Genomic DNA, 56,423 nt, shown 5'->3' on the forward strand with positions numbered 1-56,423 from the left:
CGTTGTTGCCCTGGCCGTTGCCGCCCTGATCGTTTCCGTTGCCGTTGCCGTTGTTGCCGGTCCCGGCGTCGCTGCCCGATCCCGAGCCCGAGCTGGCACCGCCATTGCCGTTGCCATTGCCGTTGTTGCCCTGGCCGTTGCCGCCCTGATCGTTTCCGTTGCCGTTGCCGTTGTTGCCGGTCCCGGCGTCGCTGCCCGAACTCGAGCCCGAGCTGGCACCGCCATTGCCGTTGTTGCCCTGGCCGTTGCCGCCCTGATCGTTTCCGTTCCCGTTGCCGTTGTTGCCGGTCCCGGCGTCGCTGCCCGATCCCGAACCCGAGCTGGCACCGCCATTGCCGTTGTTGCCCTGGCCGTTGCCGCCGGAATTGTTGCGGCCGCTATCGATACGCGTCAGGGCGACGACCTCGGCGCTCGCCACCTGGACCGCGCTGGTACCGCCGACGAGCCCGCCGGTCGCCTTGCCGAGATCGGTGGGCTGTGCCGTAATTGTCTCGCTGATCGTCTGCGCGGCAAGCAGGTCGGCGCCGCTGGGGCCCTCCTCGGCCTCGCTACCGCCGGTCGGCGTCGATTCGGTGCCGCCGGACGCCGGTGCGGCGTCCTGCGGTTGGGGCGCCTGCGCGGGCGCAGTGCCGCGCGCCGGAGAATCGATCGTGCGCGTATCGGCCCCGCGCACAGTCAGGCGGAACTGGTCGGCAGCGGATACCGAAGCGACGATGCCCGGTCGGATGAGCTCGCGCGCGCCGCCGTCGCCGGTCGAGGTCTCGACCGCGCCCTCCAGAACCTGGAGCGAAGCACCCTCGCGCGTCACGGTGATCGAGAAGGTCGTGCCCTTGACCACGGCGGCGAGATAGGGGGTGCGCACGCCGAAATGCGGGTTCTTCTTCTTCTCGATCTGGAAGATCGCATTGCCCCATTCCTGCACCACGTCGAAGCCGCCGCTATTCTGGACGGCGGTCGGGATGCGGATGCGGCTGTTCGCCGCCACGGTGACGAAATCCTTGCCGCGCACGACCACTGCGCGTGACCCGGTGCCGGTAGAAAGTGTTGCGCCCGGCGCGACCGTCATGCCCCGCCGCGCGGCATGCTCGCCCGCATTGTCTCGCACCGTGACGCGGCCGCTCGCCTCGCTCAGCGTCCATGCCGGGACCTGCGCGATTGCGGTTTGCGTAAATAGCAGGAAGAACGCGCCGGCGAGCAGCTTGAACGTGCGGATCATGCGGAAAAGCCCCCAAATTATGCCCGCAATTTAGGGCGGCGGGGGTTTCGGCTCAGTTGGCCTACGTAGTTAACACACCAGAAATTTGACGAAAATTAAACGGGTTAGCCTCTATCCACCTACGCAATATTACTAATCCATGTTGTGAAATGTTGCGCTCCAAGGCCTTGCTGGCCACCTGCCTGACCAGTCTTGCTTTCGTCGTCGCAAGCCCTGCGGCGGCGCAGAATGCGCTCGACCGCATCAATCCGATCGACAATAGCCAGAACGAGCGCAAGGAAGCCTCGCCGGCCCGGCCAAACGTCCCTGCACCCGTCGAGGTCCAGGTCGAGACGCCTGCGGCGGAGGCTCCGGCCGGCCCGGCGATCACCGTCGGGGCGATCGTGCTGATCGGTCTCGAAGCGTTGCAGCCCGCCGATTTCGCCGATGTCCTGGCCGAGCGGGTCGGCAGGACGCTGAGCCCCGACGACCTGCGCGCGCTCGCCACTGCGATTACGCGCCGAGCCCAGGAGCGCGGCTATCAGCTCGCCGCCGCCTGGATCGAGCCGCAGCGCCTCGACAAGGGCGTGCTCGCCGTGCGCATCGACGAAGGCCGGATCGACGAGATCCGCTTCGATGGCGTCGCCGATCCCGCGATCCGCAGCGCGCTGCAGCCGCTCGTCGACGGTAAGCCGGTGCGGATGGGCGAGATCGAGCGCCGGCTGCTGATCGCCGGCGACATCGATGGCGCGCGCATCCGGTCGAGCCGCTTCTTCCGCGAGAAGGGCAAGGGTGTGCTGCTCGTCCGCGCCAGCCGCGAGCGCGTGACCGGGCGCATCGGCATCAACAATGACGGCACCCGCCCGCTCGGGCCGCTCCAGGCGCGGCTCGACATCGACGTCAACGCGCTTTTCTTCCACGACGACAGCTTCAGCCTCACCTTCTCGGGAACCCCCGCGGAGCCCGGCGAGCTCGGCTATGTCCGCGCGCGCTATTCCAAGCGCGTCGGCACGGGCGGCACCGAAATTGCGTTGACCGGCTCGGCATCACAGACGCAGCCTGGCGCTTATTTGCGCGCCTATAAGCTCGAAAGCAGCAGCTGGTCGGCCGACGTCAGCCTGCTCCAGCCGCTCTGGCGGCGGCGCACTGCGAGTCTTTGGTTCGAAGGCGATCTCGGCATCCGCACGCTTCAGCAGCGCCGCGCCGGCGACCTGCTGCGTGACGACCGCACCGTCACCTTCCGCGCGACCCTCTACGGCAATGCGGCGGTGGCCGGAGGCCGGTTCCGCTTCAGCACGACTCTGTCCCAGGGCCTCGGCATCCTCGGCGCGACCGGGCGCCGCGATCCGCTGGCGTCGCGCTTCGATGCCGGCGGCACCTTCACTGCGCTGAACAGCTGGGCCGATTGGACGGTCGGCCTGGGCAGCGGCTTCAGCCTGCGTCTCGCCGCGCAAAGCCAGCTGGCCTCAGCGCCCCTGCTGGTGACCGAGGAATTCGGGCTGGGTGGGACTGCGTTTCTGCGCGGCTATGACTGGAGCGAGCGGACGGGCGATCAGGGCGTCGCCGGCCTTGCTGAGCTCCGCTACATGATCGACCGCCCCTTCGGCTTGGTCCAGCGCGCGCAGCTCTATGCCTTTGTCGACGGCGGCAAGGTCGCCAATCTCGAGAACGGCTTTGGCGGCGGAACGCTCGCGTCCGCTGGCGGCGGCATCCGCGCCGACGTCACCGACCATCTGGGAGCCAATATCGAAGTCGCCGCTCCGCTAACCGGGCCGCGCTACGATACTGGGGACGAGTCCGCAAAAGTGAAGGTTCGGGTGATTCAAGCTTTTTGACCAAGCCTTCAAGACTCGAAAGAAACGGGTTTCCCATGCGCGGCGGCGTCGGCCCTTCCATGGCAGCTCAGACGCGGAGCGCGGACGCCTCCGCCCAACTAATCGCTGCTGGATAGCACTGGCGATCAGCATCGAGCGGACGGTGGCTACCAGTATAAATCCGCGCAAAAATCGCCAGCCCGCTGACGGCTCCATTGAAGACGAGAGTCGGAATGGCACCAGCGAGGCACCTTGAGTCACCAGCGAGCAACTGATGCCGGTTTGAACAACGAGCGAGTCTTGAGGCCGAGCCCCGGACATTGAGTCGCGCGGGCGGAGGCACGCATGACACCGACGAAGCTCCTCCTTGGTCAGATGCTGGTTGTCGCCGCGATCGTCGTGGCTGGAATCTGGTTCGCGACGCAGTGGGCGGCGGCGGCGCTCGCCTATCAGCCCGAGCTCGGCACGCCCTGGTTCCGGTTCGGGGAAACGCCCGTTTACGCGCCCTGGTCGATCTTCCCCTGGTGGTTTCATTTCGACGCCTATGCGCCGGTTGTCTTCGACCAAGCCGGCGCGATCGCGGCCGCCGGCGGCCTGTTGGGCTGTGGCGCGGCGGTCGCCGGCTCGATCTGGCGTGCACGCCAGCAGCGCAACGTCACGACCTATGGATCCGCGCGCTGGGCGGGTCCTCGCGAAATCCGCGCCGCGGGCCTGGCAGCCGAAGCGGGCGTGTTCCTTGGGCGCGCAGACTCGCGCTATCTCAGGCATGATGGGCCGGAGCACGTCATGGCCTTCGCGCCGACGCGCTCGGGTAAGGGCGTCGGTCTCGTCGTGCCGACCCTGCTCGGCTGGACCGGTTCCGCCGTCGTCCACGACATCAAGGGCGAGAACTGGCAGCTGACCGCGGGCTGGCGGTCGCGCTTCTCGCATTGCCTGCTCTTCAACCCGACCGACGCGCGCTCGGCCCGCTACAATCCGCTGCTCGAGGTGCGCCGGGGCCCCGACGAGGTCCGTGATGTCCAGAACATCGCCGATATCCTGGTCGATCCCGAGGGTGCGCTCGAGCGGCGTAACCATTGGGAAAAGACCAGCCATTCGCTGCTGGTCGGCGCGATCCTCCACATTCTCTACGCCGAGGAGGAGAAGACGCTCGCCCGCGTCGCGACCTTCCTGTCCGACCCCGAGCGCCCGTTCGTCGCAACGCTGCGCGCGATGATGACGACCAATCATCTCGGCACCGAGGAGATGCCGCTGGTGCATCCGGTCGTCGCCTCGGCCGCGCGCGAGGTGCTCAACAAGTCCGACAACGAGCGCTCGGGCGTGCTGTCGACGGCTATGTCGTTCCTCGGGCTCTACCGTGATCCGACGGTCGCCGCGGTCACGGCAGTTTCCGACTGGCGCGTCGACGATCTGGTCGCCGCGCCCCATCCGGTGTCGCTTTACCTGGTCGTCCCGCCCTCGGACATCAGCCGGACCAAGCCGCTGATCCGCCTCTTGCTCAACCAGATCGGCCGGCGCCTCACCGAGCAGCTCCACGCCGCCGGCGCACCTGGGCGCCACAGGCTGCTGCTGATGCTCGACGAGTTTCCGGCGCTCGGCCGCCTCGACTTCTTCGAGACCAGCCTGGCCTTCCTCGCCGGCTACGGTGTCCGCGCCTTCCTGATCGCCCAGAGCCTGAACCAGATCGAGAAGGCTTACGGCGAGCACAATGCCATCCTCGACAACTGCCATGTCCGCGTCGCCTTCGCGACGAACGACGAGCGGACGGCCAAGCGGATCTCCGACGCGCTCGGGACCGCGACCGAGCAGCGCGCCATGCGCAACTATGCCGGCCACCGCCTCGCGCCCTGGCTCGCGCACGTCATGGTCAGCCGTCAGGAGACCGCCCGCGCACTGCTGACGCCCGGCGAAGTCATGCAGCTGCCGCCGACGGACGAGGTTGTGCTGGTCGCAGGCTACCCGCCGGTCCGCGCCCGGAAGCTTCGCTACTTCGAGGATGCGCAGTTCAAGGCGTGCGTTTTCCCGCCTCCGACGCTTGAACGCGGCGGGGCGGCCGACCTGCCGCCCCAGCGCGCCCATGACTGGCAGGACCGTGTCCGCCCGGTCGACGCGAGGCTCGTCGAGGCCGTTGCCGAAGACGAGGAGGAGGCCGGCGGTCTCGAGCAGGCGCGCCATCCCGCCCAGGAAATTGTCGCCGCCGCACCTGTCGATCTGGCACCTGCCGATCCGCTCGGGCTGGGCGAGGACGAGGGCGACCTCGCCGCCGACAAACGCGCTATGGACCAGGCCACGACCGGCACCGCGCGGCGCGCCTATGCGCTGGACATGGCCGACAAGCGGCCCGGCAATCTCGAGCTGGACTTTTGAGATGGCCGATCGCGTCCGCCACCAACTCTTCCTGCCGAAGCCGGTCAGCGACCGTCTGGAGGCGCTTGCCGCGGCCCCCGGCGCCAGCAAGTCCGCGATCTTGGCCGATGCGGTGACCGCCTGGCTCAACCGTCGCGGCGCCTCCGAGCTCGAGGATCGCTTCGCACGGCGCCTCGACCGGATGTCCAATGCGCTGGGCCGCATCGAGCGCGACGGCCATGTCGCGCTAGAGACGCTCGCGCTGTTCATCCGGTTCGAACTCTCGATCCAGGCACCTCTGGCCGAGAACGACGTGGCGGGCCGCGCGCTTGCGCGCGAGCGCTTCGAGGCATTCGTCACCCAGGTCGGCCGCGCCGTCGCGACCGGCAGGCGCACGCTCTTTCCCGCGGAGGAGGAGCGATGAGCGAGATCCTCTCGTCCGATCGCCGGCGGGCGATGCTGCGCACCGCGATGGGATCCGACATCGCCTCAGCGCTCGCCGATCCGTTGGTGATCGAGGTCATGGTCAATCCCGACGGGACGCTGCGCCTCGACCGGCTCGGCGAAGGCCGGATCAACACTGGCGTCATCCTGGAGGCGTCGCAAGTCGAGCGGATCGTCCGGCTGGTCGCGAGCCATGCCCGTGCCGAGGTCCATGCGGCGCAGCCGATCATTTCTGCCGAGCTGCCGCACCATCTCGATGGCCGGGCCGGCGAACGCTTTGAAGGCGTGCTGCCACCCGTTTCGACGGGGCCCTGCTTCTCGATCCGCAAGCCCGCCCAGCGTCTCTACACGCTGGACGACTATGCGGCGGACGGGATCATGTCCGCCGCGATGGCGGACGCGCTCAGGGCGGCGGTCACCCAGCGGTTCAACATCCTCATCGCCGGCGGGACGAGCTCGGGCAAGACGACCCTCGCCAACGCGCTGCTAGCCGAGATGCGCTGGGTGGATGCCCGCGTCATCCTGATCGAGGATACGCGAGAGCTGCAGAGCCCGGCGCCGGACACGGTGGCGCTGCGCACCCGCCCGGGAATCGTGTCGATGACCGACCTGGTGCGCTCGACGCTCCGCCTCCGCCCGGACCGGATCATCGTCGGCGAGGTCCGCGGACCCGAGGCGCTCGATATGCTCAAGGCCTGGAACACCGGGCACCCCGGCGGGATCGCGACCGTCCACGCCAACTCGGCCGAGGCCGCGCTCTACCGCGTCGAACAGCTCGTCCAGGAAGCGGTCGTCACCGTACCCCGCCGCCTCGTCGCCGAGGCGATCGACCTCGTCGTCTTCATCGCCGGACGCGGTGCCCACCGCTCGGTCGACGCGATCGCGCGCGTCGTCGGCGTCGATCCCGACACCGGCGCCTACGCGCTCGCCCCGTTCCACCTTCCCACCAGCCAAGGAGCCTGACCATGAAGACCATAGACCTGCCCGCCAAGCCGCGCCTGCTGGCCGGCGCCGCCATCGCCGTCCTGGCCGCCGGGCAGGCCTGGGCCTCCGGAACCGGCATGCCGTGGGAGGAGCCGCTCCAGCAGGTGCTGGAGTCGGTCCAGGGCCCGGTCGCCAAGATTGTCGCGGTGATCATCATCATCGTGACCGGCCTGACGCTGGCGTTCGGCGAGACGGCCGGCGGCTTCCGCCGGCTCATCCAGATCATCTTCGGCCTGAGCATCGCGTTCGCGGCCTCGAGCTTCTTCCTGTCCTTCTTCTCGTTCGGCGGCGGGGCGCTGCTGGCATGATCGGCGACGGCCAGCATCTCGACGGGTTCGAGGCGCCGCTCCACCGGTCGCTCGCCGAGCCGATCCTGCTCGGCGGCGCGCCGCACGCCATCGCGATCGTCAACGGCACCGTCGCCGCCGCGCTGGGCCTCGGGCTCCAGCAATGGATCGCGGGCGTGCTGGTCTGGGCCGTGGGCCACACCATCGCGGTCTTCGCGGCGAAGCGCGACCCGGACTTCGCTTCGGTGCTCGCGCGCCACCTGCGCCAGCGGGGATATCTCGCATGCTGAACCTGCGCGAATATCGCAACCGCGCCGGCCGGCTGGCCGATCATCTCCCCTGGGCGGCGCTGGTCGCGCCCGGCGTGGTGCTCAACAAGGACGGCGGCTTCCAGCGCACGCTGCGCTTCCGCGGTCCCGACCTTGAATCGGCGACCGAGGCCGAGCTGGTCTCGACATGTGCACGCGCCAACAATGTGCTCAAGCGCTTCGGCTCGGGCTGGGCGCTGCACATCGAGGCCGAGCGTCGCGAGGCACCGGGCTATCCGGCGAGCGGCTTCCCGGACGCGGCGTCCTGGCTGGTCGACGAGGAACGGCGCGCGTCGTTCGAGGCGGCGGGTGCCCATTTCGAGAGCCGCTACCATCTCACTTTGACCTTCCTGCCGCCGCCCGACCAGGCGGACAGCGCCGGTCGCGCGCTGGTCGAGCGTGCCGATGCGCCGCAGGGCCGCGACTGGCGCCAAGCGCTGGCCGGGTTCGTCGCGGAGACCGATCGCGCGCTCGATCTCTTCTCGGGCTTCATGCCCGAGATCGCCGCGCTCGACGATGCGGAGACGCTCTCCTTCCTTCACGGCACGATCTCGACGCGACGCCACGGCGTGCGCGTGCCCGAGACGCCGATGTATCTCGACGGGCTGCTCGCCGATACGCCGCTGACCGGCGGGCTCGAGCCGATGCTCGGTAGCCTGCACCTGCGCACGCTGACCATCCTCGGCTTCCCCGGCCTCAGCCGGCCCGGGATCCTCGACGCGCTCAACCACCAGGATTTCGGCTATCGCTGGGTCACGCGGTTCATCGCGCTCGACAAGACCGACGCTACCAAGGCGCTGACGCGGCTGCGCCGCCAATGGTTCAACAAGCGCAAGTCGGTCACTGCGATGCTGCGCGAGGTGATCTACAACCAGCCGGTCCAGCTGCTCGACAGCGACGCCGACAACAAGACCGCCGACGCCGATCTCGCGCTCCAGGCGCTGGGCGGCGACCATGTCGCCTTCGGCTACCTCACCACGACGATCACCGTCGCCGACGAGGATCGCGCCCGCGTCGAGGACAAGGTCCGCGCGGTCGAGCGGATCGTCAACGGGCTCGGCTTCACCTGCATCCGCGAGGGGCTGAACGCGGTCGAGGCCTGGCTTTCGAGCCTGCCCGGGCAGGCCTATGCCAATGTCCGGCAGCCGCTCGTCCATACGCTCAACCTCGCACACCTGATGCCGTTGTCGAGCGTCTGGGCGGGGTCAGCTCGCAACCGGCATCTCGATGGGCCGCCGCTCCTCCATGCCGAGACCAGCGGGTCGACCCCGTTCCGGCTTTCGACCCATGTCGGCGATGTCGGGCATATGATGATCGTCGGGCCGACCGGTGCCGGCAAGTCGGTCCTGCTCGCGCTGATCGCGCTCCAGTTCCGCCGCTATGCGGGGAGCCAGCTCTACCTCTTCGACATGGGCCGCTCGGCGCGCGCGGCTACGCTGGCGATGGGCGGTGCGCATCATGGCCTCGGGCTCGGCGGCGACGCCGGCGAGACGATCGCGTTCCAGCCGCTCGCCGGGATCGGCGACGCCGGCGAGCGTGCCTGGGCGGCAGAATGGATCGCCGCGCTGCTCGCGCACGAGAAGGTCGTGGTCACGCCGGAGGTGAAGGAGGCCGTCTGGTCGGCGCTGACCAGCCTGACGAGCGCGCCGATCGAGGAGCGGACGCTCACCGGCCTGTCGCTGCTGCTCCAGTCGATGGCGCTGCGCTCGGCGCTCGCGCCCTATACGCTCGAAGGTCCGTTCGGCCGGCTGCTCGACGCGGCCGAGGACGATCTGCGCATGGCGGACGTCCAGTGCTTCGAGACTGAGGCGCTGATGGGCGCCGGCAGCGTGGTCGCGCCGGTCCTGACCTATCTCTTCCACCGGCTCGAGGCGCGGTTCACCGGACGCCCGACATTGCTGATCCTCGACGAGGCCTGGAAGTTCCTCGACCACCCGCTGTTCGCCGCGCGCATCCGCGAGTGGCTGAAGACGCTGCGCAAGAAGAATGTCGCGGTGATCTTCGCGAGCCAGAGCCTCGCCGACATCGCCGACAGCGGCATCGCGCCCGCCATCATCGAGAGTTGCCCGCAGCGCATCCTGCTTCCCAATGCCGCGGCGATCGAGCCGCAGGGACGTGCGGCCTATCAGCGGTTCGGGCTCAACGACCGGCAGATCGAGCTCGTCAGCCGCGCGACGCCCAAGCGGCATTATTACCTCCAGTCCGCGGCCGGCAACCGCCTCTTCGAGCTGGGTCTCGGGCCCATCGCGCTCGCGCTGTGCGGCGCCTCCGATCCCGCCACGCAGGCGCGCATCGACGCGCTGCTCGCCGCGCACGGTCCGGCCGGATTCGCCGCGCGCTTCCTCGAGGAGGCCGGGCTCGACTGGGCCGCGGCGCTGCTCGCCCAATTCCCCGATCCCCAAGCGAAGGAGTAGACCTGATGCGTATCCTCACCCGCAAGAACCTGATCGCGACGGCGCTGGGCCTCGGCGCCCTGGGCTCGCTGACGATGGGCTTCGTGACCAGCGCACACGCGCAGATCACGGTGTTCGACCCCACCAATTACAGCCAGACCGTCCTGACCGCGGCGCGCACGCTCCAGCAGGTCAACAACCAGATCCAGTCGCTCCAGAACGAGGCGCAGATGCTGCTCCGGCTGGACAGGAACCTGAAGGGCATCGCCTTTCCGCAGCTCCAGGCGCTGCTCGACAAGCTCGACGGTATCGACCGGCTGATGCAGCAGGCGCAGAGCGTCGACTTCGAGGTGGACCAGCTCGAGGCAAGGCTGAAGTCGCTCTATCCGCGCAGCTTCGATCCCGCCTCGACACGCGACCAGCGGCTGCAGGCGGCCCGTGCGCGCTACGACGCGAGCACCGACGCCCTGCGCCGGACGATGACCGTCCAGAGCGGGATCGTGCAGCAGGCGCGCGAGGATGCCGAGGCGCTGGCCGAGATCGCGGCGCGCAGCCAGGGCGCGGAAGGCGCGCTTGCCGTCGGCCAGGCAACCAACCAGCTGCTCGCGCTCACCGCCAAGCAGGGCATGGCCCTCCAGCAGATGATGGCCGCGCAGTTCCGTGCCGACGCGCTCGAGAAGCAGCGCCAGCTGACCGAGTCCGAGGCGTCGCGCGCCGCGACGCGCAGGTTCCTCGGCACCGGCACCGCCTACACGCCCCGGCAATAGCGAGACCGGCCGCGGCGGACCAAGCCCCCTGCCGCCGCGGTCGCAGCCCGCGGGGCCCTGGCCAATCGCTCCCCCTGGCCGGGCCCCGCGGCACCCAGATCCAAGGAAGAACCCGTGAACGACCTCAACGTGATCGACCGGTTCATGGCCGACTTCATCCGCTACATCGATAGCGGGTTCGGCCTGCTCGGGCCCGACGTCGGCTTCCTGACATCCGTGCTGATCGGCATCGACATCACGCTCGCCGGCCTGTTCTGGGCGATGGGCGGCGAGGACGACATGATCGGCCGCTTCCTCAAGAAGATCCTCTATATCGGCGTGTTCGCGCTGATCCTGAACCGCTTCTCCACGCTCGCCGACATCATCTTCCGCTCCTTCGCCCAGGCAGGGTTGACCGCCGGCGGGGGAACGCTCTCCGCCGACGACCTGCTCCGCCCGGGCCGCCTCGCGGGCACCGGGTTCCAGGCGGCCTGGCCGCTGCTCGACCAGGCCAGCGACCTGCTCGGCTTCACGACCTTCTTCGAGAACTTCATGACGATCATGGTGCTCCTGATCGCCTGGGTGATCGTGATCGTCGCCTTCTTCATCCTCGCCGTGCAGATGTTCGTCTGCATCCTCGAGTTCAAGCTGACGACGCTCGCCGGGTTCATCCTCGTGCCGTTCGCGCTGTGGAACCGGACCAGTTTCCTCGCCGAACGCGTGCTCGGCAACGTCATCTCGTCGGGCATCAAGGTGATGGTGCTCGCGGTGGTCGTCGGCATCGGGTCGGGCTTCTTCACCGAGTTCGCCTCCGCGCTCCAGGGCAAGGAGCCCGATATCGGCCAGGCGATGAGCCTCGTGCTCGCGAGCCTCGCATTGTTCGGCCTCGGCATCTTCGGGCCGGGCATCGCCTCCGGGCTCGCCTCCGGCGCGCCGCAGCTCGGCGCCGGCTCTGCGGTCGCGACCACGGCGCTCGCGGCAGGCGGGTTCGCGGTCGCCGGCGGCGCGGGCATGGCTGCGGCGAAGGGGCTGGCCGGTGCCGGGCTCGGCGCGATCCGCGCCGGCACCTCGATGGGGTCGGCAGCCTCGACCGCGTACAAGCTCGGCCAGGAGACCTCCGGATCGAAATCGGTCGCGGCCGGCATGGGCGGCGTCGCGAGCGCCGCGCGCGGTGCGGTCGCCCAGCGCATGAGCGGCGGGCTCGGGTTCCGCGCGGCGACGGCCGAAGGCCAGCGCGCTGCCTGGAATGCCGGGACGACGGGCGCGCAGGCCAACCCCGGGGAAGCGGCGGCTCCTGCGTCTAACGCCATGCCGGGTTGGGCGCGCGACCTCCAGAACACGCAATCCCGCCGTCACCATCGCCAAGCGGCGATCCACGCCCTCCAGGGTTCGGATCGCGGCGGCGGCGGCGCGACCCCCGACATCAAGGAGAAGGACTGATGCGCTTCAAACGTGCCGTCCAGCGCTACGGGCGCACGGACGAACCCGAGACACCGTACCGCCGCGCGGGCCAGCTCTGGGACGAGCGGATCGGCTCCGCCCGGGCCCAGGCGAGCAACTGGCGGCTGATGGCGTTCGGCGGGCTGGCGCTGACGACCGGCCTGTCCGGCGCGCTGGTCTGGCAGTCGATGCAGAGCCGCGTCGTCCCCTATGTCGTCGCGGTCGACAGCCTCGGCCAGGCACAGGCAGTGTCTCCCGCCACCGCCGAATACCGGCCGACCGACCCCCAACTCGCCTGGTTCCTTGCGCGCTTCGTCACCGACATCCGTGGACGGTCGCTCGACGCGGTGCTGATGCGCGAGAACTGGCTCCAGGCCTATGACTTCGCGTCGAAGCGCGGCGCCATCTTCCTCGGCGAATATGCCCGCTCGGCGAACCCGTTCGCCGATGTCGGCGACAAGACCGTATCGGTCCAGGTGACCAGCGTCGTCCGCGCGTCTGCGACGAGCTTCCAGGTGAAATGGGCCGAGCGCGCCTATGACCGCGGGAGCCTTTCAGGCACGTCGCGCTGGACCGCGATCGTCACCGTCGTGCTTAAGCCGCCGCGCGACGCCGAGACGCTGCGCAGGAACCCGCTCGGCCTCTATGTCGATGCGATCGACTGGAGCCGCGAGCTCGAGACGCCTGCCGACCATTCGTCGGGCACGGCGCCGACGCCCGTGCCGGATCCCGGCGTGCCCAGCGGATCGCCACTCGATCCCCGCCTCGGCCAGCCCTCCCAAGCCCAACCGGAGAACCGCCCATGAACCGCATCCTGCTTGCGGCGAGCGCGCTCGTCGCTGTGCCCGCTTTCGCGCAAACCTCGCCGCCCCAGCCGCCTCAGGCCGCCACGGCGAGTCCCAGCTCGCCGCCGGTCGCGACTACCATCGCTCCCCCGTCGGTAGTGCCTCCTCCCGTGGCGCCCCGTCGCCACAAGCCGTCGCCAGCCGAGCTTCGGGTTCGCACTGCGAATGCGAAGGCTACCCAGGAGCCCGCGGCACCGGCCTTCGTCAACGCCGTGCAGGTCTACCCTTATGGCGAGGGCGTCCTCTACCGCCTGTTCGCCGCGCCCGAGCGGGTCAGCGACATCGCCCTGCAGCCCGGAGAGGCGATCGTCTCGGTGGCGGCGGGCGACACGGCGCGCTGGACCGTCGGCGACACGACCAGCGGTTCCGGCGAGAGCAGGCGCGTCCATATCCTCGTCAAGCCGTTCGCCGCCGGGCTCTCGACCAACCTCGTCATCACGACCGACCGGCGCGCCTATCATCTCCAGCTCGACAGCACGCCGGCCACCGCCATGGCTGCCTTGTCCTGGACCTATCCGCAGGACGAGATGATCGCGATCCGCCGCCAGCAGGCGTCGGCGGAAGCGGCAAGGCCGGTCGCTTCGGGCCTCGCTGTCGAGCGGCTCGACTTCGGCTATGCGGTGACCGGCGACAGGCCGGCTTGGCGGCCGCTGCGCGCATTCGACGACGGGCGGCAGACGTTCGTCGAATTCCCGGCGAGCGTCGGCGTCGGCGAGGCGCCGCCGCTGTTCGTCATCGGCAACAGGGGCGATGCGCAGCTCGTCAACTACCGCATGGCTGGCCGCTTCTATGTGGTCGACCGGCTGTTCGACGCCGCCGAGCTTCGGCTGGGCACGAAGAAACAGGCCGTGGTCCGCATCGTCCGGCTCGGCGCCGACCGAAGCCGGCGGCAGCGGAGGGCATCATGAGCGAGACCGTTCCTGCCGCGGCGACCTCGCCCAAGCTCGATCCCGAGACGCTGGTGCTGCGCGGCCGCCCGAACCGGATCATCCGCTTCCGTCGCGGCGCGATCATCGCGATCGCGGCGCTGGGATCGACGGCGATCGTCGGGGTCACCTGGGTTGCGCTCAAGCCCGCGACCTTCCGGATCGTCGCCGGTGCCGAGGACCAGAAGGACATCGCCAACCATGCGCCCGACGACGCCCTCGCCGGCGCGCCGAAAGGCTATGGCGATGTGCCCAGGCTCGGGCCGCCGCTCCCCGGCGATCTCGGGCGTCCGATCCTGCGCCGGCAGGAGGCGCTTGGCGGATTGCCGACCCCGGGCTCCTCGGACCAGGCCGCGCAGGCGGCCGAAGCCGAGCGACAGCGGCTTCTCGCCGAGCGCAAGGCGGCCCGCGAATCCGGCATCATGATGCAGCTCGGCGCTGCCGAGCACGCAACCGGTGCTGCTCCAGCTTCCGCTGCACCGGGCGCGGTTCCGGCGCGGGAGGCGCCATCGGGGACGATCGCGGTCGATCCGGCGCGAGATCCGGGCAGCCAGCAGCGCAAGGCCGACTTCCTCGCCGGAAAGGATCAGACCGGCGACATCAATCCGCATGCGCTTATGGCATCGCCATCACCCTATACGCTGAGTGCGGGCAGCATCATCGCCGCCAGCCTCGTCACCGGTCTCAACTCGGACCTGCCCGGGCTCGTCACCGCGCAGGTGACCGAGAACGCCTATGACAGCGCTACCGGCCATATCCTGCTGGTTCCGCAGGGTGCCCGGCTGATCGGAAGCTACGACAGCGTCGTGGCCTATGGGCAAAGCCGGGCTCTGGTCGTCTGGCAGCGGATCGTCCTGCCGAACGGCAGCTCGATCCGGATCGACAATGTGCCCGCGACCGACATGGCCGGCTATGCCGGCCTTGCAGACAAGGTCGATGCCCACACCTGGCAGCTGCTCAAGGGCGTGGCGCTGTCGACGCTGCTCGGCGTCGGGACCGAGCTGAGCCTGGGCGACCGCGAAAGCGATCTCGTCCGCGCGATCCGCGAATCCGCACAGCAGGGCACGTCGCGCGCCGGCGACCAGATCGTCACCAAGAACCTCAACGTCCAGCCGACCATCAAGGTGCGGCCCGGCTGGCCACTCCGCGTCGTGGTGCACAAGGACATCGTCCTCGCGCCATGGCCCGGCCAGGAGCAATAAGATGCCCGAACTCAAACTTGCGCAACTTCCCGATCGCATGCCGGTCAAGCTCGGCATCTCGGTGATGCCGGACCTCCATCAGGCGCTCGTCGCATATGCGGCGCTTTACGCCCAGGCCTATGGCCGGGAGGAGCCGATCGCGGATCTCATCCCGGCGATACTCGCGGCGTTCCTCGAAAGCGATCGCGCGTTCAGCAAGGGGAGGTCGAAATGAGCCGGCATGCTCTGGAGCCCGATGAAGCAACGCTGGAGCCGATCAGCGTACGGATTTCCACCGCCGTCAGGATCACCGGCATCTGTCGCTCTACGATCTACGAGCTCATCGGCGATGGGACGATCGAGACGGTGAAGATCGGGCGATCGACCTTCATCCTCTATCCCAGCCTGAAGCGGCTGTTCGAGCGGAGCTAACCTCTATGCGCTGGCGGGCCATGTACGGGCCTGACGGCAGCCGGAGGCACGGGCGCTTGAACGACCGGTAGTGGGCCGTTTGCTGCCTGACCGCTCCTGGAAGCCAGTCCGCAATAGCTGCCATTAGGGAGAGGGCCAGCCGAACGACCATTAGCGTCGGACTTCAGAAGCTTCTCACAATCCTTCTCAGATCAGGAAGCTAACACTTGCGGAGACAGAAAGTCATTAGACCCGAACGGCTGAACTATTTGCGATTCCCGCCACCTTCATTTTCCCAATCGTCAAGCGCCTTGCGCAGTTGATCGTCGCGCGTTTCAGGGCGGATCTTGCGCCAGGTTTGCCCCAGAGGAACCACCACGGCGTCCAACAATCCGCGATAGGCCTTTGCCATACCTTCATGGGCGATCCGGGAAGTGGGCTCTGTCGCAGCCTTCGCCGCAGCCAAAGATTCCTTCAGCCGCCTTGTGTAATATTCCATAGTCATCGTGCACGCTCCCGTGAAAACGGAGCACGATGATCTCAAGTCAAGGTTGCCCGGCGAGTCGCCCTTTATGGGTACAGCATATCACAATTATCATATTAAATATAATCAAATGATGCGCATTTCCGTAATCCACCGGTCTTGAGATGGGGCGGGATTAAATGTCTCGGCGCGACGCCCAAGGGGCACGCTTAACCGCTCCACTGAGGACGCGCGAGCCATAGGCCTGCGCCATAGTGGCTGCATCTTTGGCGTTCATGAAGACGACGTGGGTTCCCCGCGGCAGCAACGGCTCGATTGCACTGATGACGGCGGCATGTTTGGCCGACATCGCCGTTACATCGGCAACGGTGGCATCAATGTTCAACGCGCGGGACATGGAGGCTTCCTTTCAAGCTTCTTGACTGTATCCGCCCTACTTCTCGGCGAAGCAGAGTTGGTTTGTAACAGGCGGCTCGCGTCGGCCGCGCGGGACAGGAAGCCGCCAGAACGATGAACGGAACCGAGCTGCCTCCATGGTGGCGTGGGCGGATGCACAGGCCTGATGATCCTGGGCGGCCCGGTATGGTCACTCCAAGTCAGCTAAATCCCAGACTGGCACCTCTTCCGCCCAGGATCGTCGCGCTACCGGCGCCGCTGCGAAGAGCCACTACGGCCGTGGTGCATTCCTGTTCGCTCGTATAGCCGGCACAGGTCGCCAGCAGCGCACCGGATCCCGAGCGAAATTGCCACCGCCAGTCGCCGCCCGCCATCAGGATGGAGGTAAGACGCACCTCATCGGCACGATAGATTTCGAAATAGCATTGTCCGTCCGCCTCCGGGCGGCCGCTATCGTTTGCGGCGGAGACGCTGAGAAGTGCTTCCGAAACATCTGCAGGCAGGTCAGTGACCGCGGCATGGGGCCGCTTCAGTTCGCAGAATATGGAATTGGTCGACACATGATTTCTCCCGTGGGCAAGCGGGAGCAATTGAATTTCTCTCGGGCGTCGCGCGCTTGCGAAGCGGATGAGTCGACGATCCGCGCTTTGTACATGCATTCGCCTTGCCTGGCCATGATGCGTGCCGGAATACTTGCCGGCAGCATGAGGAGCGGTCGCGGGCTAGGGCTTTTCCGTCAGAATGTTAGCCACAGTATCGGCATCCATTGGTAATCCGGCCGCAGCCCCCATATCAGGATTATCGCGCCACCTGCCACGAGCCCGGCCGCGACCGAGAGATGCTTCGCGCTCCCGCTCAGTGACGGAGACAAACCATGAGCATCTACCCGCCGATTACGGGCGCGAATATGCGAACACCAACGCGTTCGACCGATCCGACGGCCCTCCAGTTGGAAGCCGATGCACTGGAAGCAAGCCTTCGCGACATGTCTGCCTCCTTCTCGCGGGATTATGTCGCCGGGCGGATGGGCGTCCGGCATAACACCTACCAACATCGCGCACGCGTCCTGCGGCAGTTGACGGCGCAACTCGCGGCGATGCGTACCGAAGCTCTATTGTCCGCGTCGTGATCTCGGAGCGCTAATCGACCGCGCGGATCAAGGGTGTGGCTCGCCGCGGTGGCGCCCCGCATGGATCCGTGCTTCTTTCCGCAACCGCCGGTGATAGGAACGGGCACGCCCATGATAGATGCGGTACGCGATGAAACCTGCGACCAGCAGGGTGATGACCAGCATCAGGCTGTAGGCGGCGATCAGTCTGGGTTCCATCATGCACCTCCTGGGTTGCTCGCAGTGCTTTGCAGGGGATCGGCGGAAACCATGACCTCCACCGTCATGCCGAGAAAAGCTGCAGCCGGGCCGAGATAATGCCCTTCCACGGGGCGCAGACGGGCGATGTCGCGTCCGACTGCGGTGGGCACTAGATTGGCCTCTCCCATGCGGCCGTTGGTTGGATCGAAGGCGATCCATCCGGCACAGGGTAGATAGACTTCTGCCCAGGCATGGGTTGCGCCGTGCTGGCGCTCCCCTCCGCCGGGGTCATCTGTCAGCGGGTCAAAGATATAGCCGGACACTGCGCGGGCGGCGAAGCCCAGGTGCCGCACCGCTTCGATGAAGAGCATGGCGATGTCCCGGCAGGAGCCCGATCCCAGATCGAGCGTGGCGCCGGGAAGCTGCGTCCCTTCCGATTCGCGCGCGGCATAGGCGACGCCGTTCCGGCTGGCGGCGCTCACATCCTGAAGCAGGGCCAGCGTGTCGGTGGGGTCGGAGCGAACCAATGCGCGAGCCCAGATCGCCAGGCGGCCGCCAGGATCGGGATGGACCGGCGCCAGCAGCCCACCCAAATCGCTTTGTTCCTCTTCGGAATAGCGGAAGGGGTAGCTATGCGCGTGCGGTGCGATATTGAAAATGGGCCAGGCATCGGCGGTCTGCTCGACCACCAGCAGGCTGTGGATTTCGAGCCGGGTGGCCAGGTGCGAGAAGGATGCGGTGGCGATCAAATTGCCGAACACATCCTGTGTCCATGCCAGTTCGGCGGCAGGCGTGCAGTGAAGCTGGGTGACGATCGGGTTGAGGACCGGGGAGGCTCGCGGGCTCAACATCACGCGATGCGGCAGCAGCACGACCGGATCGCGATAGGTGTAGCTTGTGGTGTGGGAGATGTGCAGGCGCATACACGCTCACCCTTGCTGGCTAGCGCGAGCAGTGTGCGGCAGACCGAATTCCGGGCTGCCGCACTGCGGCATCAGACTTCCTGCAGGTTCACTGCCGACGTCTTTCCGCGCTGATCCGATTCCACCTCATAGGAGAGGCGCTGGCTTTGCTGGAGCGTCGTCATGCCGGCGCGTTCGACGGCGCTGATATGCACGAAGCTGTCATTTCCACCGTCCTCGGGAGAAATGAAGCCATAGCCCTTGCTGCTATTGAAGAATTTAACGGTGCCGACAGGCATGATCTGTTCCTTTCGCAAAAATGAAGTGCCGGACCGCAAATGCAATCCGAGCCAGGAAGCGAGAAAAGGAAGATCCGCCCGAAGGCATCAATTTCCGTCGCAAGCGACGACAGCTAGTCTAAGATGGTCGATCTGGTTGGCATTACAATGGCTACACCAGATATATCCCTATGCAAATTCGCGATTATAGAGGGCGCGATCCGGATTTTCGCTCAAGTTGCGATCTTCCATGAACGCCGGTTCGTCCTTCATCACCCCAGCCCGGGCGATTTCCTGAGAGCGCAGCTTGCGGGCCTCGCGATGTTCGGCGGCAGCGCCTTCCTTTGCCCATGCGGCTGCTGCCACAATCGCAATGCGCTTTACGTTCTCGAGCTTGGCTGTGCCGGCCAGGGCGCGCTGGCGCGCCTCTTCCGCGCGGCAGAAAATGGCAGTCGGTTGCATGGATCGGTCTTTCCGCTTGAGGAGGCGACGCTGTCTGGCATCACGATTTCTTGAGAGGCTGCACCAGCGGTGTGCCTTTCAAGGCTGCGCTGACCGGCACCAGTTTCGGCGCCGCGACCTTTTTGGGCTTTCGAGCCTCTTTGTTGCTTCGGCGTTGACCCTTGGCCATGCAAAGTTCCTTCCTGACGGTTTCAGATGCGTGTGAAGCGAATGGACAAGCGAGGCCGCGGACGCATTTGCGTCGGGGTGCCAGGGCTTGGGCAAGGAGGCGCGCCGCTTGGTCGCGCGTGCTCGGCGCTGGGCGCAACTATCGGGAAAATCTGCATGGAGGTGCTCCACGTCAGAGCGGGAGCATGAACTCTCAGTCGCACCCAGGCTCATGGCAGGCGGTGCGATACAAGTTATGTGGGGTGCCAATGGCGGTTACGCCACCCCGACCCCGGCAAATCGCAGTTTCTCAGCCAGCATGGGTTGTGCCCGGCCACAGTCGGCCTGATATTGTGCGCTGCAGCAATTGGCCTGGCCAGGGACGGTTGCTGCATTGTCAGGGCTTCCGCCGTGGCCAGGAGAACGCCAAATGCGACCCCTGAACGACACGATAAAGCACCTCAATGCGTTGCGCGCCGGGCAGAATATCATCCCGACGGGTGCGAGCCGGCTCACGGAACTGCGCGACTTCGGGTCCAACCCCGGCGCACTGCGAGCCTTTTGCCATGTGCCGGCGAGCCTGGGAGAAAATGCAGCGCTCGTCGTCGTGATGCACGGCTGCACCCAGGATGCCGCCGCATATGATCGCGGCTCGGGCTGGTCCCAACTGGCCGACGAACAGGGTTTTGCGGTGCTCTTCCCTGAGCAGCGGCGCGCCAATAACGCGAACCTTTGCTTCAACTGGTTCAGCCGGGACCACACCCGGCGTGACGCCGGCGAGGCGCTGTCGATCCGCCAGATGGTGGCGGCGATGATCGCCACACACCGGCTTGATCCGGCTCGCGTCTTCGTGACCGGCCTCTCCGCCGGCGGTGCGATGACCTCGGTGATGCTGGCGACCTATCCGGAGGTCTTCGCCGGCGGCGCTATCATCGCCGGTCTGCCCTATGGCACCGCGGAGTCGATCCCACAGGCTCTGGACCGCATGCGCGCGCAGGGCGGTCCGAGCGGGGCCGCGCTGGGAGCGCTGGTGACGGCGGCGTCCGCCCATGCCGGCCGATGGCCAAGTATTTCGATATGGCACGGCATCAGCGACATGACGGTCAGCCCCGCAAATGCCGCGCTCATCCTCGAGCAGTGGCGCCGGCTGCACGGCGTTGCAGAGTCTCCCTGCGAAACCGATGCCGTCGAAGGCCATACCCATCGCCTCTGGCGGGACGCCGCAGGCCGCGAAGTGATCGAGGAATATCGCATTGCCGGGCTCGGGCATGGCACGCCGCTCAGCACCTCGGGCTCCGACGCCTGCGGAGTGCCGGGACCTTATATGCTGGAAGCCGGCATATCCTCCACGCGCCATATCGCGCGCTTCTGGGGGCTGATCGGGACCGGGGCCGCACGCGCGCCTTCTCGGGTCCGGGAAACCGCCAGGATAGAGGGTAGGCAGCTCGACAAGGCAGATACCGGCACGGGAGTCGGGCGGATAATCGAGGAAGCGCTGAGGGCAGCCGGGTTGATGCGCTGATCGCGCCGGAAGGAGCTTCCATGCAGCCACCGCACGACCTCTACATCCAGTTGATCGCAGGGGTCGGTGTGCTGGTGCTGATGACAGCGTGGTTGCCGATGCTGCTGCGCAAGATGCCGCTGTCGCTTCCCATCCTTTGCGTTGCCACCGGCGCAGCACTGTTCGCACTTCCGGCGCTGCGCCCTTTCGCAGTCCACCCGCTTGCCTTCCCGGTGACGGTACAGCGGCTGAGCGAGCTGGTCGTTATCGTTTCGCTGATGGGCGCGGGTCTCAAGATCGACCGGCTGATTGGCCTGCGCCGCTGGGCGCTGACCTGGCGGTTGCTGGGCATCGCCATGCCGATCACCATGCTGATCGTTGCCGGTCTCGCCTCGGGGATATTGGGTCTCGGCCTTGCTGCCGCGCTCCTGATCGCCGCGGTGCTGGCACCCACCGACCCGGTGCTGGCGAGCGACGTCCAGGTGAATGGTCCCGGGGAAGGCGGCGAGGACGAAGCGCGCTTCGCTCTAACTTCGGAAGCCGGTCTCAACGACGGCCTGGCATTTCCGTTCGTCTATCTGGCGATCGCGCTGAGCGCGGCGAGCTTCGGTGCGGGAGATGCTCTCACCTGGCTGGCACGCGACCTGCTCTGGAAGACCTTGCTCGGCGTGGCCGCCGGTTATGCGATCGGGCGGGGGCTGGGCTATCTTACCTTCCACCTTCCCAACCGCGCCAACATCTCCCGCACTGGCGACGGCTTCGTCGCGCTGGCCGCCACCTTCCTCGCCTATGGCGTGGTCGAGATGCTAGGCGGTTACGGCTTCCTGGCGGTCTTCGTCTCGGCACTCGCCTTGCGCAACGCGAGCCGGGACCATGACTATCAGGAGCGGCTCCATGGCTTTGCCGAAGAGGCGGAGCGGCTGCTGATGATGTCGTTGCTGGTCCTGTTCGGCGGCATCGTGACCTATAGCGGGCTGCTCGCGCCGTTCGATTGGCCGATGCTGCTTTTCGTGGCCGGAGTTCTGCTCGTCGCGCGGCCCGTGGCGGGCATGATCGGCCTGGCGGGGACGAGATTGCCTTGGCGGGAGAAGCTGGTGATTTCCTTCTTCGGCATCCGCGGCATGGGATCGATCTACTATCTGGCCTTCGCCCTAAACCACGCGAATTTCCCCGATCCGCGCCGCCTTTGGGCGACGGTCGGTGCGGTGGTGCTCGCCTCGATCCTGCTGCACGGGATCACGGTGACCCCGTCACTCCAGCTGATGGACCGGTGGCAGCGTAGGAAAACTGCTGGTTCAGATTAGTAATGTGGCTAGTCGATAAGCCTGCAATTGAAAATAATGATCCAGATCAGTCAAATAGATAATTGCGATCCCTATGAGATGCTAACGACTCGCAACAGGAAATTTCTTGGAACGTATATTCTTTTCATCCTGTTTGATCTTCGTCTCAGGAGAAATAACATGGCTGACACCAAGAAAGATGCAATCGCCCTTCTCAAGGCCGATCACCGTACCGTGGAAGCGTTGTTCGAGCAGTTCGAAGGAGCTTCGGGCGACGGCAAGAAGCAGAAGATCGCGATGCAGATCTGCATGGAGCTGACCGTCCATGCGAAGATCGAGGAGGAAATCTTCTACCCGGCCTGCGAGGGCAAGATCGAGGAAGACCTGCTCAAGGAAGCCTATGTCGAGCATGACGGCGCCAAGGTGCTAATTGCCGAAATCGAAGCCGGCGCGCCGAGTGACGATTTCTACGATGCCAAGGTGAAGGTGCTGTCCGAGCAGATCGAGCACCATGTCGGCGAGGAAGAGCAGCGCATGGAAGGCATGTTCGCCCAGGCGCGCAAGGCCGGGCTGGATATGGACGCGCTGGGCGAACAGCTGCTCGCCCGCAAGACCGAGTTGCTCGCCACCTATAAGGCGAGTGGGCTGCCGAAGCCGGAGCTTACCACGATGACCGACGTCACGGTCTGATCGCAAACTGCAAAGACGCCTCGTGATACGGGCGGGCGAACCCTTTGCCCGCCCGTATCATTTCCACCTGCTTCGATCGCAGCGTCGGCGCTTCGTTATGCGAGCGTTCTGAGACCCGGCTCGCGAGCGTAGAAGCGTTTTGCTGCGGCTGGCACGAACCCGTCATCCAAGCCGGTAACGCCATCGTCGGGCTCAATACCGGCCTTGTCGAGCAGCGGCTTTGCCGCGTCGCTGGCGCCGATGGCCTTCAGGTGACCGAAGGCGTTCATCACCCATTCGACTGCCGCACCTTCGTTCATCAGTGCCGCGCAACCTTCTTCCGAAAGCACCACCGCCACCGCGTCGAAGATCTGCGATGGCGTCCCTGCGAGTTGCCCGTCGGCCTTCTGCACTTTGCCGTCGGACAAGGTCGCGCCGCCCACCTTGGGTGCGACGATCACGGCCTTGGCTTTGGCCTTCTCGATCGCGCCGATGAGCGTGCTCAGGTCGGCGGCGTCGGTACCGTCTGCGATCAGCACGCCGATCGCGCGGCCTTCGAGCGTGTCCTTCATGTTCTTTTGGATCGACAGCGCATCGGACGGCGCGATCTCAACCGGTTCGCGCGCGGCCGTGGCCTTTGGCGGCAGCGGGATACCGAGACCGTCAGCCACCCGTTTGGCGAACGCTTCATCGACATTGCGAAGATTGGCGACCATCCGGCCCGGTACTTGGTCGAGCAACCCGACCTTGGAGAGTTCGAACACGAAGGACGAGGCGATATGCGCCTGCTCGCTTTCGGTCTGTGAGGCGAGGAACATCCGTGCCTGGCTGTAATGGTCGGCGAACAATTCGCTCCGTACGCGCAGCTTGTCGCCTGTCTCGTCCCGGCCGGTAGGCGCGGTGCTGGTGGCGAAACCGCTGGCGGGACATTCGCGCGGCCCGCCTTCCTCGCCATGCGCCGCAAGGCTGTTGGGCTCGTAGTTGGCGCGCCCCTTGGGCACCGCCATCTGCATCATGCCATCGCGCTGGAAGTTCGCCATCGGGCAGCGGGGCGCATTGACCGGGATCTGGTGGAAATTGGCGGTGCCAAGCCGCGATTTCTGCGTGTCGAGATAGCTGAACAGGCGCCCCTGCAGCAGCGGATCGTTGGAGAAATCGATGCCGGGCACGATGTTGCCGGGGCAGAAGGCGACCTGTTCGGTCTCGGCGAAGAAGTTATCGACGTTCCGATCGAGCACCATCCGCCCGATGATCCGCACGGGAATATCATCCTCGGGGATCAGCTTGGTGGAGTCCAGTACGTCATAGGGCTGGGCATCGGCGAATGCCTGATCGAACACCTGGATGCCGAGCTCCCATTCGGGAAAATCACCCGTGTCGATAGCTTCGAACAGGTCACGACGGTGATAGTCGTTGTCGGCGGCCTGAAGCTTGAGCGCCTCGTCCCAGATCGTCGACTGGATCCCGAGCTTCGGCTTCCAGTGGAACTTGACGAAACTGGCCTTGCCGGCTGCATTGACCAGCAGGAAGGTGTGGATGCCGAAGCCCTCCATCATCCGGAGCGAGCGCGGCAAGGTGCGGTCGGACATCGCCCAGAACAGCATGTGCGTCGTCTCGGGTATCAACGACGCGAAGTCCCAGAAGGTGTCGTGCGCGGAGCCGGCCTGCGGATAGGCGCGGTCCGCCTCCATCTTCACCGAATGGATGAGGTCGGGAAACTTGATCGCGTCCTGGATGAAGAAGACCGGGATGTTGTTGCCAACCAGGTCCCAATTGCCTTCGCGCGTGTAGAATTTGACCGCGAAGCCACGGACGTCACGCGGCGTATCGACCGATCCCGCGCCACCGGCGACGGTCGAGAAGCGCACAAAGACCTCGGTCTTCTCGCCTTTGGTGAACAGCGCTGCCTTGGACAGGTCCGAGATATCGTCGGTCGCTTCGAAAAAGCCATGCGCACCGGTGCCGCGGGCGTGGACGATGCGTTCGGGAATACGTTCATGATCGAAGTGGAAGATTTTCTCGCGAAGGACGAAATCCTCCAGTAGCGTCGGGCCGCGCAGGCCCGCCCTCAGGCTGTTCTGGTTATCGGAAACCGCAATGCCCTGATTGGTGGTGAGCACCTCCGTGCCGTCACCGGCGATCTGGTGTGTCTCGCCGCCATCGCCGCTTTGCCTGGTATTCGTCGCCATGTGCCCGCTCCTGATTGTCGGAGGTTCAACCGGCGGTGCCGCACCAAGGGTCCGTCGATTTGGCGAACTTGCTGCAGATTAATGCGATTCCCCCGTGGAGGTCGAGCTGAAGTGCGAAGATACGAGCCAGTATGCATGAAGCTGACGCGGGCTCGGCAGTTGCGTGAGATTGTGCTGGCATTGGCGCGGCAGCGGGTCGCCGATAATGGGTCGACTGACCTTTAGCGTTCGCCACGACACCGGCCTGCGCACTCACTCAGCCTGTATGATTTGGTGCGTATGTGATCGGTAGCGTAACTTAGGCGCGCTGACCTGAAAACCGCAGCCCGCAAAGACGGGCCATCAAACAGGTTAGGCGGCAGTAGGCCACGGGCCTTTCAGCCATCGCCTAAACAAAGACGGCTTTCGGGTTTGTCGGCTGTCAAGCCGAACGTCCGAGATTGGGGCGCGAAGCCGCCGTCGGCTCGCACCGACGGCGAAATCTGCTTGCTCATCGCGATGATCGCCTCGATCGACCACCAAAATCGACCGTGACCACTTTGCTGTCGTCGGCAAACGTACCGCCGTCATCGCTGCCCCGAAGCTGGTCGAGATAGTCCGACCAGTGCTGCATCATGCGCACGCGCTCCTCCCAGTACTGGCCTCGCGCATAGGCGCGTCGCACGCCGTTATTCTCCAAGTGGGCGAGCTGCCGTTCGATCGCGTCGGGGTTCCATAGTCCCATCTCGTTCAGCAGCGTTGCCGCCATGGCGCGGAAGCCGTGCGCAGTCATCTGGTCGCCGCTGTAGCCCATACGCCGCAACGCGAACGTGACGGTATTCTCAGACATCGGGCGCTTCCAGGTATGAAGTGCCGGGAACACATAAGGGCTATGGCCGGTCAGCGGCCGAATCTCGTCGAGCAGGTCGAGCACCTGGCGCGAAAGCGGCACCTGATGCGGCCAACGCATCTTCATCTTCTCGGCCGGGATCGACCACACCGCACGCTCGAGGTCGAACTCGCTCCATTCGGCCCGGCGCAGCTCCCCAGGGCGCACGAAGACGTGCGGCGTCATGCGAAGGGCGAACCTCGTGATCGCGCTGCCCGCGCTATCGTCGATGTCGCGCAGAAGCTGCCCGACTTCCTTGGGGCGGGTGATCGCGGCGAAGTGCTTGGTCTTGGGAACGATGATCGCCCCGCGCAGGTCGCGCGCGACATCAACCTTCGCCCGTCCGGTGGCGATGCCATAGCGAAACACGCGGCTGATCACGCTGCGCATACGGCGCGCGCTTTCGTAATGGCCCGTCGCCTCGATCTTGCGCAGGACGGCGAGCACCTCCTGCACCTCTATCTCATGAAGCGGGAGGTGGCCGAGAAACGGATAGACCTTCTCCAGCAGCCAGCGGACCTTGCTGAGCGTCACCTCGGCGCGCTCTTCTCGCGTGATCTTAACGAACCATTCCTCAGCGACGCCCTTGAAGGTGACGTTCGCGTCAATCTGGGCGCGAAGCTTCCGGCGCTTCTTCTCGACCATCGGATCGACGCCGTCGTCGATCATCCTGCGCGCGGAGTCGCGCTTGGCGCGAGCATCGGCCAGGCTGACCTCGGGCCATACGCCGATCGCGAGAACCTTCTGCTTGTCGAGAAAGCGATAGCGGAAGCGCCAGTATTTGGCGCCGTTCGGCATCACCAGGAGGAAGAGGGAACGCCCGTCGCCGAGCTTGTATTGCTTCGCTTTGGGCTGGGCGTTTCTGATGGCAAGTGCGGTAAGTGCCATGGTGGTATCTCCGTCCGAAAACGGGCGAATCCACGGCCGATTTATACCACCAAAATTGGTTGTATCTCGGCGGACCCGCCCAAATCTCGTCGGAAAGATATTTGAAAAAAGCGTTTTTCCCCAGCCGCTTACGCGACGCTCATGGACGTCACCGGACGGGGAAAATGGTGCCCAGAAGAGGACTCGAACCTCCACGCCCTTGCGAGCGCCAGCACCTGAAGCTGGTGCGTCTACCAATTCCGCCATCTGGGCACGGGGTAGGCGAGCGCCTCTACGGGGGACACAATCCCCTGTCAACAGCCACGAAAACATTTTGCGGATCATTTTATCGCACTGCGCAAAATGCCGGGCTTGCCCGCCCGCGCCGCTCACGCTCCCCACGCAAAATGCCGGCACAGCGCCTTCCGGCGCCGTAGCGAACGCACCCGGAGAAGCGCCCAGGCGGCATCCGACCGCGGCCCGCGCCCTGCACGGGAAAGCCGGGAGATTTGAGCGGGAAACCACCGCGCGCCGCCGTTCCCCAGCCAGATCGAACATCCTCCCCCGGTCAACGCGAATGCAGCCTAGCCACGACAGCCGCCCGCTGCGGCCGGCCGTCGCCCGGCTCCAGGCGCCAACAATCGATGTTGCCCGAGGCGCGACCGGCATCGCATGCCGGCGAAGCGGAGACCATGGCCCGCCGCCCGGCCCGAAGCCCGATCGCCCTTGTTTCACTACTGCAAAATGAATGGCGCCGCCTACAGGACTCGAACCTGTGACCTCCGAATTACGAAGGTGTCTGACGAGATATCCGGAGCAGTTGCGGGAAAGCTGCCCTGCCGCCTGCTCGTTCCTGGCGCCTTATCGTTGACTTTGGCCGTAAACGCCCAGCCGATACCCGAATTTCCTTTCTAATGCGAAACGGCAGCGTAGCGTTGGGCCTCGCCGACGACGCGAAGGATGTTGCCGCTCCACATTCTGTCCAGATCACCGTCTGAATAACCAGCGGCACGCAGCCGTGCGGTCACGTTCGGCAACATCGAGATGTCGTCGATTCCCGGCAGACCGCCGCCGCCATCCCAGTCAGCGCCGAAGCACACATGATCCACCCCGGCGACTTTGATCACGTGGAGGACCATTTCCATGTAGCGATCGAAATCGGCCTTGCCCCAGATCGGCTGGGTCTTGTCGAGCTCCCGCCATTTCCGGGCAAGCTCCACCTGTTCCTCAGGCGACAGGTCCGAGATATGCTCGTACCGGGTGAAAAGCGCCGCGCGTTCGGGCGTCATGTTCATGTTCGCCAGGAAAATGGTGCTGACGCAGATCGCCCCGCCCTTGGCCGCCAGCTTGCGGATACGTTCGTCGTCGAGGTTGCGGGGATGATCGAATGCCCAGCGGCCGCTGGAGTGCGACAGGAGCAGCGGCGTTTTCGACAGCTCCAGCATCTGGTCGAACGTGTCGTCGGACGCGTGGCTGGCGTCGATCACCATGCCGAGCCGGTTCATCTCCGCCACCCATTTACGCCCGAGGGGAGAGAGGCCGTTCCATCTGGGCTTGTCGCCCGAACTGTCCGCGAACTGGTTGTTGGCGCCATGCACCGGCCCCGCGAGCCGCACCCCGCGATCGTGAAATTCCTTGAGCAGCGAGAGGTCCTCGCCCAGCTCGTAGCTATTCTCCATGCTCTTGAACGCGACAAGCTTGCCGTCGCGGTTCAGCCGTAGCGCATCGTCGGGCGTCAGCGCCGGACCGATCTTGTCGGGGAACTTCGCGAGCGTGGAATCGATCAGGTCGGAGCGCCCGCGCGCATAGGCAAGCGCATCGGCATAGCCCTTGGGGGTAAGCGGCCCCTGCTCGGTATAGATGGCGAAGAAGCCGCCGTCGAGCACTCCGGCCTCCATCCGCTCCATATCGACCTGCACCAGATCGGTCGCCGGATCGTGATGGCCTGCGAAGCTCCAGCCAGGCCGGGCGAAATGCAGCGGCGTATCGAGATGGGTGTCGAGCACGAGGAAGTCCTTGTGCGCCCGGGGCGCCGCCGGACCTGCTTGCGGTGCGGTCACGCAGCCGGAGAGCAGCAGGGCGAGGAACACGAGGCGCTTGGTCATTTCTTGTCTTCCACCGGACGCAGATCGAGATCGCCATAGTCATAGCTGAAATCGGCGATCGGGCTTTCAGGCTTCATCGTCACGCGCGCGACCTTGCCATCGGCATCGAGCGCGAAGGTGACATAGGCCGGCTCGATCGCCTGGTCGTCGAAGCGGGTGACGAAGGTGTCATATTGCCAATGGAGCAGCTTGCCGGCCATGCGCGGCGTGGTCTTGAAGTCGATGCGCAGCCCGTCGGCGCCCCCAGTCACCGCGACATCGCCGTACCAGGGATCGCGATAGGTGCCGGCATAGCGTTCGAGCGGCAAGGCTGGCCCGACCTTGGCAGGCGCGGCCTTGACTGCCGAGAGCGCCGCCTTGCCGCCTTCCACGCGGTTGGTCATGAACTCGCCGAAGCGCCTGGGCCAGTCCTGATCGGGGATGCCGAGATAATGGTCGACCAGCATGTGCGCGACGCCGCGCAGCAACGCCACGTCCTCGGAATTGACCACCACCGCGATACCGACATCCTGGTCGGGGAGCAGGATCACATGGGTGATCGACCCGAACACCCCACCGCCATGTGAAATGATCCGCGCGCCCTTATAGTCCTCGACCTCCCAGCCGAGCGCATAGGTGCTGAACTTTGGCGTCAGCGGCGCGAGACTGCCCGGATAGGGCGTGAGCGGCTGGACCGTGACTCCCTTCCACATCTCCGCTGCCTGGGTCTCGCTGAACAGCCGCCCGCCGCCGGGAAGCGCGCCGTGGCCGAGCTGGATCTTGAGCCATTGCGCCAGGTCGTTGGCGCTGAGCGCGAGCCCTCCCGCGGGCATCGCCGCGCGGCCCAGTTCCTCGCGCTCGTCGAGCACCGAGTTCGGGCCGTCGCCGCGCACCGCGCCGCCGATCCGGGCATGCGGGAAGGCCCGGTCGGCAGTTGCCCAGCGCGCCTCATAGGTGGCGGTGGCGCTGCTCATGCCGCCGCGCTTCAGGACCTCGCTGGTCATAAAGTCTTCCCAGCTCTTGCCGCTGACTTCCTCGATCAGCTGGCCGGCGACCATGTAGAGGATGTTGTCATAGGCATAGCTGGAGCGGAAACTGGTGGCGGGCTTGATATAGGCGAGCCGCTTGACCGTCTCCTTGCGCGACAGGCTGCCGCGCGGGACGAAGAGCAGATCCCCCGCCCCAAGCCCAAGCCCCGAATGGTGGACGAGCAGGTCGCGGATCGTCATCTCGCGCGTGACCCAAGGGTCGTACATGCGGAACCAGGGCATGTGATCGATCACCTTGTCGTCCCAGCCGATCTTCCCTTGGTCAACCAGGATGGCGAGCGCGGCGGCGGTGAACGCCTTGCCGGTCGATCCGGTCTGGAAGATCGTGTCGGCATCCACCTTCGCCGGCTCGCCCTGCTTGCGAAAGCCCCAGCCCTTGGCAAGCGTCGTCTTGCCATGCTCGACGATCGCCACCGCAATGCCCGGCGCACCGCTCGCCTTGCGCAGCGCTTCTACCTTGGCATCGAGCCCACCAGGCGGATCGGCCAGCGCCGGAGTGGCGAGCGCAAGCAACGGCAGAGCGAGCAGATGGCGCAGCTTCATGCGGCAGTCTCCTGGGGAATGGCGGAGCGACGGAGCAGCCGTGCCAGCCCGACGGTCAGCAGCGGCAACACGAACACGGCGAGGAACAGGTACGCCAACAACCGGTAGCCGTTGGCGATCAGCGCGATCAGTCCGACCCGGTCGGCGACGAACATGCAGACGAGCAGCAGCACTCCGGCGATCGCGGCCCGGGCCCTTGCTCCCAGCGCCACGCCGCGCCGCCGGCGCACCACCCCCGCCACCCGCTCGTTGATCGCATGCACCGCCCCAGCGCCGCTTTCGAGCAACGCCGCGAAGATCATCATCTGGAATGCCCAGTGGAAAATGGGCACGTCGAGCTGGCGCAGCAGGAAGTCCGACGGCAGCGTCTCGGCGCCGATGCCGGGATAGAAGGCGACCATGCAGGTGAAGAACAGGATCGCCGGCAGCATCGCCAGCGGCCCGGCGATCAGGCCGGCGACCACCGCGTCTCGCGTGCTGGTCAGATGGCGAAGGACCGGCAGGATCACCACGGCGCCGATGATGTTGTAGCTCGCATAGGTGAGCCCGCCGCTCGCCCAGCCGCTCCACGGCGCGGGCGTCGCGAAGCCGTCGGCGATGCGGTCGCCGAAGCGCCACAGGCTCAGCGCGAGGAAGATCGCATAGACGGCATAGAGCAGGAAGGAGACGTACTTGAAAACACCCTCCACCGCCGAATTGCCGAGCGCGACAGTGGCGAGGATGGCAAGCGCGAGCGCCAGCGTGCCGACGAACACCGGCCAGCCGAACATCGCCGCGCCGATAGCGCCCGCGCTCGCGCCGAACACGGCGAGGATCAGCACGACGAACAGGATGTAGGCGCCCTCGAACGCGATCCAGGCGGGGCCGAGCAGATTGGCGAAAAAGGTGCGATAGTCGAGCGCGCCGACGAGGCGCGCATAGGCGAAGGTCGCGGCGGCGATGGCACTCCACAGCAGCATCGCGAGGATCATGCCTGCCAACCCGCCCCAAGGCCCTGCGGGGAGGAAATATTCCGCCAGTTCGCGTCCGGTCGCATAGCCGCCGCCGATGATGACGGCCTTCATCGCGAAGCCCGGTAGCAGGAAACGCTGGAACCAGCTCGATCCTGCTGCCGGGGCGCTCATGCGAGGCAGCTTTCGACCAGCGCGGCGAACGCCGGGCCGCCGCGCACCGGATCGGCGACGGGCAGGCCTAGGCGTTCGCTCTCGCGTGCCATGACCTCCAGCGCTTCCGCCTCCCCCAAGGCCGACGTGTTGAAGCTCACGCCGCCGCAGCGGATGGCCGGATTGGTCCGCCGGCCGAGCGCGGTGGTGAGGTCGATGATCTCCTCGATGCTCGCCACCGTATAGCCGGCGGTACCGAGCATCACGGTGCGGCCCGGCTCGTGACAGACGACGAATACGTCCGGCTGGCTGCCGTGCAGCAGGCCGAGCGACACCGCCGCATAGGCCGGATGCGCGAGCGACCCCTGCCCCTCGATCACGTCCCAATGCGCCGGATCGGCATCGGGCGAGAGCATCTCCGCTGCGCCCGCCTCGAAATCGGAGATCACGGCGTCCATCGGCATGCCGCCGCCGGCGATCATGATCCCGGTCTGGCCGGTAGCGCGGAAGCTGGTGTCGAGCCCGCGCGCCTCGAACGCACGCGCCAGAGCCAGCGCGGTGTACTTCTTGCCGAGCGCGCAATCGGTGCCGACGGTGAGCAGCCGCTTGCCGCTGCGCTTGCGCCCGGTGGCGACCGGGATCTCGGCCGGGGGTACGCGGATGTCGATCAGCCGGCGGCCGAGCAGCATCGCCGCTTCCGCGACTTCCGGAATGTCCGCCAGGCGGACATGCATGCCCGAGACGATGTCGAGCCCCGCCTCCAGTGCCTCGACCAGCGACTGGCGCCAGGAAGGCGGGATCACGCCGCCAGGATTGGCGACGCCGATCACCAGCCCCCTGGCGCCCTGCGCCACCGCCTCCGCGGGGCTCCAGCGCGGCAGGCCGGTGGATACGGAGGCCCCGCACGCGAACTCGCCCACGCACTTGTCCCCGGCCCAGTCGCGCAGGCCGAACGCGGTCTTGGCGAAGCCCGGCTCGGTCGTGTCGCCGAGGAAGAGAAGATAAGGCTGCGGCAGCACCAGCGCGGTGCCGCGCGCGCCGAAGGGCGCATTCATTCCTGTGGCTCCGATCAGAAGGCGATGTCGAGCGCGAGACCCAGCGTGCGCGGCTGGACCGGGACGGTCGAAAGATAGCCCGGGTTCACCGTGGCGACGCTGGTGGTGATGCGCCCCTCGCTGTCGGTCAGGTTGCGGGCATAGGCGCGCAGCGTCCATTTGCCGTCGAACGTGACCGATGCGTTGAGATCGAAGGTCGCATAGCCATCGACCGGCACCGACAGCGGATCGCTTGCCACCGCCGAGATGCGATCGCCGACGATCCGCACCGCGCCGCCGACATGCGCCCGGGTCGAGCCGCTTAGCGCCCAGTCGTAATCGGCGGTCATCGCTGCAGCGAGCTTGGGCACGTTGGGCAGCTGGTCGCCATCAGTGCAGTTCGGCGTGGTCTGGGTGCACTTGGCATCGGTGTAGGCGAAATTGCCGCCGACGCTGAACCCGGCGACCGGCTGGATCAGCAGCTGCGCCTCCACGCCCTGGCTGCGTGCGGTGCCGGCATTGACCAGCCCGTTGATGCCGTTGGCGAAGGCCTGGGCCACCTGAAGGTCGTTCCAGTCGAGCAGGAAGGCAGCGGCGTTGAACGTCACCTTGCGATCGAGGAATCGAGTCTTGATGCCGGCCTCGTAGCTGGTGACCCTTTCGGAGTTCACCGTCGCCGGGAAGCCGGGCAACGCGATGTTCGGCCCGCCCGGGCGATAGCCGCTGGCGGCACGGACATAGAGCATCGTGTCGCGGTTGAGGTTGACCTGCGGGCTCACGCTCCAGGTGACGATCTCTTCGCTCGACGAACCATCGCCGCCGCTGTTCAGACCGAGCAGCGGGATCTGGGTGCTCTGCGTGAAGGTCTGGTCGTTGCGCGCCCAGCGCAGGCCGCCGGTGATGTGGAAGACGTCGCCGAGCTTCAGCGTCGCGTTCCCGAAGACCGCATATTCCTTGTAGGTGTTGGGCAGGCCGACGATCGCGAAGGGATCGAACGGCGCGAGCGGCTGGCCATTGGCGTCGAGCGCGCGGACCAGCTGGTCGTGGCTATTGTCCTCATCGGTGTAGAAGAAGCCGAGCTGCCAATCGAGCAGCTTGTTCGTAGCCGAGGTCAGGCGGACTTCCTCGGTCCATTTCTTCTGGTGCAGGTTCGCCGGATAATTGGCGAGCCCGCCCCAGATCACGCCATAGACGCGTGAGGCATCGCTGGTCTCGAGGATCTTGAGCTCGCTGTATGACGTGGTCGAGCTCAGCTCGGCAAAGCCCATGTCATAGGAGATCGAGCCCGAGAGGAACTTGAAGTCGCTGTGGAAGGGCTCGGGCAGCTGCGAGTTGGTGCTGAGCCACGAGGCACCGGGCGCCAGCGGCGTCGGGCTGCCCTGGGTTTCGTAGAGGATGCCGAAATTGTCGGACTCGGTGCGCTGCCACAGGCCGCTCAGCTTCACCGTCAGCTTGTTGTCCGGCTTGAAGAGCAAGGCGACGCGGGCACCCTGCTGGACGGCGGAGTTCACGTCCTTCTCGCCGGTCAGCACATTGTCGATGAAGCCGGGCGTCTTGCGGCGCGAATAGCTGCCGCTGATCGCGAGCTTGTCTGCGACGATCGGCAGGTTGACCAGCCCGCTCGCCGCCCAGCCGGCATCGCTGCCATGGGCGATGGTGAACACCTCGCCGCCGGCGCGGACCGAGAATTTGGTCAGGTCGGGCTGGACGGTGACGTACTTGAGCAGGCCGCCGATCGAGCTGGCGCCGTAGAGCGTGCCCTGCGGCCCGCGCAGCACTTCGATCTGCTCGATGTCATAGGGCAGCAGGTCGAGCGAGAAGGTCTGGGCGCGGTTGTAGATGCCGCTGGAGCCGATCGGCGCGTCATCGAGATAGATGCCAACCGTGGCGCTCGGCCCGATTGGCGCGACGCCGCGCAGCGACAGGGTCGAGCGACCCGGCGAGCCGGCATTGTCGACCTGGAAGCCAGGCACATAGGCGGCATAGTCGGCGAGCTGCGATGCGCCGCTCTGCTGCATCTGCTCGCCACCCACCACGCTGATCGAGATCGGCACGTCCTGCAACCGCTCCTCGCGCTTCTGTGCGGTGACGACGATCTCGTCATCGCCCGCCACTGGCGACGGTGGCGTTTCCTGCGCGAATGCTGCGCTGGGCAGCAGCAGCGTGACCGCCGCGACGGTAATCAGCAGATGGGCCCGATTGGTCTTGCGCGTCATCGTTCGTCTCCCCCCTTCGGAAGTTCGATGTCCTCTCCGCCTCCGCTTGTGCAGATGGCGGCCGGTAAGCTGCGCGGCACTTGGCGCGTACGCAGCCACTCCTTTGCCTAATCAGGATGCTATTATCCTGATTAGAGAAGAGTCAATCCAATTTGACAATTAAGTTGCAGGCGTGGCCAAAAGGGCACGCTGGCCCCACACCGCCTCGGGGCAGTCGATATATCCGTCGCGATAGACGATGCCCGGCGTGCGGTCGGCAGCAAGGAAGGTCGGCCCGTCCAGGTCCACCACGTCGCAGAGCTGGCCGAGCAGCCAGGCCGGCGCCATCGCCCAGCTCGACCCGACCATGTTGCCGACCATCACGTCGAGCCCCAGCGTCCGCGCGCGCCTGGCGATCGCGATCGCCTCGGTGAGGCCGCCGCATTTGTCGAGCTTGATGTTGACCGTCTGGAAGCGCCCGACCAGCCCGTCGACATCGGCGAGCGTCAGCGCGCTTTCGTCCGCGGCGATCGGGATTGGCGAGTTGAACCCGTCGAGATCAGACTCGCGCCCACGCGCCAGCGGCTGTTCGAGCAGCGCGATCTCGCATTCGACCAGGGCCGCGACCAGCGGGTCGAGTTCGTCCGCCTGGAAGCCCTGGTTGGCGTCGACCCCGATCCAGCATCCGGGCCGCGCGGCGCGCACCGCCCGCACCCGGGCGATGTCGAGGTCGAGATCGCCGGTCAGCTTGAGCTTGAGCGCACGGGCATCGGCATAGGCACGCGCGCCCTCCGCCATCACGCCGGGATCGTCGGCACCCAGCGTGAAGGTGGTGAGCAGCGGCCTGGGTTCGGGAAGCCCGGCGAGCTTCCACACCGGTACCCCCTCGCGCTTGGCATCGAGCTCCCACAACGCGCAATCCGCCGCGTTGCGGGCGCCGCCGGCGGGCAGCTCGGCCTGCAGTTCGGCGCGGGTCATCCCCGCACTCAGGCCGTCGCGCACTGTCTCCAGCGCGGCAGCCATCGTCGTTTCATCGTCCCCCAGATAATAGACGCCGCTCGCCTCACCACGCCCCGTGTGGAGGCCGTCGGAGACAGTGACGACCACCACCGGAGACTCGGTGAAGACATGACCGGAGATGCGGAACGGCTTCGCGAAGGGAAGCCGTTCCACGGCGATGTCGAGCGAGCGGCGCATCACCACGCCCTCAGAACTCGGTCCCGAACGAGACCAGGTGGAAGGCGAGTGCCACCCAGAGGATGAAGAACACCCCCAGCACCAGCAGTACGCTCCAGATGCGGGCGAACCAGCCGCGCTTGTCACGCCAGGTGAGCCAGGCGTTCCAGATCGACAGTCCGAACATCCCGAAGAATGCCAGCGTGCCGACGAACTGGGTCAGCAGGATCAGCCAGTCGGTCGAGCCATGGCTCTCGAAATTCTCGAGCCCGGTGATCACGACCCCCCAGAGCACCAGCGCCAGCAGCACCAGCCAGGCGAAGCCGCGCAGTGCGCGATAGGTGCGCCGCGCCTCGCCTTCGAGCTTCAGCGGCGCTGCATAGCGACGGCGGGCGAACCAGCCGACGGGCCAGGATAGTGCGCTGAGCAACACCATGCCCACGCCGAACAGCAAAGCCGGCACCAGCCAGGCCGAGTCCAGCGCGGCGGGCGTGCGGTACCAGATCATGAACGGCGAGACTTCGCCGAAGCTCCAGCGCACGACCTTGCCGTCGACCACCTGCGCCGCGAGCCGCTCATGGCCATAGGCGTCCTGCCAGACAAAGGGCGCGACTTCGATCAGCTTGCGCGGCGCGCCGCCCGGGCTGGTCAGCGCCGGGATCACCGGGCGCCCCTCGGCGTCGAGCGTCACCTTGGTATCGCCGAGCAGGTTGATGATCTTGGCGAAGCTCGATTCGATGCGGCGGCTGTTGGTCCAGCTGCCGACGAGCAGCTTGGCGTGCTCCTTGGCGGTGGGCAGTTCCTTGGGCGCCGCCTTGTTCGGATCGGGCAGGTAGCGATCGGCGAACTCGTCGAACAGCGAGCCGCGCAGCACGCGGGTCACCCCGTCCTTGCCGCCGCTGTTCATCGAAATGTAGAGCCCGACATTGTCTTCGGGGAAGATCCAAAGGTCGCTGTGGAAATAGACGGTGTCGCCGCCATGCGCGATCGCGCGGTGGCCGTTGATGCGCTGCTCGTAGAAGCCGAGCGCCATTTCGTTGATCGCCGGGATCGCGCTGGGCTGGGCAGTGTGCATCAGCTTCGCGGTCTCGGGCTTGAGCAGCGGCCCGCCATTGGCAAGGTGCGCGATCATGAACTTGGCCATGTCGCCGCCGCTAATTGCCGAAGCACCCGCCGGCGCCATGCCGATCAGCTCATAGCCCTTGGCCTTGCCCGAGCCGAGTTCATAGCCCTGCGACATGAACGGCTTGAGCCGGTCGGGCAGCGGCTGGCGGAAGCTGGCATAGCGCATGCCCAGCCGGTCGAAGATGTTCTTCTCGACATAGTCGTCGAAGCGCATCCCGGACGCGCGCTCGACAATGTAGCCCGCCAGCGCGGTGGCATAGTTGGAATAAGCCGGCGTGCTGCCCGGCGCATAGATCCGCTCGGGGACGCGGTGCTTGAGCACATCGCCCAGGCTCGGCACCGGCTTGCCGAAGCTCAGCAGCCCCTTGATGATCTCTTCGAAACCGGCCGTGTGCGTCATGATGTTGCGCAGCGTGATCGGCTTGCCCTGATAGGGCGGGATCTTGAAATCGAGATACTGGTTCACGTCCGCGTCGAGGTTCAGCTTGCCGGCCTCGACCAGCTGCATCACCGCAGTCCAGGTGTAGAGCTTCGACGTCGAGCCGGGGCGGAACAGCGTGGTCGCGGGATCGACCGGCTTGCGCTTCTCGACATCGGCATAGCCGAAGCCGCGCTGCGTCACGACCTGGCCGTCCTTGACGATGACCACCACCGCACCGGCGACATCGCCGCGGGCGAGCGCATAGGGCATGAAGCCGTCGAGCCAGGCATCGGCATCGGCCTTGGTCAGATTGGCGGCGACCGCCGGCTTGGCGACCGGCGCGGCGGGCGCGTTCGTCTGCGCCACGGGAGTGAGCGGTGATGGCGCCTGGGTGAAGGCCGGCACCGATATGGCAATGCCCAGCAGCCCCGCTGCCAGCACCCCGAGCGAACGTTTCCACATAAAGCGTCGTCCCCCTTTCCTCTCGCCCGCCCAGGACTCCGGCATGTCGATTGCGCCGGTATCCGCCTGCGGCTAAGCTATGCTCAATGAATAATCCTGATTAGGACATGATGATCCTATTCAGAAAAATGTCAAACAGAGGCGCCGCATGGCAACGAAGCTGAAGCCCGAGCATCCAACATTGGGCACCCTGCTAAAGGCGCTGCGCGCCAGGAATGGCTGGACGCTCAAGGAGATGAGCCTGAAGAGCGGCATCCCGGTCTCGACCCTGTCCAAGGTCGAGCATGACCGGCTGACGCTGACCTATGACAAGCTGCTCCAGCTCAGCCAGCGGCTGAACATCCGCATGTCGGAGCTGTTCGCCGAGAATGATTCGGCGCCCGAGACGCAGGTGACCGCGCGGCGCAGCATCGGCGACCTCGATCGCGCGGTGCGCGTCAACACGGCCAATTACGATTATTACTACCTCTGCACCGAGCTGCGCCGGAAGCGGATGATCCCGGTGATCACCAAGGTGCGCGCCAAGACCGCCGAGGAGTTTGGCGATCTCGTCCACCATTCGGGCGAGGAATATATCTTCGTCGTCAGCGGGCGGATCGTCGTCCACACCGAATTCTATGATCCGGTGCCGCTCGAGGCCGGCGAATCGATCTACATCGATTCGAACATGGGCCATGGCTATGTGACCGGCGACGGCTGTGACGAGGCCGTGATCCTGGGCGTCTGCTCGAGCGCCGAGGACGGTCTCATGGACTCACTGCTCAACCTACACGCCTGATTGCCTATGCGAACGGTTGGATGAGACGATCGGTAACGCGAATGTCGGCCTGTATGTGAAACACCGCTCGGCGCGACGCGGCAGTCCAGCGAATCGCGGAGAGCATTCCCACGAGCAGCGGACCAATGGCGGCCATCCTTCCAGACATTCGCAAAGCGCGTGGCGACCGCGCGAAGCTGCAAGGTAAAAAGGACCGGCGGGCGGACGATTGCGCGTCCGGCCGCCGGTCCAGGGGTTGGAGGGTCAGAAGTTCACATTGACGGTCGCGAGGAGCTTGCGGCCGTTCTTGTACACGCCGCGCGGCAGGCGCTGCGTGTTGGCATAGGCGTAGTATTGGCTGTCGGTCAGGTTCATGCCCGAGACGGTCAGCCCGACTTCCTTGGTGATGTTGTAGGTAGCCGACACGTCCACATTGGCGCTGTCGCGTACATACATCTGGTCACCCCGGTCGATGCCGGTGAAGTACTTCGAGCGCCAGGTATAGGTTGCGCGCAGGGCGACCGGACCGCTCTCGAAGAATGGGCTGAGGCTCGCCTGGTGCTTCGAGTTGTAGGGCAGGTCCGCCCCTTCCTCGCCCTTGCCGTCCGCATAGGTGTAGTTGGCGAGCAGGCCGAAGCCGAGCGGCAGGCTCTGCTGATAGGCGATCGCGAAGCCCTTCACATTGGCCGAGCCCGCATTGAAGGGCCGGCTGATGTTGTAGGTGGTCACGGCGCCGACGAACTGGTTGAAGTACTGCTCGCGGGCAGTCTTCTGCAGAATGTAATTGCCGATATCCTTGTAGAACACCTCAGCCGCCAGGATCGCGCGCGGCGCGAAATACCATTCGAGCGACGCGTTGTAGTTGGTCGATTCGTAGGGCTTCAGATTCGGGTTGCCGCCACCGCCGGTGCCGATCTGGTCAGACAGCCAGAAGTAGTTCGACATGTCGGCATAGTTCGGCCGCGCGATCACCTGCGCCGCGGCGAAGCGGAAGGTCAGGTCCTTCTGCAGCGCGATCGCGACGTTAACGCTCGGCAGGACATTGTCGTAGGAGCGGGTCGTCGTCTGCCAGATCCAGTCGGCCTGTGCGTTGCACGCGGCACCCGGCTTGCAGACAAAGCCCGCGCTCTCGGTCTTGGTATGGACATAGCGCGCGCCGATATTGCCGCGCAGGGCGCCCTGCTCGAAGTTGATCTGGCTGTAGAGCGCCTGGATGTCTTCCTTGATGTTCCAGTTGCCGGCGGTGAACTCGGCGGCGGCGAACATCGAGGGAGTCGGCAGGTTCGGGCGGCCCTGGACATAGTCCACCATCGAATCGCCGTTGATGACGAAGCGGTCTGCCATCTGGTCGTTGATGCCATCAAAGCCCGACAGATAATTGCCCTTGACCGGACGCGTGTCGAAATTGCTCGCCGGCACCGAAAGGCCGGTCAGCGCGATGCCGGCATATTCCTGGCCGGTCTCGTGATGGCGATACTTGTAGCCGAACGACCAGCGCTTCAGCGAGCCGTCGAACTTCAGGCCGAGATCGACCTGGCCATAGCGCTCCTTGTCGGTGGTCGGCTTGTTGACGAGGTTGCCGCTCCAGCCCGGATCGGTGGCGAAGGCCGCCGGATTGCCGAGCACGTTGCTGCCATAGGTCAGCGTGCCGGGCTTGTCGGGCGCGCCGCTGATGTCGACGGTATAGTCGGCCCAGTTGAGGAACTCGAGGAACACCTGCTTCTTGGTGCCGCCGTCCGCATCCGACACGCCGCCCTCGACATTCAGGTCCCAATGCACGTCGTCCCAGCCGATCTGGCCGCGGAACGTCTGCGAGTGCATCTCGGCGACGCGATATTGCGCATCCAGCACCGACAGCGCGTTCTTGAAGCTCGCCTTGGTGACGATGCCGTTGTCGACGGTTAGGCCGGTCAGCGAACCGGCGCTGTTCCAGACATTGCCCGGGAAGGCGTACATCGACTGGTTGAGATTGTCGTAGGTCGCGTCGATGCGCAGCCAGTCGGCAGTGACGGTCAACTCGTCGACCGGCTTCCACTGGGCGGTGGCGGAGTAGGTCAGGCGCTCGCGGTTCTGCTCGAAATAGGAAGTGCCGAACGCGTTCGGGAACTTGGCCCCCGGGTTCGCGGTCAGCGTGGTCGCGCAGGTGGCCGTGCAGTTGCCCGTGGTGATCGAGCTGGTGCCGGCGTCGTTCTTGCCGGCCCAGAAGTCCGCGGTGATCGTGCCATAGCTCTCCAGGCCGTCGCGGCGCAGACGATCCTTGGCGCGCTGGAACGAGGCAAGGATGCCGAAGGTCTTGCTCTCATTATGCCAGCTGACCAGCGCCGAGCCCTGGACGTCGCCCTTCTCCGAGCGATCATTGTAGAGATAGCCGAGCGAGCCGGCGACCACGAAGGGCTTCAGCTCCAGCGGCTTGCGGGTGAGCACGTTGACGGTGCCGCCGATCGAGCCTTCGTCGATGCGCGCCTCGGGCGACTTGTAGACGTCGACGCGGTTGACCAGCTGCGGCGCGAGCAGCGCATAGTTGAAGGTACGGCCCGGCGAATCCAGAATGAACCAGTCGGCAGAAGCCACGGTCTGGCCGTTGAGCAGGGTGCGGTTCAGCGCCGGATCGGTGCCGAGGATCGAGACCTTCTCGCCCTGGCCGAACTGGCGGTCGACGGTGACGCCCGGAACCAGCGTCAGCGCTTCGGCAACGTTGGTGTTGGGGAACTTGCCGACATCTTCCGCCGAGACCGAGTCTATGATCGAATCGGCCTTGCGCTTGGCATCGATCGACTGGGCGAGCGATGCGCGGAAGCCGGTGACGACGATCTCGCCTTCATCGGCAGGCTGGGCAGTGGTGTCGCTGGTCTGTGCATGCGCGGCGCCGGTGAGCAGCGCCATGGCGCTGGCCGTGCCGATAAGAAATCCCCGGATCCCCATGTCTCATCCCCTTGGTCAGATGTTTCTGAACTTCGTTTTATTCTTTGTGGTACGCCGTTGGTATACCAGTCGCGTACCAATACCCGTACCATTCCTTAGGTCATGAGGGTCGTCAAGACGGATTCTTACATTGGGATTACAGTCCTCTGAAATTTTCTACTGACAATGGTACGTTAGTGGTACTAGTGTTGCATAAGGCGCACAGCCGACTATGGGGAAGCGATGCCGCTGCTGGCAAAAAAGATCAGGCCGTTCGATGGCCGGGGAAAAGGGCCGCTATACCGGCAGCTCGAGAACGCGTTGCGCGAAGCCCTGCTCGATAACCTGCTCAAGCCGAATGAAGCGCTGCCCGCCGAACGGGATCTGGCTGCGGACCTCTCGGTCTCTCGGATCACCTTGCGCAAGGCGATCGACAAGCTGGTCGACGAGGGGCTGCTTGTCCGCCGCCACGGCGCGGGCACCTTCGTGGCCAGCCGGGTCGAAAAGCAGTTCGCCAAACTCTCGTCCTTCTCGGAAGATATGGCCTCGCGCGGGCGGACCGTGCGCAGCGAATGGCTGATCCGCACCGCGAGCGCGGTGACGGGCGAGGAATCGCTGACCTTCGGCCTCAGCCCGGGCACCGAAGTCTACCGCTTCCACCGCATCCGCTATGCCGACGACGTGCCGATGGCGCTCGAATTCGCGATCATCCCAGGCTTCGGCCTGCCGGGGATCGAGGCGGTCAGCTCCTCGCTGTACGCCGCGCTCGAAGCGACCGGAAATCGTCCCGTTCGGGCGCTCCAGCGATTACGCGCTGCCCTGTGCGACGCAGAACGGGCGGCCCTGCTCGGCGTCGATGTGGGCGCGCCCGTGCTCTATATCGAGCGGCGCGGCTTCCTGGCGGATGGCCGGGTAATCGAGGCAACGACCAGCTGGTATCGCGGCGACGCCTATGACTTCGTCGCCGAACTCGACACACGCGGCTAAGCTGATGATCTCCTCCCATCCGCGCCGCGGGACCATCCCCGCGCACGCCGGTCAGTTCGCCGAGACGACCGGGAAGATTCGATGCGGGCGCTGATCCCCACGCGCGCGCTGGTGGACGGCGCGCTGCAGACCGGCATCGCCGTGCTGGTCGATGGAGCGCGCATCATCGACCTGGTTCCCGCCGGCGCCCTTCCCCCGGATGCCGTGCGGGAGTCTCTGCCGGGCACGCTGGTCCCCGGCTTCATCGATACCCAGGTGAACGGCGGCGGCGGCGTACTGTTCAACGACGCGCCCACCGTCGCCGGCATCGCCGCGATTGGTGCGGCGCACCGTCGCTTCGGCACCACCGGGTTCCTGCCGACGCTCATCAGCGACGACCTCGACGTGATCCGCCGCGCAGTGGCCGCAGTCGATGCCGCGATCGAAGCGGGTGTGCCGGGTGTGCTCGGCATCCACATCGAGGGTCCGTTCCTCAACGTCGACCGCAAGGGCATCCATTCGGCCGAGAAGATCCGCCCGCTCGACGAGGACGGCATGGCGGTGCTGACCGGCCTGAAGCGCGGCCGCACCCTAATCACGCTCGCGCCCGAACGGGTCTCCCCAGCGCAAATCGAATCCCTTGTCGCTGCCGGCGTGGTCGTCTCGGCCGGGCATACCAATGCCAGCTATATCCAAGCCAAGGCGGCGGTGGCTGCCGGCATGCGCGGCGTGACCCACTTGTTCAACGCGATGTCGCCGCTCGGTTCGCGCGAGCCGGGGATGGTCGGCGCTTCGCTCGATTCGCCTGAACTGACATGCGGCCTGATCGTCGATGGCCATCATGTGAGCCCGGCGACGCTTCGTCTGGCGCTACGTTGCAAGCCCAGCAGCGGCTTCATGCTGGTGACCGACGCGATGCCCTCGGTCGGCTCGCTTGCGAGCGAATTCCTGCTTCAGGGCCGCCGCATCACCGTGAAGGACGGGGCTTGCCGCAGCGACGACGGAACGCTGGCCGGCTCGCATCTCGACATGGCGGCCGCGGTACGAAACGCGATGTCGATGCTCGGTCTCGACATCGCGACGGCAGTGGAGCTGGCGAGCGCCAGCCCCGCTGCGCTGATCGGCCTGGGCCGGACGCGAGGCCGCATTGCCGCCGGCTTTTTGGCGGACCTCGTGCTGCTCGACGACGCAGGACGGGTCATTGCGACCTGGATCGGCGGGCGCTAGCCCATCCCCTGGCAGGCCCGAACCGGACAGTGGTTTCATAGTTTGTTCTGCGCGAAAGTTGTCGGCCGGCCAGCCACCCGTTCGCGGCCTTTCCGCGGTGCACGGCCGATCCTAAACCGGCCAGTCTGCAAACGCCCCAATAGCGGACATTGATGCCTGATGAGGCTTTGGCGTAAGACGGGCAGCAATGATTGCCGGTCTCCTAGCTCCCATCACTATGGCAATGGCCGCACTTCTTGCGGCGGAAGATCGTTGGCTTTTTCTACCCAGTGACGGAACAGCTACGATCGCTCTCGACCGTTCCAGCATAATTCAAGGACGGCGGCAGAAACTTTGGGTTCGCGTAACCTGGGCCAAGATCCGCGATAATGCCGCTTACTCGGATTGGCTTGAGAATTTTGACTGCGCTACCCAGTCGAGCTTCCCAAGCCGCATAATCGATTATGCTGCAGATGGGACTGTCCTTCGGAAGCTGGATGGCGACGAGGACTTGATGAGCATATTCCGAGATGCTGATCTGGCCATCGTGCATGATGTGGCTTGCGGCGCGGGGCCATCGAGTGGTGCTCGGAGTGGCAGCTAACCACCCAGGCTCATGTGCAACCACGTTAGCTGGGGCATCCTGTTGCTGGATCGCCGAATAATCCATGCGAAGCCAACTGCATATTTGGACTTCAGCCAGACCTCTTCCGCCACGTTGGTCGCGTCAACCTGCTCAGGCTAAGTCGGACCCATTTTCCTACCTAGAACGCCCCACGCACGACCCAGCCGAACGCCCGTCCGCAGGTCCCTGGTTTCAACGCTATAAAGTGGGTGGTGCCGCCTACAGGACTCGAACCTGTGACCCCCGCATTACGAATGCGATGCTCTACCAGCTGAGCTAAGGCGGCCAACCAAGCAGGAGCGCTTCCGCCCCCGAAGGAGCGGCGCGCTTACCAGCATGTTTCGGGGCTGACAAGCACCCGCAATGGCCCCGCCATCAAAACCCGTCGAAAAGCGCCGCCTTTACGCGACGTTTACCACAGGCGGGGCACAAGCCTTGCTACAAGTACAAAGGGGCCATTGCCCCGAGTGGAGCATTTCGCATGGACATGGCGCGCGGCATCAACCACCCGCTCGGCTCGAACCCCGGGCACGAGGCGGACGACGCCGTAAACGATCGCGAGCTGACGATCGGCACCGATGAGCGCCGCATGCATGTGCGCGCCTATAATCACTGGGTCTCGCTCCTCCATGGCCGCGCCTATCCGTCGATCGAGGATCTCGATCCCGACAACATCATGGATTTCGGCGCGCACAGCGTGCTGCTCGATTTCTCCAAGGGCGTCGACGATCCCGCGATTCGCTTCCTCGGCCGCGCGCTGCGCGAGGAGACCGGCCTCGACGCGACGATCACCCATGTCGCCCAGGTGCCCAGCCGCTCGCTGCTCTCGCGCCTGACCGATCATTATCTCCAGATCATCGCGAATCGCGCGCCGATCGGCTTCGAGGCCGAGTTCGTCGGCACGCGCGGGCACAATACGCTCTATCGCGGCATCCTGATGCCCTTCTCGTCGAACGACGACACGATCGACTTCATCTATGGCGTGATCAACTGGAAGGAACTGGTCGACGCCGAGACCCAGGCCAGGCTCGAGGCCGAGGTCGACGAAGCGCGCCGCACCGCGCCGCGCAGCCTCGTCGCCGCCCCCGTCTGGGCCGATGGCCCGAGCGCCGGCTTCGATGCCCCCGCCGCCGCGGAAGCCCCTGCCCCCGAATCGCCGATCACCGTCGATGCCAGCCTGGCCGACAAGCTGCTGCTCGCCCGCGAATCGGCCGCCGCCGCCCGCGCGTCGGACACGCGCAGCCGCTCGGCACTCTACCGCGCGCTTGCCCGGGCCTATGATTTCGCGCTCGCCGTCGATGACGATGCGGAAGGCTATGCCGAACTGCTCGCCGATGCCGGGCTCACCGTCCAGGCCCGCGCACCGATGACGCCGGCCGTGAAGCTCGTCTTCGGCGCCGATTACGACAAGACCCGCGTCACCGAATTCGCCGCCGTGCTCAGCCATGCCAAGCGTACCGGCGTGCCGCAGGGCGGGCTCGATGCGTTCCTGGATGGCGCCGAGGGCGGCATCAAGGGCGTGGTGAAGGCCGAGCGCGAATTCCGTCGCCCGCCGGCCAGGCCCGATGCCTTTGCCGAGATCGCCGCTGAACTGCGCAGCCGCCCGCCGCTCGGTCATGTCGACATGACCGTCGCGATCCCGGCGGACCGCGAGTTCGTCGTGCTGCTCGCCCGCGCCGGCAAGCAGGGCCTCGACATCGTCGCCCAGGTCGAGGACAGCCCGCTGACCGAGCGCCTGGTGCGCAAGGCCGCGGCCTGAAATCCGCCGCTTCGGCGGCCCTTGGCCTCCAATACTCAGAGCTTTCCCCCGCACGAGAGTCACTTTCGTGCGCCGGCTCCACAATGTCCGCACGTTTGTAATTTTCTTACAGAACGAGTCTTGAGCCGGTCACTCCACAGGCGTAGGCGGTACTGCCATGAAAAGCATGATGACGTCGCTGACGCAGGCGTTCGAGGCGCGGTTGCTCGAGGGAGCGCTGCCGGGAGAGTTGGAAGATTTCGGCGAGGCCGAGCGCACGGAGGCGGCGAACTTCGTCGCGGAAGCTGCCGCCGTCCGTCCGCCGGACACGGCGAAGGTCGTGCTGGAGACCTTCCAGGGCGAGGAGAGCCGCCGGATGCGGCTTGCCGTCGTCAATGACGACATGCCCTTTCTTGTCGATTCGATCTCGGGCGCGATCGCGACCTATGACGTCGCCGTCCACCGCATCATCCACCCCGTGATTTCCGTCGAGCGCGATGGCGCCGGCAAGCTCCAGTCGATTGACGCCGGCAAGCGCGAATCGATGATCTATATCGAGATGGAGCGCGCCGATGCGCGCGCGCGCCGCAGCCTGGTCGTCGAGCTGGAGCGCACCCTCGCCCAGGTCCGCGACGCGGTGCATGACTGGCGCGCGCTGCAGAGCGCGATCGGCGCCGATGCCGCCACCGTCGGCGGGCGCGAGGGCGCCAAGCTGCTGCGCTGGTTCCAGGAAGGCGCGATGACCCTGCTCGCGCACGAGACCTGGACCGCGAGCGGCGATGTCGGCGACCAGCTCGGCCTCGCCCGGCACGAGCTCGACACCCCGATCCTCGCCGAGGCTTCGCGCAAGGCGGCGGTGGAGTATTTCCGGAAGGGCGGCGAAGTGCCGCTGCTGCTCAAGTCCAACTCGATCTCGCCGGTGCACCGCCGCGTGCCGCTCGACATCGTCGCGGTGCCGATCCTCACCGGCAGCGACGTGACCGGCCTGTCGATCCATGCCGGGCTGTGGACCAGCGCCTCGCTGTTCGCCAATCCCGAGGACGTGCCCGTGCTGCGCTCGCGGCTGGAAGGGCTGGAGCGCAAGTTCGGCTTCGATCCCAAGGGCCATACCGGCAAGGCGATGCAGCACGCGCTGACCGCGCTGCCGCATGACCTGACCACCGCCTTCGATGCCGATTCGCTCGAGCATCTGGTGCTCACCTCGATGTCGGTCGCCGACCGGCCGCGCTCGAAGCTCGCGCTGGTCAAGAGCCCGCTCGGCCGCCACCTGTTCGCGTTCGTCTGGCTGCCGCGCGACGAAGTCGGCACCACCCGGCGCGAGGCGATCGGCACGATGCTCGCCGATGCCGCCAGCGCCAAGATCATCAACTGGTCGATCGCGCTCGAGGACGGCGAGGTCGCGTTGCTGCGCTACACGCTCGACCTGCGCGCCGGCGGAGTGATGCCCGACGCCGAGGCGCTCGACAACCAGCTCGAGCGGATGATGCGCGGCTGGGCGCCCGCGGTCGAAGCGGCGCTGCTCGACGATGCCGGCCCCACCGGCGCCACCCGCCTGACCCTGCGCTACGCCTCGGCCTTCCCGCCCGCCTACCGCACCACCTCGACTCCCGAGGAAGCCGCGCGCGACATCCTCCACCTCGCCCGCCTCGAAGGGCCGGGCGACCGCTCGGTGCGGATCACGCCGGTAGACGGCAAGCCCGGCGAATACCGGGTGAAGCTCTATGCCCAGGGCGCCGCGCTCGCGCTGTCCGACGCGGTCCCCGCCTTCGAGAATTTCGGCTTCCGCGTGATCGAGGAAGTGCCGACCGAGCTCGCCGGCGGCGCCTTCGTCCATGACTTCGCCGTCTCGGCCACCGGGCTGAAGGGCGACACCGCGGTGATCGAGGACGCGCTCGCCGCCGTCCTCGCCGGCAATGCCGAGAACGACCTGTTCAACCGGCTGATCGTCGAGAGCGGCATGAAGCCCGCCTCCGTCGTGCTGTTCCGCGCCTGGTTCCGCTATCTGCGCCAGACCGGCATGAACTACGGCATGGCCACCGTGGTCGACGCGCTGCGCCGCGCCCCCAACGTCGCGACTGCGCTGATCGAGCGCTTCGACGCCGCGCACAATCCGGCGCGCGCCGGCGACGATGCCGCGATCGAGGCGGCCGCCGCCGCGATCGAGACCGGCCTCGCCCAGGTCCAGGCGATCGACGACGATCGCATCCTGCGCACCATCCGCGGCGTCGTCCTCGCGACGCTCCGCACCAACGCCTATGCCCCCGCGGCAAAGGAAGCGCTGGCGTTCAAGCTCGATTCGGCCAAGGTGCCGGGCCTCCCCGCCCCGCTCCCCTGGCGCGAGATCTGGGTGTACAGCCCGCGCGTCGAGGGCATCCACCTGCGCGCCGGCCCGGTCGCGCGCGGCGGCCTGCGCTGGTCCGATCGCCGCGACGACTTCCGCACCGAGATCCTCGGCCTGATGAAGGCGCAGCGCGTGAAGAACGCGGTGATCGTGCCGACCGGCGCCAAGGGCGGCTTCTATCCCAAGCAGCTCCCCTCGCCGGCCACCGACCGTGACGCCTGGTTCGCCGAAGGCACCGAGAGCTACCGGATCTTCATCCGCACTTTGCTGTCGATCACCGACAACATCGTCTCGGGCGCGGTCGTCCATCCGGACAGCGTCCGCATCCTCGATGGCGAGGATCCCTATTTCGTCGTCGCCGCCGACAAGGGCACCGCGACCTTCTCCGACGTCGCCAATGCCATCGCGATCGAGCGCAACTTCTGGCTGGGCGACGCCTTCGCCAGCGGCGGTTCGGTCGGCTATGACCACAAGGCGATGGGCATCACCGCCAAGGGCGCCTGGGTCTCGGTCCGCCGCCACTTCCTCGAGATGGGCACCGACATCCAGTCCGAGCCGGTCACCGTCGCCGGCTGCGGCGACATGTCGGGCGACGTGTTCGGCAACGGCATGCTGCTGTCCAAGGCGATCAAGCTGGTCGCCGCCTTCGATCACCGCCACATCTTCCTCGATCCCAACCCGGATCCCGCCGCGTCGTGGGAAGAGCGCAACCGCATGTTCGCCCTGCCGCGCTCGAGCTGGGCGGATTACAACCCGTCGCTGATCTCGCAGGGCGGCGGCGTCTTCCCGCGCACCGAGAAGTCGATCCCGCTCTCTCCGGAAGTCCAGGCGCTGCTTGGCCTTACCGTCAGCGAGATCGATCCGGTCTCGCTGATCTCGGCGATCCTCAAGGCCCAGGTCGGCCTGCTCTGGTTCGGCGGCATCGGCACCTACATCAAGGCCGCGTCGGAAAGTAACGGCGAGGTCGGCGATCCCGCCAACGATCGCCTGCGCGTCAATGCCGAGCAGCTGCGCTGCAAGGCGGTCGGCGAAGGCGCGAACCTGGGCGTCACCCAGGCCGCACGCATCGCCTTCGCCGCGCTCGGCGGCCGCATCAACACCGACTTCATCGACAATTCGGCCGGCGTCGATTGCTCGGACAACGAGGTCAACATCAAGATCGCGCTCAACCGCGAGATGATCGAAGGCCGCCTCGAGTTCGAGGACCGCAACACGCTCCTCGCCTCGATGACCGACAATGTCGCGCACCTGGTGCTCGAGGATAACCGCCTGCAGACGCTCGCCCTCTCCTTCATGGAGAATGACGGCTATGTCGCGCTGCCCTCCTATGTCCGCGTCATCGAGATCCTCGAAGGCTCGGGCCGCCTCGATCGCGCGGTCGAGGGGCTTGGCAGCAACGAGGAGCTGCTCCGCCGCGCCCAGGACAAGAACGGCCTCACCCGGCCCGAGCTGGCAGTGCTGCTCGCCTCGACCAAGCTGGCGCTGCAGGACGCGATCGAGCATGCCGATCTCGGCCAGGATCCGGCGCTTGAGGACGATCTCATGCATGCCTTCCCCCAGGCCATGCAGGATCGCTTCGCCAAGGCGATCGAGGAGCATCGCCTGCGCACCGAGATCATCGCGACCAAGCTCGCCAACCGCGTGATCAACCGCCTCGGCGTGCTCCATCCCTTCGAGCTTGCCGAAGAGGAAGGCGCGGCGATGGCCGATATCGCGGCGATGTTCGTCGTCGCCGAGCGGCTGTTCTGCCTGCCCGCCTTGTGGGAAGCGGTCGAGACCGCCCCGATCAGCGAAGGCGCGCGCCTCGCGCTGCTCGACGAGATGGCGGTGGCGGTGCGCGGTCAGGTCGCCGACCTGCTCCGCGTCTCGCCGCCGGGCGCCAGCCCCGCCGAAGTGATCGCCCGTCTCAAGCCCGGCATCGATTCGCTCGACAAGGCCGCCAAGGGCCTGCTGCTCGACGAAGTGAAGGCGCAGTCGAACCGCATCTCGTCGCGGCTCGAAGCCGCCGGCGCGCCGGCCGAGCTGGTCGCCCGGGTGGTCAAGCTGTTCGAGCTGGACGGCGCGGTCGGCCTTGCCGATCTCAGCGTCCGCATGGGCACCGACGTGACCGCGCTCACCCGCGCCTTCACGTCGCTCGGCCAGGCGCTCGGGCTCGACTGGGCCCAGTCGACCGCCGCGCGCATCACCACCGGCGATGTGTGGGAGCGCCTGCTGATCGCCGGCCTCGCCCGCGACTTCCAGCAGATCCGCCTCGACTTCCTCCATCGCGGCGAAAAGGGCGAGCCCCAGGCCGCCGTCGATGGCTGGCTCTCGGCCAATGCCCCGCGTGTCGAGCAGTTCGCCGCGCTGGTCCGCCGTGCCCGCCAGTCGGCGGTGCCCAATGCCGCGATGCTCGCGCAGATCGCCGGCCAGGCCCGCGTGCTGCTGGGGCGGTAGAGCGATCCGCTTCCCCACCCTGCAAGGGGAGGGGAAGCCTTGCGGCCGTGTCCCTCCGGTTCCCCGGCGAAAGCCGGGGCCCAGGGTTTCTCTGCCGCATCGCTTGTGACCCTGGGCCCCGGCTTTCGCCGGGGAGCAGCCAAGCAACCGCCAGAAGATCACGGCGCACCGCGCACGCGGCGCACCCCTTCAAATCCACCTCTGCCCATCGGGCAAAGAAAAAGCCCGGCCGGTCCTTCGGGACCGACCGGGCTTTTCTATTGCAGACCGGAAAATCAGGCCTTGTCGACTCGCCGCGCCGGCGGCGTACTCCGCAAGATCAGGTACATGCCCCCCAGGCAAGCCGAAACACCCACCACGCAAACCACTGCCAGGCCGAGATAAAGTGCCGACATCCAGTCCTCCCAAGTCTTTTCTGGAAGGAAGCTGCGTAATTTCTTGAAGAACGGCAAGAAACATTCGTAGCTGCATTGCAACGCAATTATGCTGCAATTGCGAAATAATCGACCTCGCCGTATCGATACGAGACAGGGACTCCGGACTATCTTGGGCGGGCCCGGTGCGCGCTCAAATGGCGTAGAATCAATCGCTCCCGCTTCTTCCCGGGTTTGCAATTGCGAATCGTTCTCGTTATCGCGCCGTAATCGAATCGAACCGGAATCGCTCACCCAAGATGCACGCCCCCTCCGCCCAGGCAGAAGAACTGGCCAAGGCCAAAGCCAAGCGCGCCCGCAAGAGCTTCTGGCTGAAGCAGCTGCATACCTGGCACTGGATGAGCTCGGCGATCAGCCTGATCGGCCTGCTGCTCTTCGCGATCACCGGCTTCACCCTCAATCACGCCGCCGACATCGAGGGCTCGCCCAAGTCGGTCGAGCATGCCGTGCAGCTGCCCGCGCCGCTGCTGGCCAGGGTGAAGGCGGACGACCTGCCCGATGCCAAGAAGCCGATCCCGGCCGATGTCGCCAAATGGGTGCAGGACCAGGTCAAGATCGACGCGAGCGGCACCGCCGAATGGTCCGCCGGCGAGATCTACCTCGCCAAGCCGCGTCCGGGCGGTGATGCCTGGATCTCGATCGACCGCGATACCGGCGCCGTCACCAGCGAGAACAGCTCGCGCGGCTGGATCGCCTATCTCAACGACCTCCACAAGGGCCGCAACGCCGGCGGCTGGTGGAAGCTGTTCATCGACGTCTTCGTCTTCGCCTGCCTCGTCTTCACGCTCACCGGGCTGGTGCTGCTGTGGATGCACTCGAAGCATCGCAAGAGCACCTGGCCGATCGTCATCGCCGGCCTCGTCATCCCGGCGCTCATCGCCATTTTCCTGATCCACTAAGGGGAGCCCAAGTCCATGCAGTATCGCATCACCGGCCTCACGCTCGTCGCGATCGGCGGGGCGGGCCTGCCGACCGCCGCCGGCGCGCAGACCATCGACCTGTCGGTCACCATTCCGCAGATGAAGGTCGCCGAGTATCACCGCCCCTATGTCGCGGTGTGGCTGGAAAAGGAGGGCGCCGCCCCCCGCACGCTCCAGGTCTGGTATGATTTCGACGGCCGCAGCGCCGAGGGTGCCGGCACCAAGTGGCTGCGCGACATGCGCCAGTGGTGGCGCGTGGTCGGCCGCGGCATGAGCTTCCCGGCCGACGGCGTCACCGGCGCCACCAAGGGCGCGGGCACCCACAAGATCGCGCTGGTCGGCGGCAAGGGCGCCACGCCGGCGCTGGCGCCGGGCAACTACAAGCTGCTGGTCGAGGCCGCACGCGAAGTCGGCGGCCGCGAGGTCGTCAGCGTGCCCTTCACCTGGAACGGCAAGGCCGTCACCGCCACCGCCAAGGGCGCGAGCGAGCTCGGCGCCGTCACCGTCTCGATCAAGCGCTGATCTCAAGGGGGAATAGAGACATGAACTTCCGCAAGCCGCTTCTCGCCGCAGCCGCCGTCATCGCGATCGCTGCTCCGGCCGCCATCGCGCACCGCCAGTGGATGCTGCCGTCCTCGACCACCGTCTCGGGCACCGATAACTGGGTGACCGTCGATGCCGCCGTGTCGAACGACCTGTTCTTCTTCGATCACCAGCCGCTACGCGCCGTGCCCGTGGTCACCCAGCCCGACGGCACCGAGGGCAAGGTCGAGAACCATAATGTCGGCCGCTTCCGCGCGACCTTCGACCTGCACCTGACCCAGCAGGGCACCTACAAGGTCGCCGTGGTCAATGAGGGAGTGTTCGGCAGCTATGTGCTGAACGGCGAGCGCAAGATGCTGCCGCGCGGCACCAACACCGCCAATCTCGCCGCCGCGATCCCGGCCGGCGCCACCGATGTCCAGACCGCCGAGAATGTCTCGCGCAACGAGATCTTCATCACCCAGGGCGCGCCGACCAACACCGTGTTCAAGACCAGCGGCAAGGGCATCGAGCTGGTGCCGGTCACCCACCCGAACGACCTGGTCACCAATGAGCCCGGCAACTTCCAGTTCCTCAAGAACGGCAAGCCCGGCGCCGACCTGACCGTCACCGTGATCCCGGGCGGCATCCGCTATCGTGACGCGCTGCACGAGCAGGTGCTGAAGACCGATGCCCAGGGCAAGGTCTCGATCAAATGGGGCCAGCCCGGCATGTACTGGGTGATGGTCAACGAAGGCGGCGAGCGCGGCGAAGGCCCGGGCGCCGGTGGTCCCGGCGGCGGCCCGCGTCCGCAGCCCGCTCCGGGCGCTGCTCCCGCGGCACCGGGTGGTCCGCAGGCCGGCCCTGGTGGCCCCGGCGGCCGCCCGATGGGCCCGGTCCGCGCACGCGTGAGCTACGTCACCACCCTCGAAGTGCTGGCGCCGTAGTTCACACCGCCATCCCTCCTTTCCTGTCATCCCCGCGAAGGCGGGGATCCATGGGCGCTGCAGTCGCGGCTCTTCTCGACAACCTGCGTGAATGGATCCCCGCCTTCGCGGGGATGACGGTGTAAGAAAACGTGGACGCACGGATAGCCATCCCCCCAACCCTCTCGCCCGCGGCGTTCCATCGCCGCCGGGCGGGGGCCCCTGTCATTTCCTGCGCGGGCGAGACGATGGGGACCAGCTGGTCCGCCCGCATCGTCGCCCCGCCCGAGGGCATCGCCCTGAAGATCCAGGCCGAGCTCGACCGCGTCGTCGCCGAGATGAGCCATTGGGCCCCCGATTCCACGCTGTCCCGCTTCAACCGCAGCGAACCGGGTCGCTGGCAGCCCCTGCCGATCGGCTTCGCGAAGGTCCTCGCCGCCGCGATGGAGGTCGCCGAAAAGAGCGACGGCGCCTTCGATCCCGCGATGGGCGCGCTGGTCGATCTCTGGGGCTTCGGTCCGCCCGGCCCGCGCATCGGCTTGCCCGGCGACGCCGAGGTCGCGGACGCTTGCGCGCGGTCCGGGCGTTCCCATATCGAGCTGGACGGCCGCCGTGCCCGCCGCGATGCGCCGGTGCGGCTCGATTTGTCGGGCATCGCCAAGGGGCACGGCGTCGATCGCGTGGCGGAGATGCTGCGCAGCATGGCGCTGCCCGATTTCCTGGTCGAGGTCGGCGGCGAGCTGCGCGGCGAGGGTATCAGGCCCGATGGCCAGCCCTGGTGGGTGGATTTCGAATCCCTCCCCTCCAGCCCCCTGGCAAGTTTTCGCGTCGCGCTCCACGGCCTGTCGGTCGCCACTTCGGGCGACTATCGCCGCAGCTTCGCCCATGAAGGCCGCGACTATGCCCACACCCTCGATCCCCGCACCGGCCGCCCGCTGGAAAACGGCGTCGCCTCGGTCACGGTGCTCCATCCAAGCTGCATGCTCGCCGATGCCTGGGCCACTGCGCTGACGGTGCTGGGCCCGGACGGCATGGCGCTGGCGGAACGCGAAGGGCTCGCGGCGCACATGGCGGCGCGCGAAGGCACGGGCTTTATGGAGCATCTCTCGCCGGCCCTGCAGGGGATGCTCTGAGAAATTCCCTTCCCTGAAAGGGAGGGGAGCGCAATCGGGTTGCAACACAGGATTTCGCCTGCTTGGCCACCACAACTGCGAGATGCGCTTGCCGCGCGGCAACCGAGTCAATTTGGCGCCACGAAACCCCGCTCCCGGCGTGTACTTCGTGTACTTTGGCTCAGGCGTCGGCCCAGCGGCGCAGGAGATTGTGGTAGACGCCGGTCAGCTCGATCACCGAGCGATCGTCATTGCCCAGCGTCGCTACCAGCCGCTGCACTGCCTGGTCCATCTCGAACAGGATGCGCCGCGCGCCATCGTCGCGCACCATCGACTGCATCCAGAAGAAACTCGCCACCCGCCGCCCGCGCGTGACCGGCTCCACCCGGTGGAGGCTCGATGAGGGATAGAGGATCGCGTGCCCCGCCGGCAGCCTGACCGACTGCGCGCCGAACTGCCCCTCGATCAGCAGCTCGCCGCCGTCATAGGCAGCGGGATCCTCGAGGAAGACTGTCATCGACAGGTCGGAGCGGATGCGGAAGTCCGTGCCCCTCTGGATGCGGATCGCATTGTCGACATGCGTGCCGAACTGCTGCCCGCCGCCATAGCGGTTGAACAAGGGCGGGAAGACCTTGAGCGGCAGCGCGGCGGCGAAGAACAGGGGTGACTTGCCCAGCGCGTCGAGGATCATCGCCCCGCCCTGGCGATGCGCGTCGCTGCCCTCGGGAAGCTGCTCATTGTCCTTGGCCAGCGCCGATTGCGCGCCGGAAGTCGCATTGCCGTCGATCCATTCGGCCGCATCGATGATGCCGCGCAGCTCGGTCACCTGCTCGGGCGAAAGCAGGTCGGGAATGGCGATCAGCATGAAGTTCCTTCCTTGCGCAGCGCTGCGCTGCCCCGGGTCCGTAGCCGCTCGTCCGGGACCTGCGCCAGCCAGGCAAGCGCCTTGTCGCGGAACACCGGCTTCGCCTCCGCCCCGCACCGCTCGATCCACAGCAGCGCGCCTTCCACGTCGCCGGCTTCGGCAAGCATCCGGGCATGGTTGAACATCCCGCGGAAGTCCCCGCCTTCGGCCGCCCGGGCATAGCAGTCCGCCGCCGCCGCCATATCGCGCGGGACCAGGTCTCCCGCCTCATGGAAGCTGCCGACGAAGTTGGTGGATTTGGCGTGCCCCATTGCGGAGGCCTTCTGGAACCAGCCGAGCGCGGCCGCCTTGTCCTGCGTCAAGCCGGCGCCGAGCGCGAGCGCGGAGCCGTAATTGTACATGCCCCAGTCGAGCCCCGCCTCGGCGGCGACCCGGAAGCATTCCGCCGCGCGCACCTTGTCGATGCGCGTGCCCCAGCCAAGGTCATAGCAGCGGCCCAGCATGTTGAGCCCCATCGGATGCCCCTGTTGCGCCGCCTTCCAGAACCAGCCGAACGCCTCGGCCGGCTTCTGGGCGTCGAGCAGCATCTGGCCATGGATGGCCTGCGCCTCGGCCAGGCCGGCCTCCGCCCCTTCGCGAATCAACGCCGCCCGCGCCTCCGGCGAACCGGAGAGGCGGGCGGCGATGTCTTCGCTCGACAATGGATCGAGCCGCGTCATGTCCTGGCTATATCAGAACTTGTAGCTGGCCGTCAGGATCGCCGAGCGCGCATCGCCGGGGGTGGCCCAGCCGTTATTGGCGCGGATG

49 protein-coding genes and 2 tRNA genes (1 of these 51 cut by a window edge) are annotated in these 56,423 nt (G+C 66.3%); 27 read left to right on the forward strand and 24 right to left on the reverse strand.

The genetic code is table 11. The features are described 5' to 3' along the window. Nucleotides 1–1,216, reverse strand: a 1,216-nt coding sequence (locus AC1RJ5_RS09970) for a FecR domain-containing protein (RefSeq protein WP_493113111.1), incomplete at its 3' end; no start/stop codon positions are given. A gap of 149 nt (nt 1,217–1,365) precedes the next feature. Here AC1RJ5_RS09970 and AC1RJ5_RS09975 point away from each other — a divergent pair. From AC1RJ5_RS09975 to AC1RJ5_RS10040, 14 genes are all read left to right on the forward strand, one after another. Further along, nucleotides 1,366–3,030, forward strand: coding sequence for a ShlB/FhaC/HecB family hemolysin secretion/activation protein (locus tag AC1RJ5_RS09975; protein WP_493113113.1), 1,665 nt, complete (start codon nt 1,366–1,368; stop codon nt 3,028–3,030). Between the two features lie 324 nt (nt 3,031–3,354). Beyond that, nucleotides 3,355–5,376: a conjugal transfer protein TraG gene (locus AC1RJ5_RS09980; protein WP_269574031.1), complete on the forward strand. Its 2,022-nt coding sequence runs from the start codon at nt 3,355–3,357 to the stop codon at nt 5,374–5,376. Between the two features lies 1 nt (nt 5,377). Continuing rightward, nucleotides 5,378–5,779, forward strand: coding sequence for a CopG family transcriptional regulator (locus tag AC1RJ5_RS09985; RefSeq protein ID WP_269574030.1), 402 nt, complete (start codon nt 5,378–5,380; stop codon nt 5,777–5,779). Continuing rightward, a complete protein-coding gene (gene trbB, locus AC1RJ5_RS09990) occupies nt 5,776–6,762 on the forward strand; it encodes a P-type conjugative transfer ATPase TrbB (protein WP_269574029.1) in 987 nt (328 codons plus the stop codon). The genes AC1RJ5_RS09985 and trbB overlap by 4 nt, the downstream gene beginning before the upstream one ends. Nucleotides 6,763–6,764: 2 nt before the next feature. Next, complete coding sequence (locus AC1RJ5_RS09995; protein WP_269574028.1) at nt 6,765–7,091, forward strand: TrbC/VirB2 family type IV secretion system protein; 327 nt, start codon at nt 6,765–6,767, stop codon at nt 7,089–7,091. Next, nucleotides 7,088–7,360 carry a VirB3 family type IV secretion system protein gene (locus tag AC1RJ5_RS10000; protein WP_269574027.1) on the forward strand — a complete coding sequence of 91 codons (273 nt, stop codon included), beginning with the start codon at nt 7,088–7,090 and terminating at the stop codon, nt 7,358–7,360. Before AC1RJ5_RS09995 ends, AC1RJ5_RS10000 begins: the two co-directional genes overlap by 4 nt. Further along, nucleotides 7,354–9,792 (forward strand): conjugal transfer protein TrbE, encoded by a 2,439-nt coding sequence (trbE, locus tag AC1RJ5_RS10005; RefSeq protein ID WP_269574026.1) that lies wholly within the window; start codon nt 7,354–7,356, stop codon nt 9,790–9,792. The genes AC1RJ5_RS10000 and trbE overlap by 7 nt, the downstream gene beginning before the upstream one ends. Nucleotides 9,793–9,797: 5 nt before the next feature. Continuing rightward, nucleotides 9,798–10,538: a P-type conjugative transfer protein TrbJ gene (gene trbJ, locus AC1RJ5_RS10010; RefSeq protein WP_269574025.1), complete on the forward strand. Its 741-nt coding sequence runs from the start codon at nt 9,798–9,800 to the stop codon at nt 10,536–10,538. A 114-nt stretch (nt 10,539–10,652) separates the two neighbouring features. Then, nucleotides 10,653–11,957, forward strand: a complete 1,305-nt coding sequence (trbL, locus tag AC1RJ5_RS10015) for a P-type conjugative transfer protein TrbL (RefSeq protein ID WP_269574024.1) — start codon at nt 10,653–10,655, stop codon at nt 11,955–11,957. Then, complete coding sequence (gene trbF, locus AC1RJ5_RS10020; protein WP_269574023.1) at nt 11,957–12,763, forward strand: conjugal transfer protein TrbF; 807 nt, start codon at nt 11,957–11,959, stop codon at nt 12,761–12,763. Before trbL ends, trbF begins: the two co-directional genes overlap by 1 nt. Continuing rightward, the gene (gene trbG / locus AC1RJ5_RS10025; protein WP_307117649.1) at nt 12,760–13,710 is read left to right on the forward strand and encodes a P-type conjugative transfer protein TrbG; all 951 of its coding nucleotides are present in this window, start codon (nt 12,760–12,762) and stop codon (nt 13,708–13,710) included. Before trbF ends, trbG begins: the two co-directional genes overlap by 4 nt. Beyond that, on the forward strand, nt 13,707–14,930 hold the full coding sequence (locus AC1RJ5_RS10030; protein ID WP_269574021.1) for a TraB/TrbI/VirB10 family type IV secretion system protein: 1,224 nt from the start codon (nt 13,707–13,709) through the stop codon (nt 14,928–14,930). Before trbG ends, AC1RJ5_RS10030 begins: the two co-directional genes overlap by 4 nt. Before the next feature lies 1 nt (nt 14,931). Next, nucleotides 14,932–15,144 (forward strand): DUF2274 domain-containing protein, encoded by a 213-nt coding sequence (locus AC1RJ5_RS10035; RefSeq protein ID WP_269574020.1) that lies wholly within the window; start codon nt 14,932–14,934, stop codon nt 15,142–15,144. Beyond that, nucleotides 15,141–15,341 carry a MerR family transcriptional regulator gene (locus tag AC1RJ5_RS10040; RefSeq protein ID WP_269574019.1) on the forward strand — a complete coding sequence of 67 codons (201 nt, stop codon included), beginning with the start codon at nt 15,141–15,143 and terminating at the stop codon, nt 15,339–15,341. The genes AC1RJ5_RS10035 and AC1RJ5_RS10040 overlap by 4 nt, the downstream gene beginning before the upstream one ends. Nucleotides 15,342–15,585: 244 nt before the next feature. Here AC1RJ5_RS10040 and AC1RJ5_RS10045 read toward each other — a convergent pair whose 3' ends face one another. The 3 genes from AC1RJ5_RS10045 to AC1RJ5_RS10055 form a co-directional block, all read right to left on the reverse strand. Further along, a complete protein-coding gene (locus tag AC1RJ5_RS10045) occupies nt 15,586–15,825 on the reverse strand; it encodes a hypothetical protein (RefSeq protein ID WP_269574018.1) in 240 nt (79 codons plus the stop codon). A 154-nt stretch (nt 15,826–15,979) separates the two neighbouring features. After that, nucleotides 15,980–16,201, reverse strand: a complete 222-nt coding sequence (locus tag AC1RJ5_RS10050) for a hypothetical protein (protein ID WP_269574017.1) — start codon at nt 16,199–16,201, stop codon at nt 15,980–15,982. A gap of 199 nt (nt 16,202–16,400) precedes the next feature. Beyond that, nucleotides 16,401–16,760 carry a YegP family protein gene (locus tag AC1RJ5_RS10055; protein ID WP_269574016.1) on the reverse strand — a complete coding sequence of 120 codons (360 nt, stop codon included), beginning with the start codon at nt 16,758–16,760 and terminating at the stop codon, nt 16,401–16,403. A 314-nt stretch (nt 16,761–17,074) separates the two neighbouring features. Here AC1RJ5_RS10055 and AC1RJ5_RS10060 point away from each other — a divergent pair, with 314 nt between their 5' ends. Continuing rightward, on the forward strand, nt 17,075–17,329 hold the full coding sequence (locus AC1RJ5_RS10060) for a hypothetical protein (RefSeq protein ID WP_184000638.1): 255 nt from the start codon (nt 17,075–17,077) through the stop codon (nt 17,327–17,329). A gap of 27 nt (nt 17,330–17,356) precedes the next feature. Here AC1RJ5_RS10060 and AC1RJ5_RS10065 read toward each other — a convergent pair whose 3' ends face one another. The 5 genes from AC1RJ5_RS10065 to AC1RJ5_RS10085 all read right to left on the reverse strand — a co-directional run bounded on the left by AC1RJ5_RS10065 (nt 17,357) and on the right by AC1RJ5_RS10085 (nt 19,320). Beyond that, nucleotides 17,357–17,527, reverse strand: coding sequence for a hypothetical protein (locus AC1RJ5_RS10065; protein ID WP_184000639.1), 171 nt, complete (start codon nt 17,525–17,527; stop codon nt 17,357–17,359). Next, entirely contained in the window at nt 17,527–18,432 is a 906-nt protein-coding gene (locus AC1RJ5_RS10070; protein ID WP_269574015.1) for a transglutaminase family protein, read from the reverse strand. The genes AC1RJ5_RS10065 and AC1RJ5_RS10070 overlap by 1 nt, the downstream gene beginning before the upstream one ends. Before the next feature lie 71 nt (nt 18,433–18,503). Beyond that, nucleotides 18,504–18,710, reverse strand: coding sequence for a cold-shock protein (locus AC1RJ5_RS10075; RefSeq protein ID WP_269574014.1), 207 nt, complete (start codon nt 18,708–18,710; stop codon nt 18,504–18,506). A gap of 168 nt (nt 18,711–18,878) precedes the next feature. After that, the gene (locus tag AC1RJ5_RS10080; protein WP_269574013.1) at nt 18,879–19,151 is read right to left on the reverse strand and encodes a hypothetical protein; all 273 of its coding nucleotides are present in this window, start codon (nt 19,149–19,151) and stop codon (nt 18,879–18,881) included. 40 nt (nt 19,152–19,191) lie between these two features. After that, nucleotides 19,192–19,320, reverse strand: a complete 129-nt coding sequence (locus AC1RJ5_RS10085; RefSeq protein ID WP_269574012.1) for a hypothetical protein — start codon at nt 19,318–19,320, stop codon at nt 19,192–19,194. A 408-nt stretch (nt 19,321–19,728) separates the two neighbouring features. On the opposite strand from AC1RJ5_RS10085, the gene AC1RJ5_RS10090 reads away from it, so the two are divergent. From AC1RJ5_RS10090 to AC1RJ5_RS10100, 3 genes are all read left to right on the forward strand, one after another. After that, a complete protein-coding gene (locus tag AC1RJ5_RS10090; protein ID WP_269574011.1) occupies nt 19,729–20,820 on the forward strand; it encodes an extracellular catalytic domain type 1 short-chain-length polyhydroxyalkanoate depolymerase in 1,092 nt (363 codons plus the stop codon). 20 nt (nt 20,821–20,840) lie between these two features. Further along, nucleotides 20,841–22,103, forward strand: coding sequence for a cation:proton antiporter (locus AC1RJ5_RS10095; RefSeq protein ID WP_269574010.1), 1,263 nt, complete (start codon nt 20,841–20,843; stop codon nt 22,101–22,103). Nucleotides 22,104–22,262: 159 nt separating this feature from the next. Further along, on the forward strand, nt 22,263–22,772 hold the full coding sequence (locus AC1RJ5_RS10100; protein ID WP_269574009.1) for a hemerythrin domain-containing protein: 510 nt from the start codon (nt 22,263–22,265) through the stop codon (nt 22,770–22,772). A gap of 95 nt (nt 22,773–22,867) precedes the next feature. Here AC1RJ5_RS10100 and AC1RJ5_RS10105 read toward each other — a convergent pair whose 3' ends face one another. The 10 genes from AC1RJ5_RS10105 to AC1RJ5_RS10150 form a co-directional block, all read right to left on the reverse strand. Then, nucleotides 22,868–24,940, reverse strand: coding sequence for a catalase (locus AC1RJ5_RS10105; RefSeq protein WP_269574008.1), 2,073 nt, complete (start codon nt 24,938–24,940; stop codon nt 22,868–22,870). A gap of 490 nt (nt 24,941–25,430) precedes the next feature. Continuing rightward, the gene (locus AC1RJ5_RS10110; RefSeq protein ID WP_269574007.1) at nt 25,431–26,696 is read right to left on the reverse strand and encodes a tyrosine-type recombinase/integrase; all 1,266 of its coding nucleotides are present in this window, start codon (nt 26,694–26,696) and stop codon (nt 25,431–25,433) included. Nucleotides 26,697–26,861: 165 nt separating this feature from the next. Then, nucleotides 26,862–26,948, reverse strand: a tRNA-Leu gene (locus AC1RJ5_RS10115). Nucleotides 26,949–27,586: 638 nt separating this feature from the next. Then, a complete protein-coding gene (locus tag AC1RJ5_RS10120) occupies nt 27,587–28,780 on the reverse strand; it encodes a dipeptidase (RefSeq protein WP_493113123.1) in 1,194 nt (397 codons plus the stop codon). Beyond that, nucleotides 28,777–30,351, reverse strand: a complete 1,575-nt coding sequence (locus AC1RJ5_RS10125; protein ID WP_269574005.1) for a serine hydrolase — start codon at nt 30,349–30,351, stop codon at nt 28,777–28,779. Before AC1RJ5_RS10125 ends, AC1RJ5_RS10120 begins: the two co-directional genes overlap by 4 nt. Then, nucleotides 30,348–31,475, reverse strand: coding sequence for a YkvI family membrane protein (locus AC1RJ5_RS10130; RefSeq protein WP_493113125.1), 1,128 nt, complete (start codon nt 31,473–31,475; stop codon nt 30,348–30,350). The genes AC1RJ5_RS10125 and AC1RJ5_RS10130 overlap by 4 nt, the downstream gene beginning before the upstream one ends. Further along, nucleotides 31,472–32,509, reverse strand: coding sequence for an N-acetyltransferase DgcN family protein (locus AC1RJ5_RS10135; protein ID WP_493113127.1), 1,038 nt, complete (start codon nt 32,507–32,509; stop codon nt 31,472–31,474). The genes AC1RJ5_RS10130 and AC1RJ5_RS10135 overlap by 4 nt, the downstream gene beginning before the upstream one ends. Before the next feature lie 14 nt (nt 32,510–32,523). After that, nucleotides 32,524–34,704 carry a TonB-dependent receptor gene (locus AC1RJ5_RS10140; RefSeq protein ID WP_493113129.1) on the reverse strand — a complete coding sequence of 727 codons (2,181 nt, stop codon included), beginning with the start codon at nt 34,702–34,704 and terminating at the stop codon, nt 32,524–32,526. A gap of 159 nt (nt 34,705–34,863) precedes the next feature. Then, complete coding sequence (locus tag AC1RJ5_RS10145; RefSeq protein ID WP_342251026.1) at nt 34,864–35,880, reverse strand: dipeptide epimerase; 1,017 nt, start codon at nt 35,878–35,880, stop codon at nt 34,864–34,866. Between the two features lie 10 nt (nt 35,881–35,890). Beyond that, nucleotides 35,891–37,867, reverse strand: coding sequence for a serine hydrolase domain-containing protein (locus AC1RJ5_RS10150; RefSeq protein WP_493113131.1), 1,977 nt, complete (start codon nt 37,865–37,867; stop codon nt 35,891–35,893). A gap of 148 nt (nt 37,868–38,015) precedes the next feature. Between AC1RJ5_RS10150 and AC1RJ5_RS10155 the strand changes: the two genes are divergently transcribed. Further along, nucleotides 38,016–38,645, forward strand: a complete 630-nt coding sequence (locus AC1RJ5_RS10155; protein WP_269573999.1) for a helix-turn-helix domain-containing protein — start codon at nt 38,016–38,018, stop codon at nt 38,643–38,645. A 243-nt stretch (nt 38,646–38,888) separates the two neighbouring features. On the opposite strand, the gene AC1RJ5_RS10160 is transcribed toward AC1RJ5_RS10155, so the two are convergent. Beyond that, on the reverse strand, nt 38,889–41,546 hold the full coding sequence (locus AC1RJ5_RS10160) for a TonB-dependent receptor (protein ID WP_493113134.1): 2,658 nt from the start codon (nt 41,544–41,546) through the stop codon (nt 38,889–38,891). Between the two features lie 222 nt (nt 41,547–41,768). Here AC1RJ5_RS10160 and AC1RJ5_RS10165 point away from each other — a divergent pair, with 222 nt between their 5' ends. Both AC1RJ5_RS10165 and nagA read left to right on the forward strand, forming a co-directional pair. After that, nucleotides 41,769–42,512, forward strand: coding sequence for a GntR family transcriptional regulator (locus AC1RJ5_RS10165; protein WP_269573997.1), 744 nt, complete (start codon nt 41,769–41,771; stop codon nt 42,510–42,512). Between the two features lie 81 nt (nt 42,513–42,593). Then, nucleotides 42,594–43,718, forward strand: a complete 1,125-nt coding sequence (nagA, locus tag AC1RJ5_RS10170; protein WP_342251029.1) for an N-acetylglucosamine-6-phosphate deacetylase — start codon at nt 42,594–42,596, stop codon at nt 43,716–43,718. A gap of 814 nt (nt 43,719–44,532) precedes the next feature. On the opposite strand, the gene AC1RJ5_RS10175 is transcribed toward nagA, so the two are convergent. Continuing rightward, nucleotides 44,533–44,608, reverse strand: a tRNA-Thr gene (locus tag AC1RJ5_RS10175). Nucleotides 44,609–44,803: 195 nt separating this feature from the next. Here AC1RJ5_RS10175 and AC1RJ5_RS10180 point away from each other — a divergent pair. The 6 genes from AC1RJ5_RS10180 (at nt 44,804) to AC1RJ5_RS10205 (ending at nt 54,772) form a co-directional block, all read left to right on the forward strand. Next, the gene (locus AC1RJ5_RS10180) at nt 44,804–46,081 is read left to right on the forward strand and encodes a PAS domain-containing protein (protein WP_446746007.1); all 1,278 of its coding nucleotides are present in this window, start codon (nt 44,804–44,806) and stop codon (nt 46,079–46,081) included. A 157-nt stretch (nt 46,082–46,238) separates the two neighbouring features. After that, on the forward strand, nt 46,239–50,837 hold the full coding sequence (locus tag AC1RJ5_RS10185) for an NAD-glutamate dehydrogenase (protein WP_493113137.1): 4,599 nt from the start codon (nt 46,239–46,241) through the stop codon (nt 50,835–50,837). 673 nt (nt 50,838–51,510) lie between these two features. Then, nucleotides 51,511–52,170 carry a PepSY-associated TM helix domain-containing protein gene (locus AC1RJ5_RS10190; protein ID WP_269573992.1) on the forward strand — a complete coding sequence of 220 codons (660 nt, stop codon included), beginning with the start codon at nt 51,511–51,513 and terminating at the stop codon, nt 52,168–52,170. Between the two features lie 15 nt (nt 52,171–52,185). After that, nucleotides 52,186–52,713, forward strand: a complete 528-nt coding sequence (locus AC1RJ5_RS10195) for a DUF2271 domain-containing protein (RefSeq protein WP_269573991.1) — start codon at nt 52,186–52,188, stop codon at nt 52,711–52,713. A 20-nt stretch (nt 52,714–52,733) separates the two neighbouring features. Beyond that, nucleotides 52,734–53,660: a DUF4198 domain-containing protein gene (locus AC1RJ5_RS10200; RefSeq protein ID WP_269573990.1), complete on the forward strand. Its 927-nt coding sequence runs from the start codon at nt 52,734–52,736 to the stop codon at nt 53,658–53,660. A gap of 227 nt (nt 53,661–53,887) precedes the next feature. Further along, nucleotides 53,888–54,772 (forward strand): FAD:protein FMN transferase, encoded by an 885-nt coding sequence (locus AC1RJ5_RS10205; protein ID WP_269573989.1) that lies wholly within the window; start codon nt 53,888–53,890, stop codon nt 54,770–54,772. Between the two features lie 160 nt (nt 54,773–54,932). Here AC1RJ5_RS10205 and AC1RJ5_RS10210 read toward each other — a convergent pair whose 3' ends face one another. The 3 genes in view from AC1RJ5_RS10210 to AC1RJ5_RS10220 are tightly spaced (at most 12 nt apart) and all read right to left on the reverse strand, a layout consistent with a single transcriptional unit that may run on beyond the window. Then, a complete protein-coding gene (locus AC1RJ5_RS10210; protein ID WP_493113140.1) occupies nt 54,933–55,616 on the reverse strand; it encodes a Fe2+-dependent dioxygenase in 684 nt (227 codons plus the stop codon). Beyond that, nucleotides 55,610–56,335 (reverse strand): tetratricopeptide repeat protein, encoded by a 726-nt coding sequence (locus AC1RJ5_RS10215; RefSeq protein WP_269573987.1) that lies wholly within the window; start codon nt 56,333–56,335, stop codon nt 55,610–55,612. Before AC1RJ5_RS10215 ends, AC1RJ5_RS10210 begins: the two co-directional genes overlap by 7 nt. Nucleotides 56,336–56,347: 12 nt before the next feature. Further along, a protein-coding gene (locus AC1RJ5_RS10220) for a TonB-dependent receptor (protein ID WP_493113143.1) crosses the window boundary here: on the reverse strand, nt 56,348–56,423 show its end. It continues 2,249 nt past the right edge of the window; the window shows 76 of its 2,325 coding nt (coding positions 2,250–2,325); the start codon falls outside the window, past its right edge; the stop codon is at nt 56,348–56,350.

Source organism: Sphingomonas sp. GW822-FHT03G08 (assembly GCF_058801135.1).

What these genes read in the sequence shown, in the direction of transcription:
- AC1RJ5_RS10045 (WP_269574018.1), bottom strand. Translation starts at nt 15,825, where the DNA reads ATGACTATGGAATATTACACAAGGCGGCTGAAGGAATCTTTGGCTGCG.
- nagA (WP_342251029.1), top strand. Translation starts at nt 42,594, where the DNA reads ATGCGGGCGCTGATCCCCACGCGCGCGCTGGTGGACGGCGCGCTGCAG.
- AC1RJ5_RS10105 (WP_269574008.1), bottom strand. Translation starts at nt 24,940, where the DNA reads ATGGCGACGAATACCAGGCAAAGCGGCGATGGCGGCGAGACACACCAG.
- AC1RJ5_RS10195 (WP_269573991.1), top strand. Translation starts at nt 52,186, where the DNA reads ATGCAGTATCGCATCACCGGCCTCACGCTCGTCGCGATCGGCGGGGCG.
- trbF (WP_269574023.1), top strand. Translation starts at nt 11,957, where the DNA reads ATGCGCTTCAAACGTGCCGTCCAGCGCTACGGGCGCACGGACGAACCC.
- AC1RJ5_RS10140 (WP_493113129.1), bottom strand. Translation starts at nt 34,704, where the DNA reads ATGACGCGCAAGACCAATCGGGCCCATCTGCTGATTACCGTCGCGGCG.
- AC1RJ5_RS10110 (WP_269574007.1), bottom strand. Translation starts at nt 26,696, where the DNA reads ATGGCACTTACCGCACTTGCCATCAGAAACGCCCAGCCCAAAGCGAAG.
- AC1RJ5_RS10085 (WP_269574012.1), bottom strand. Translation starts at nt 19,320, where the DNA reads ATGGCCAAGGGTCAACGCCGAAGCAACAAAGAGGCTCGAAAGCCCAAA.
- AC1RJ5_RS10160 (WP_493113134.1), bottom strand. Translation starts at nt 41,546, where the DNA reads ATGGGGATCCGGGGATTTCTTATCGGCACGGCCAGCGCCATGGCGCTG.
- AC1RJ5_RS10135 (WP_493113127.1), bottom strand. Translation starts at nt 32,509, where the DNA reads ATGAATGCGCCCTTCGGCGCGCGCGGCACCGCGCTGGTGCTGCCGCAG.
- AC1RJ5_RS10035 (WP_269574020.1), top strand. Translation starts at nt 14,932, where the DNA reads ATGCCCGAACTCAAACTTGCGCAACTTCCCGATCGCATGCCGGTCAAG.
- AC1RJ5_RS10200 (WP_269573990.1), top strand. Translation starts at nt 52,734, where the DNA reads ATGAACTTCCGCAAGCCGCTTCTCGCCGCAGCCGCCGTCATCGCGATC.
- AC1RJ5_RS10070 (WP_269574015.1), bottom strand. Translation starts at nt 18,432, where the DNA reads ATGCGCCTGCACATCTCCCACACCACAAGCTACACCTATCGCGATCCG.
- AC1RJ5_RS10040 (WP_269574019.1), top strand. Translation starts at nt 15,141, where the DNA reads ATGAGCCGGCATGCTCTGGAGCCCGATGAAGCAACGCTGGAGCCGATC.
- AC1RJ5_RS09995 (WP_269574028.1), top strand. Translation starts at nt 6,765, where the DNA reads ATGAAGACCATAGACCTGCCCGCCAAGCCGCGCCTGCTGGCCGGCGCC.
- AC1RJ5_RS10000 (WP_269574027.1), top strand. Translation starts at nt 7,088, where the DNA reads ATGATCGGCGACGGCCAGCATCTCGACGGGTTCGAGGCGCCGCTCCAC.
- AC1RJ5_RS10155 (WP_269573999.1), top strand. Translation starts at nt 38,016, where the DNA reads ATGGCAACGAAGCTGAAGCCCGAGCATCCAACATTGGGCACCCTGCTA.
- AC1RJ5_RS10210 (WP_493113140.1), bottom strand. Translation starts at nt 55,616, where the DNA reads ATGCTGATCGCCATTCCCGACCTGCTTTCGCCCGAGCAGGTGACCGAG.
- AC1RJ5_RS10065 (WP_184000639.1), bottom strand. Translation starts at nt 17,527, where the DNA reads ATGGAACCCAGACTGATCGCCGCCTACAGCCTGATGCTGGTCATCACC.
- AC1RJ5_RS10060 (WP_184000638.1), top strand. Translation starts at nt 17,075, where the DNA reads ATGAGCATCTACCCGCCGATTACGGGCGCGAATATGCGAACACCAACG.
- AC1RJ5_RS10205 (WP_269573989.1), top strand. Translation starts at nt 53,888, where the DNA reads ATGGGGACCAGCTGGTCCGCCCGCATCGTCGCCCCGCCCGAGGGCATC.
- AC1RJ5_RS10130 (WP_493113125.1), bottom strand. Translation starts at nt 31,475, where the DNA reads ATGAGCGCCCCGGCAGCAGGATCGAGCTGGTTCCAGCGTTTCCTGCTA.
- AC1RJ5_RS10145 (WP_342251026.1), bottom strand. Translation starts at nt 35,880, where the DNA reads ATGCGCCGCTCGCTCGACATCGCCGTGGAACGGCTTCCCTTCGCGAAG.
- AC1RJ5_RS09975 (WP_493113113.1), top strand. Translation starts at nt 1,366, where the DNA reads ATGTTGCGCTCCAAGGCCTTGCTGGCCACCTGCCTGACCAGTCTTGCT.
- AC1RJ5_RS10075 (WP_269574014.1), bottom strand. Translation starts at nt 18,710, where the DNA reads ATGCCTGTCGGCACCGTTAAATTCTTCAATAGCAGCAAGGGCTATGGC.
- AC1RJ5_RS10090 (WP_269574011.1), top strand. Translation starts at nt 19,729, where the DNA reads ATGCGACCCCTGAACGACACGATAAAGCACCTCAATGCGTTGCGCGCC.
- AC1RJ5_RS10190 (WP_269573992.1), top strand. Translation starts at nt 51,511, where the DNA reads ATGCACGCCCCCTCCGCCCAGGCAGAAGAACTGGCCAAGGCCAAAGCC.
- AC1RJ5_RS10150 (WP_493113131.1), bottom strand. Translation starts at nt 37,867, where the DNA reads ATGTGGAAACGTTCGCTCGGGGTGCTGGCAGCGGGGCTGCTGGGCATT.
- AC1RJ5_RS10180 (WP_446746007.1), top strand. Translation starts at nt 44,804, where the DNA reads ATGGACATGGCGCGCGGCATCAACCACCCGCTCGGCTCGAACCCCGGG.
- AC1RJ5_RS10030 (WP_269574021.1), top strand. Translation starts at nt 13,707, where the DNA reads ATGAGCGAGACCGTTCCTGCCGCGGCGACCTCGCCCAAGCTCGATCCC.
- AC1RJ5_RS09985 (WP_269574030.1), top strand. Translation starts at nt 5,378, where the DNA reads ATGGCCGATCGCGTCCGCCACCAACTCTTCCTGCCGAAGCCGGTCAGC.
- trbB (WP_269574029.1), top strand. Translation starts at nt 5,776, where the DNA reads ATGAGCGAGATCCTCTCGTCCGATCGCCGGCGGGCGATGCTGCGCACC.
- AC1RJ5_RS10185 (WP_493113137.1), top strand. Translation starts at nt 46,239, where the DNA reads ATGAAAAGCATGATGACGTCGCTGACGCAGGCGTTCGAGGCGCGGTTG.
- trbE (WP_269574026.1), top strand. Translation starts at nt 7,354, where the DNA reads ATGCTGAACCTGCGCGAATATCGCAACCGCGCCGGCCGGCTGGCCGAT.
- AC1RJ5_RS10215 (WP_269573987.1), bottom strand. Translation starts at nt 56,335, where the DNA reads ATGACGCGGCTCGATCCATTGTCGAGCGAAGACATCGCCGCCCGCCTC.
- AC1RJ5_RS10125 (WP_269574005.1), bottom strand. Translation starts at nt 30,351, where the DNA reads ATGAAGCTGCGCCATCTGCTCGCTCTGCCGTTGCTTGCGCTCGCCACT.
- AC1RJ5_RS10080 (WP_269574013.1), bottom strand. Translation starts at nt 19,151, where the DNA reads ATGCAACCGACTGCCATTTTCTGCCGCGCGGAAGAGGCGCGCCAGCGC.
- AC1RJ5_RS10050 (WP_269574017.1), bottom strand. Translation starts at nt 16,201, where the DNA reads ATGTCCCGCGCGTTGAACATTGATGCCACCGTTGCCGATGTAACGGCG.
- AC1RJ5_RS10100 (WP_269574009.1), top strand. Translation starts at nt 22,263, where the DNA reads ATGGCTGACACCAAGAAAGATGCAATCGCCCTTCTCAAGGCCGATCAC.
- trbJ (WP_269574025.1), top strand. Translation starts at nt 9,798, where the DNA reads ATGCGTATCCTCACCCGCAAGAACCTGATCGCGACGGCGCTGGGCCTC.
- AC1RJ5_RS09980 (WP_269574031.1), top strand. Translation starts at nt 3,355, where the DNA reads ATGACACCGACGAAGCTCCTCCTTGGTCAGATGCTGGTTGTCGCCGCG.
- AC1RJ5_RS10165 (WP_269573997.1), top strand. Translation starts at nt 41,769, where the DNA reads ATGCCGCTGCTGGCAAAAAAGATCAGGCCGTTCGATGGCCGGGGAAAA.
- AC1RJ5_RS10095 (WP_269574010.1), top strand. Translation starts at nt 20,841, where the DNA reads ATGCAGCCACCGCACGACCTCTACATCCAGTTGATCGCAGGGGTCGGT.
- trbG (WP_307117649.1), top strand. Translation starts at nt 12,760, where the DNA reads ATGAACCGCATCCTGCTTGCGGCGAGCGCGCTCGTCGCTGTGCCCGCT.
- AC1RJ5_RS10120 (WP_493113123.1), bottom strand. Translation starts at nt 28,780, where the DNA reads ATGACCAAGCGCCTCGTGTTCCTCGCCCTGCTGCTCTCCGGCTGCGTG.